The following is a 57,671-nucleotide window of genomic DNA, read 5'->3' on the forward strand; positions in this document are numbered from 1 at the left end:
GCATTTCCTAAAACAAACTGAAAATATTTGAATTGATTGTCAGGATTGCCGACTTCTCCAGGTACAGAAATAAAAGTAACTCCTGAAAGTGCTGTGCCAATCATTCCAAAAGCCACTAAATACCATTTTGAATTTTTATTGGCTTTAAAAAAAGCATCGTTTCCACTATTTTTATTACTAACAAAATGCGAAATTATAAATAAGATGCCGAAGTAGATTATTATTAGCGTTAGTATAGCGAATGGGGTCATGGAAGTTTCTTTAATTATCAAAAGCCAAAATACGAAAAAAAGTGAGTTGTAAATTATTTAATTTCTATAAATTAAAGAATAGGAACTTTACTGAAATTAAACAGCTAGCAATATAATTGTTAAAAAAACTTTAATTATCAGTAAACATTTTTTTGTAACTATATTTGCAAACCAAGTTAAGTCATAGGTTCTGCTCATTATTGTGAGTGAGAGTTGCGAAGCTGTGGGTTAAAATAATGAATGTTAAAAAGTTACGCTTTTTTAGTAAATATTTAATGAAGTTATATCCAGATTAATTGATTTAAAAAGGCAAGTTTAAATTATAAATAATAGAAAATACTTTTGAAGCAAATAATTCAAACAGTTTATAATAAAGTTGGTATTAAAAGTAATCGAACTAAAAACATCACTAAGCATGTACTTATTTCATTTGTATATAAAGCAGGAAGTATTTTAGCTTCTTTTTTAATGGTTCCTTTAATAATTAATTATCTTGAAGCAGAAAAATATGGAATATGGCTCACATTAAGTTCATTTGTTGCTTGGTTCTCCTTTTTTGATATTGGAATGGGAAACGGGCTAAGAAATAAATTCGCTGAAGCAAAAGCAAAAGGAGAATTGGGTTTGGCACAAGCTTATATAAGTACCGCTTATTTTACAATAGGAAGTATTAGTTTATTTTTGTCGATTTTTTTTTTTACGTTAAACAATTTTATTGATTGGACAGCAGTTTTTAATACTAGTAGTAGTTTGCAAATGGAATTGAGTATAATTATGCCAGTTGTTTTTGCTTTTTTTTGTTTACAATTAGTAGTAAAATTAATTATTACTATATATGTAGCCGATCAACATCACTCTATAAATGATAAAATTCAACTAACAACCAACGTAATCACTTTAATGTTAATTTGGTTTTTAACATTGACTTCAGGAAGTTCATTATTACTTTTTGCCATATTGTTTTCAGTATTACCAGTAATAATTTTGTTGCTTCTTAATTTTGTTGCATTTTCAAATACCTATAAAGACTTTAGACCTCTATTTTCTTTGTGGCGAAAAGTGTATTTAAAAGATATAACTGGTGTTGGATTTAAGTTTTTTATAATTCAAATAGCAACACTTATATTATTTACTACTGATAATTTTTTAATAAGTAAAATGTTTGGGCCGAAAGAAGTAGTGCCTTATAATATTGCATTTAAATACTTTTCAATAATTATATTAGGATATTCTATAGTAGTTGCTCCATTTTGGTCGTCATTTACTGAAGCATTTGCTAAAAAAGATATTACTTGGATAAAGCAATCTGTAAAAAATATATTAAAGTTATGGTTGCTAGTTCCTATTATCTTATTAGTTATGATTGTTTTTTCTAATTTCTTTTACAAAACATGGATAGGGGATAAAGTAATAGTAAATTATGGACTAACACTGTCTATGGCATTATATGCTTTATTAGTGACTTTTAGTATGGTTTTTGTGAATTTCATCAACGGAGTTGGTAAAATAAAATTACAATTGATTACAAGTATAATTTCAATATTCATTAATATTCCGCTTTCTATTTTATTGGCCAAATATTTTAATCTCGGTAGTGTTGGTGTAATTTTGGCCACCTGTTTTAGTTTGAGCTATTCAGTTATTTTGAGACCATTACAGTTTTATAAAATAATTAATAATACCGCTAATGGAATTTGGGACAAATAATGAAATTAAATTAATTCAAAAAAATCAGAATGTTCTATTATAATTATTATAAAAGTTTAGCAAAGACATATGTAAAAGCATTTTTTCAAAAGGAAAATGCAAAGCAAGCGAATATTAATTTCTTAGATATAGGTATTATCAATCCTTCTATAGGTACAGCAAATTTAGGAGATTTAATTATTTATGATGCGGTTATTAATGAATTAAGAAGTCATTATCCAAATGATCTTTTTACGAACTATCCATCTCAATTGCATACTAATTATGAAGCAAAACAAATGATGGGTAAAAAAGATTTTTTATTTGTTTCTGGTACAAATCTTTTAACTTCAAATATGAATGAACGATTTCAATGGAAAATTGATCCTAGTCATAAAATTTTCTTAAAAAATAAAGTTTTATTGATGGGAGTTGGGTGGTGGCAATATCAAATAAAGCCAAATTCCTATACTAGAAGATTATATAAATCAATATTAAAATCTGAATATTTGCATTCTGTAAGAGATAGTTATACTTATAATATGCTTCAAGATATTGGCATTACCAATGTTATAAATACATCTTGTCCAACTTTATGGGGGCTGAAACCTGATTTATGTGCTTCAATCCCAAAGAAAAAGGCCTCAAATGTAATAACAACTTTAACTTTTTATAAGTCAGATACGCAATTAGACAGGAAAATGCTTGAAATATTGATAGAAAAATATGAAACAGTATATTTATGGGTTCAGGGTATTGAAGATATTGGTTACTTGAATAAAATTTACGCTAGAGCGGACAAAATAAAGCTGGTAGCACCAACAATAGAAGCATATAATAAAATACTCGAGGAACCATCGATTGAATATTTAGGGACTAGGTTACATGCAGGTATAAGAGCTTTACAAAAAGGTGTCAGAACATTAATTGTAGCAGTAGATAATAGGGCGGTCGAAATAGGAAAAGACACAAATTTAAATGTAATTAAAAGAGAAGATATTGAACAAATGCATGACTTTATAGATTTACCGTATCAAACTAAAATTAATTTGCCACAGGAAAATATTGATAGATGGAGAGCATCATTGCCCAAAAGTATTTTAAATAAATAAACCAAAGTATAGCTATCTAAATAATTACAAAATATGAAAACCCTTTGGTTCACGAATACGCCTTCTAAATATGATCAAGGTAAGCATTCCTATCATGGAGGGGGTTGGATTGAGTCTCTTGAAGAATTGGTTTCAGAGCATAAAGACATAGAATTAGCCATATCGTTTTTTCATAAAGATGGTTTTCAAAAAGAACGAATAGGAAATACAACGTATTATCCAATTTTAAGAAAATCGGCAAAAAAAACACCTTTAAAACATATCATAAATAATTGGACTGGTAAAATTGAAAATTCAAATTATATTCTTCAAATGAAAAAAATAATTGAAGATTTTAAACCTGATTTAATTCATGTTTTTGGAACAGAAGGAATATTTACTTCGATTCAAAGTGAAACAACCATACCAGTTGTAATACATCTTCAAGGATTAATAAATCCAATCGTAAATGCTTACTTTCCTCCTTCACAATCTAAATTAAATTTCCTTTTTAATTTTAGCTATTTTAAAAACAATTTATTAGGGAAAAGCCATTTTTTTTCTATGAAACGGCTAAGAAAACAAGCAATTCTTGAAGAAAATAGTTTAAAACTTGCCATGTATGTAATGGGAAGAACAAATTGGGATAAATCTATTGTTAGGTTATACGCGCCTAATGCTCATTATTTTCATATTGATGAGGTGCTTAGAGCTCCTTTTTATTTTGAAAGTAATACTGTTAATCTTGAATCAGACTCTATTTATTTGGTTTCAACATTGTCATCTACTATATATAAGGGAATTGATGTTGTTTTAAAAGCAGCAAAATTACTTCATGAAAAAACCAATATCAAATTTAAGTGGCAATTAATAGGAATAGACAAAGACGATAAGATTTTCAAACATTTTGAAAAAAGTATTGGTGTACAGCATAAACACATTAACATAGAATGTTTAGGAAGGAAATCCCCAAAGGAATTAATATTAATTGTTAAAAAATCGCATTTGTTTATTCATCCCTCATATATAGACAATAGCCCAAATAGTGTTTGTGAAGCACAAATGTTAGGAATTCCAGTTGTTGCTTGCAATGTTGGGGGCATAACTTCGTTAATAGAACATAAAGAAACTGGAATGCTTTTCCCCTCAAATGGTATTTATGAGCTTACAGCAATTGTTCAGGATTATGTAAATAATCCTAAAAAATATTTAAATATAGCCGAAAAAGCAAGAGAGGTTGCGATGATTCGACACAATAAGAAAACAATTCTTGGCGATGTGATTAGTTGTTATAGTAAAATTGTAAAAAAATAGGATGCAGTATTTATTTATTTATTTATTAAAAATTTTAAAAAGAATTCAGGTTTACATTTTAAGACCTTTTGATTGGGTTATTAGTTTCTTTATTCTTTATGCGAATGGATGCAAGTTTAGATCTTTTAAGAGCATTGGGATTCCAAAAATTAATATTAGTTTAGGAGGAAAATGCTTCATTGGCAATAACTTTAGAATGAATAATCGTGAATCATCAAATCCTATTGGGCGTTTTTACGCCTGCAGTATTATTGTTGGCAAAAACGGAAAACTGATTATTGGTAATAATGTAGGAATGAGCTCGTCAGCAATAGTTTGTCAGGACACTATAGAAATTGGGAATGATGTTAATATTGGGGGTAATGTTGTTATATATGACACTAATTTTCATAGTTTAGATTATTTGAAGCGACAAAATCATGAAGCCGATATAATTGATGTAAAAACAAGACCAGTTAAAATTGGTAACAATGTTTTTATTGGCGCACATACAACAATACTTAAAGGTGTTACAATTGGGGATAATTCAATTGTTGGAGCATGTTCATTAGTTACTAAAGACATTTCAAGTAATGAAGTTTGGGGTGGTAATCCTGCAAAATTTATTAAAATCATATAACTAATAGAAGTGCAGAGACTAAAAAACTATATTTTTATTTCTATTTTTCTTGCAGGTATTACTTATAGCTATTATTTATCAACAAGGTTATATTTTTTCAGAACTGTATCTTTTGTTGCATTGTCTTTTTTCTATTTTTTTATTTTCTTACATATTTCTATAGGAATCAAAGAATTAAAGAAAAGATCATTTTCTATTAATCCAATTTCAATATATTTAACGACAGTATTTATAATTTTATTTTTCTCATTAACTAGAGATAAATTAGATTATATAACTCTTTTTTTTCATCCTTATGCATTTCCCGCTTTTTTTTTAGCGGTAGTAGCTTTGCTTGTAAACAAGAAAAGCGTTTCTTTTTTGTCTTTAGTTAGCAAATACATGACTAATTTAATTCCACTAATCACTATTTTAGATTTATTTATTTTTAAATTTCCTATCCTTCTTTTTACCAGTTATTCCTTTTTTTTATTTGAGTTTTTAACTACGAAAAGTGATAACAGGAAATTTTTTATCTCTATATTATTAATAGCAACAATTAATGTTTTTAGAATCTACGATAATCGTTCAGGGATAATTGTAATATCTATGTTTTTATTTACTTTTTTAGCCACAAAAGCATTTAGATTAGTTAAATCTAAATTCTTAAAGTTTATTTTTTTAGTTGCTTCCTTTACTCTTATATATTTTTTATTCTTTTATTTCGCAGAAATTTTCGAATATCTAACGTCTTCAATAAAGTCTGAAACTATAAGTAAAACCGATACTCGTTCTTTTTTATTTATAGAACTTTTTTCAGACATGAAAGGTTCAGATTATATTTTAGGAAGAGGATATTTAGGTACTTACTATAGTCCTTATTTTAAGGAATGGCTTGGTGATGGAGGTGATAGTTCAACAAGATTTTCACTCGAAATTGGTTTTTTAGAGATTATTTTAAAAGGGGGAATCACGATGCTTGTAATCACTTTATTTGTATTTATGAAGTACATTTATTTTGGGATTATAAACTTTAAACCCAATAGTTTTCATTTTTTAACTGCGGCATGGTTATTATTAGAATTTGCAATGTTATCTGTTGAAAATGTCCCAAATTTTGGTGTACATTTTTTCTTTATTTGGATATTGATCGGGATATTAAATAAACGAAAAAATAATTTTATTTTATTAAAAAATTAATAGTGTTATTTAAATCACAACTTTAGTTTTTTAACTTTAAAAATATACAGTATCATCAATTTGAATTAAATGACAAACAAAATGATAAAAATTTCTATAGTTACCCCCTCATTTAATCAAGGAAAATTTATTGAGGATGCAATTGAGTCTGTACTTATTCAAGATTATGCTAATTTTGAGCATATAATTATCGATGGATGTTCAACTGATAATACTATTGAAGTTTTAAAAAAATATCCTCATCTTATTTGGGTTTCTGAAAAAGACGAAGGACAAAGCGATGCGTTAAATAAAGGGTTTAAAAAGGCTACAGGCAATATAATCGGTTGGTTAAATTCAGATGACATGTATTTGCCCAATACATTTAAAAATGTTGTTCATGAGCTAACGGATATGCATGTTGATGCTGTTTACGGTAATTATAAGTTTATAGATTCCAACGGAAAAATCACTCGAGAATTGGTTACTCAGAACTCTAAAAAATGGATGTCTGTTTTTTATTGTTTCATACCTTCCACTACTTTCTTCTTTAAACGTAAAATTATCGATCAAGGCATATTTATTGACAAATCGTTCCATATTGCAATGGATAAAGAATTTTTTTCTCATATTTATAATTTAGGTTTTAAAATAAAGAAAGTAAATTCATTTTTTGCTCACTTTAGATGGCATGATAATAACAAATCAATTGATACAAATGAAGTAAAAGAAACTAGACTTCTAGAAGGACTAGAAATTTTTAATAGATATACTTCGTTTAAATTACCCAAAAATAAATTTGGGCTTTCTGTTTATATATTTTTTATGAATATATGTGGCGTTTATAGAACTATTTCTAGGTTTTTAAAAATTGGTTTGTATGGTAAACAGTAAATCTGAATTTATTAAAGATTTATTTAATAATTTAAATAGTAATCATGTTGATTACTTTGTACTAGGGGAGTATAATAGTTTACCATTAAAAATAGAGAATAGTGATTTAGATATTATTGTTGATCCAACAGACGTTGAAACTTTTTTAAAAGTTTTATTTAATTTAATTTCTCAATATAATGTAAAAGTGGTTTCCAATTATACAAATAGTAATGCAAAATTTTACAGGTTGTTGTGTGAGTCTGACAACTATTGGGGACTACAATTAGATTTGTTTTGTAAAGGTTTTTATTTTCAATCAAAAGAGTATTTCCCCGTTAATCAATTAAAAAAAAATGTTTTGTTGTTCAATAACATTAAAGTTCTTGATTTAAAGAAAACATATTTTGTTGGTTTCTTAAAAGAAATTATTCATAATGGTTGCTCAAAAAAAAAGTATATTAATGGATTTATTACTGAAGTGCTTTCAGATGAAATAAAATATAGAAAATTATTAACTGAACTCTATAGTGAAGAATTTACAAAAATTGTTTTTGATAATCTTTCAATAAATAGTCTTAAAAAAAAGACTAAAGAGCTTAGAAAAATTATGTTAAATAAAATATACAATGGAAAATCGATATTCTTAAAAAATACAATTGAAAGAATTAAAAATGCAAAAAGAGTATTTACTCCTCCAGGATATACAATTGTTTTTTTAGGAGAACAAAGTTCTCGAAAAAGATTAATCACTAGTATCATTCCAGTTTTAAATGAAGCTTTTTATAATAGTGTGTTTTATGAAAATAGTCGTCCCAATTATATTTATTCAAATAAAAAGAAAGCAAATAAAAACAATGATATTAAAGAGCTCGATTCTTTTTCAAAATCAAAAAAATCATTTTTTTTTATTAGTTCGCTATTTCGCTATTTCGATTATACCTTTGGATATTGGATAAAGATCTTTCCTAAAAAGGCCTTTAATTCCTGCGTGTGGATATTTGATGGTTACTATTATGATGGAATAATAAATCCCAAAAAAGGTAGATTGGCTTTGCCAAATTGGATTGTAAAAATTGGAGCACTACTAATACCTGAACCAGATTTAATAATATGTTTAGGGCAGAATACTGAATTTCAGAATAATCAAAAGACTAAATCAAATGCGGAAGATATATATAAACAGAGTTATAAATTGTCAAAATTTTGCCTTCAACATAAACAAGCAGTTTGGATTAGTGCCGAATCTTCTTTAGAACAATCAGTAGATAGTGCAATGAAGTTTATTTCAGAAGTTATGGAAAAAAGGTTTGAAGTTATAAATCAGAATTATAATTAAAACATTTTATGAAAATATTAGTCAAATAATTGTATATTGGTAAATGTAGCAAAAACAAAAAAAGTGATTCATCTAGGATGTCTTATCATTATAAATTTGCCTACTAATGCAAGATATAGGAAACTTAAGTTTAGTTTGATTTATAAATGTATTTAATTTTAGTGAATTATTTGGATTCAATCAAATAAAAATATATAAAAAATGCTTGAATATGTTTATTACAAAATCTAAATATCACTTTCTTCTGAAAAACCAATTTTTTTTTAACTTTAAATAATGACATTTTTACCTAATTTTTTTGAAACTCTCAACACAAAAAACATTCGCTATTGTGTACTTCGTAATTATCATCAATTACCTTATTCTACAGATGGAAGTGATTTAGATATATTAATTGATAAAAATGATTCATTTTTATTCTTATCAATTTTGAATGAAACTTGTCAAAGTTATCAAGGCATGATTGTTTCATTTATTCCATCTGAAATTTGTCCAAGAATATGTTTACTTGGCATTGAAAATGGTGGATGGGGGTTAATGATAGATCTTCATTACAACCAAATTCAATATCGTGGCCACACGATTGTTACAAACCAAAATATATGGAAAAACACTTTTATTTATAGAGATAATATAAACGTGTTGAATCCTAGAGTAGATGCATTAATTGGATTATTCAAAGAATTATTAAATAATAAAACGTGTAAGCAAAAGTATTATGATGATTTTAAAAAGTACTGTTTAAACGCAGAATTTTTAGATGAAATATTTGGAGTAATAAATAAGCAAAACATAAGTCAAATTTTAATGGAATATTTAGAAGTTGAATACTCAGAAAAAACAATAAAAAAACTAGCTAAACAATTAATCAAAGAGTTTCCTATTAAGAAAAATACTTTTTTCTATTATTTTGTTAAACTAAAACGAATAATAAAAAAACCTGGTTATACAATTGTCTTTTTGGGCACAGATGGTTCAGGTAAAAGTACTATAATTGAAACTTTAAAACCAGTTCTAAACGAAGCATTTCATAAAGCAGTTTATTATGAACATTTGAGACCTAACAAATTTCCGAGTATTGCGCGCCTGTTGGGTAAAAAAGAGGAATTTAATGTGCCTGTTACAGAACCTCACAGTAAGAAACCTTCAGGGTTTTTAGGTTCATTATTTCGATGGGGTTATTATTTAATTGATTACACACTTGGATATGCATTGAAAATCTATCCTAAAAAAGCAATTCGCTCTTGTGTTTGGATTTTCGATCGTTATTATTATGATTATATAATTGACCCTAAGAGAGTTAGGATTAAATTGCCGAAAGTCATATTAAAAATAGGACAAATAATTATACCCGAACCCGACATTATTTTATGTCTTGGTACAAATGCAGAAATTATTCATGAACGCAAACCTGAATTAGACTTGGGAGAAGTACATCGGCAAGTAACTGATTTGAAATTTTTTTGTAATTCTCATAAGCATGCTGTTTGGATTGATACAGGAACGAGTATTGAGGTATCTTCTGATAATGCCCTTAAAGCTATAAGGGATATTATGGGAAAAAGATTTGAGTCAATTAAATTATAAAATGGATATGAAATATCTTTATATACATTCATTTAATCTCTATTGGTTTAATTCCCCGAAGCTCTACTTCGATATAGGAAAGTTTGAAAACCTCGGTTTTCATAAAGCTAAAAATAAGTTCTTAGCCGATTAATACCTTGGTGGATCTGCCCCGAGGTAGTTTATTTCACAATTTTTTTTGGTATTGGTTAATAAACTATTTACAAAAAGCGCAAAGCATTCTAGTGATTTTTGAATATCATAAACCTTTTGGATGTAATTAGTTTTTGATGATGATTTTTCATCAACTATAGTGATTTTCGATGGTAAACCGTATAGAAAATGAAAATTTTTTTCATTAAAAACGATTCTAGATACGTTTTTTGTTTCGTTTTATCGCAAACAAACACTCGAATTGACTTTTTTAATAATTACACCCAACGAGTTGAAAGATATAGATTTTAATCTATAAAAAGCAATTAATAATTATTTAATAAATCATTTTAAATAGTGATATATAATAAGTTTGTATATTTTCCTCCTAGAAGAAAGGAATATTTTTTTTCTTTAAAATTGATGCAAAAGAATAAGCGAATTTATTTTTTTTATTCTCCATTTACTTTAATAACTAAAATATTTTGGAAGCTACTATTGAATTCCAATTTTTTCCAATCATTTTTTACTTGTTCACAAAGTAATCTACCATCTTCCATTCAAACAATACTTAGATTATTAGATTCAAATGATGCAAAATTTCAAATAAAAAGAGGAACCAAAGGTCCCGATCAAAAAATAACATTAATAATGCATGCTAATCTTGATAAAACAACCTTCTTTAAGATTGGCAATACAAATAGAGGAATTGAGTTGATAAAGAATGAATATTCTATTTTAAAAGAATTAGAAGGAAAATTTAATGCACCACACATAATAAACTACTATAAAAAGGATGAATTTCTATTTATGGAAACAGATTATATTGCTGCTCCAAAAGTAAAATCAACTGCTATAAATGAATGTATATCTAAATACATTTTGAGTATTGCGTCCTATAAATTGAATTCAAATGAAACCTATATTAAAAGTTTTAACCATGGCGATTGTTGTCCCTGGAATCTTTTATATTTAGAACATAATAAAGTTTTGTTAATAGATTGGGAACTAGCAGGTGAAAACATACTTGGATATGATTTATTTACTTTTATTTTTCAACCCCCTTTTCTTCTAAATCCTAATAAATCAAATCGAAGTATTTTAGAAGACAATGTTATTTGGATTAAAATTTTTTTTAGTCACTTTCAAGTAGATAATTGGATCGATTATTTGAGTATTTTTATAAATAGTAAAATTGAATCTGAAAACAAAAAACTTAATGATTCTCAATTAATTAAAAAATATCTTCAATTGCAGGAAGACTTGCCAAATTTAGAATTATGAGAGTACTTTTGTCTGCATATGCATGTGAACCAAATAGAGGTTCAGAGCCAGGAGTAGGATGGAATTGGCTTGTGCAAATCGCTGAACGCGGACATAAGGTTATTGTTATTACTAGAAAAAATAATAAAGAAGTTATTGAAAATTATAATTATAAGAATGAAAACATTCAATATATTTTCTTTGATTTTCCTGATAGTATAATTTTCATAAAAAAAATAATCGGTGTTCATTTATATTATTTATTATGGCAAATAGGTATATATTTTAAAGTCAAAAAGAGACTACATATATTAAAACCTGATATTATTCATCATATTACTTTTGTTGCTATTAGGAAATATAGTTTTCTATGTTTCTTAGGGATACCATTTTATTATGGACCATTAGGTGGAGGAGAATCCTGCCCTGATGTACTTCTAAAAGGGCTTCCTCTTATAGATTTATTGAAAGAAAAATTACGAAAAGTATTGAATTCTATTATAAAATGGAATCCTATTTCTTATTCAATCTTTAATCATTCTAGAAAAATTTTTACAACTACAACAGAGTCTGCGTCATATTTGCCGGATTCATTTAAAAGTAAAATTCACTCTCTTCCTGCTATTGGTGTAACTAATGAAATCAATAAATTAAAAAAAGAGGCAAAAACCGGAAAGTTAAAGATTTTATATGTTGGTAATTTCATTTATTTAAAAGGGTTGCAAATTGTTTTTGATGCTTTGTATCTTCTTAAATGTCAAGGAATTGATTTTTCATTTACTATTGTTGGGAAAGGAGGTTTTAAAAAGTTTTTAAAAAATAAAGAAAAAAAACTAAATCTTGAGGAAAATATTAAATGGATTAATTGGTTACCTCAAGAAGAACTTAAAGAATTGTATCAGAGCAATGATTTATTTTTATTTTCTAGTTTACATGACAGCGGCGGAATGGTATTACTAGAGGCAATTAGTAATGGGCTACCTGTGATGAGTTTTAATTTAGGCGGTGCGGGATTTTTTAATAATGATGAAATTGGATGGATTATAAATGTAAATAAAAAAAGTTATAATGAAGTAGTTGAGGAAATGTCGAATAGATTGTTAAATCTTACAAAGAACACTAATGAAATTGCTTTAAAGTCTCAAAAATGTTATGAAGAGAGTGTAAATTATTCGTGGAAATTAACTGTTAAACGTGTCTATAAAATTATAGAAGAGGATTATAAAGATTTAAAAAGCAAATTAAGTTTAGCAGAAGATTTGAATCCAAATAAAGTTCAAAAATACAATAGAATAATAATTGCTTATGCCTGCGAAGATAGCGGTTCTGAGCCTGGCGTGGGGTACTACTGGAGCAAGGCAATAGCTACAATTTGTAAAGACGAAAAAATTCTATTAATTACTAGAAAAAACAATAATGTTTCAACAGTTGTAAACAATACTAATCTTTTTTCATTAGGAATTGATTTACCAAGTAGAATCCTGGTCATTAAAAAATTTTTAGGTATTAGGATATATTACTTTATTTGGCAATTCTTAGTTTTTCTTCATTTACTTTTTAACATTCGTAAATATAAAGGTTGTGTAATCCATCAACTAACATTTACACCTCTTTATTACCCACCAATATTTTTTTTATTGCCTTTTAAATTTATTTGGGGACCTTTAGGAGGTGGAGAATTTTTCCCTTTAAGTTATCTATCAGCACTAAAAAAGAGAGATGCTGTTAAAGAAATATTTAGAATTATTATTCGCAACTCAATATATATCAATCCTTTGTTTTATTTAGGATGTGCAAAATCAATAAAAATTATTTGTTCCTCTCCAGATAGTGCTAGAATGATTCCAAGCTTTTATAAGCACAAAGTAGAATTAGAACTAATGGTTTTTGATAAGGATAAGAATTTTGTAAATAGTACTCCTGAAAAAAATATTATAATTGCCAATAGACTTATTGATTGGAAGATGACTCATCTTTTTGTTGAGGCTTTTAGTGAATATATTGCTAAAAACAATACTGATTATAAACTTATCATTGTAGGTGATGGACCATATTATAGTAAAATAAAACCTTTTATCGACAATGTTAATATTATCCATTTCAAGAGATTTAAACAGAGAGAAGATATGTTAAATGTTCTAAGGAATGCATCTCTTTTTGTTTCAACTTCGCTACACGATTCGGGATCAGCCTCTTTATTAGAAGCAATTAGTTATGGCTTGCCTTTTCTTGCCACTAAAACTGGGGCTCATAATGTTTATCTAGACAAAGGAATAGGTTTTGGATTTGAGTTAGAAGATTTTAACTTAGATAAAGAAAAAATTAAAAGTATATTATTTAAAATATTAAATGACAAATCAATATTGATTGAAGAATCAAAGAAGGTAGTTGAATGTTATAGAGATTATTTTAGCGAAAAAGCTAAAATAATAAGAGTAAAAAATTTAATAGATATAAAAACAAATTTATAAGTTTGAAAATCAGTAAATCTTATTAGTAACTAACATTGAAACGAATATTATTTTTATTACATCTTCCTCCACCAATTCATGGTGCTGCAATGGTTGGAAAGTATATACAAGAAAGTAAAATAATAAATAATCAATTTGATACAAATTTTATAAATTTATCTACATCAAAAACACTTAATGATATAGGTCAAAATGGAAAAGGTAAAATAGGAAGCTTATTGTATTTACTTAATAAAGTTATTAAATCAGTATCAAGTAACAAGTTTGATTTATGTTATATGACACTTTCAACAAACGGGCTTGGATTTTATAAGGATTTTTTAATCGTTATTCTTCTAAAATTATATCGTGTAAAAATAATTTATCATTTTCACAATAAGGGGTTTTTTGAAAAACAAAATAAATTTTTTAATCATATTTTGTATAAAATAACATTTCGAAAAACAATGAGTATTTTAATATCAAAATATTTGTATTACGACATTCAAAAATATGTTAATAATAACGATGTTTTTTATTGTCATAATGGTATACCTAAAATAGATTTGTCATTGCCAATATTGAAAAATGATATAGAGGTTAAGCCTTTTTCTATATTATTTTTATCTAATATGATGATAGAAAAAGGAGTCTTTGTACTTTTAGAAGCATGTAATATTTTAAAAAGCAGGAAAGTGTCATTTGAATGTAATTTTGTTGGAGCTTGGTCAGATATTACTAAAGAAATCTTCGATGAATATGTTTCAGAATTGGATTTAAATCAATATGTATTTGCCCATGGTAAGAAATACGATGAAGAAAAACTTCAATTTTTTAATGAGGCAGATGTTTTTGTTTTTCCAACTTTTTACCATAATGAAACTTTTGGTTTGGTCTTACTAGAGGCAATGCAGCATAGTTTGCCAGTTATCTCATGTTCAGAAGGCGGAATTCCTGATGTGGTTCAAGATGGTAATACAGGATTTTTAGTTCCAAAAAAAGATAGTCTAGCATTAGCAGAAAAGATAGAAGTTTTAATTAATAATCCAAAATTAATCAAAGAAATGGGGCAAGCTGGTAAAATGAGATATAGTGAATTATTTACTTTAGAGAAATTTGAAAACAATTTATGTGATATCATTAAACAGGCTATAGAAAAATGAAGAATAATGCAGTTAACTCTATCAATTTATTAGACTATTCTATTTTTAGTGGTCAACTCAATCAGATTTATTCTGAACATAAAATAAGTATAAATACAATCAATCAATATTCTCTTTGCATTGCTGAAAATGATTATGAATTTAAAAAGTCACTTACTCAATCAGATATATTACTTCCGGATGGCATGGCAATTGTTAAAGCAGTAAAGTTTATAACAGGTAATAAAATTGAGAAGATTGCTGGATCAGATGTGCATCTATTTCTGTTGTCTGAATTGAATAAGAAAAAAGGCAAATGTTTTTATTTAGGCTCTGCTGAAAATACTTTGAAAAAAATTAGGCAGCGATTAGCAAATGAGTTTCCAAATATCCAAGTTGAGACTTTTTCGCCACCATTTCAAGCCAGTTTTTCAAAATCTGAAGACAAACAAATGATTGCTGCTATAAATGCATTTCGACCAGATGTTCTATTTATTGGGATGACTGCACCTAAACAAGAAAAATGGTCTCACCTAAACAAAGAAGAATTAAATGTTAAAATAGTGTGTTCTATTGGAGCTGTTTTTGATTTCTATGCAGAAACAATTGTTCGTCCTCATCCCTTTTGGATAAAATTAAGTCTAGAATGGTTTATTCGTTTGATAAAAGAGCCAAAACGCATGTGGAAGAGGTATTTATACTTTGGACCAGTTTTTATAAAATTAATTTTGAAAGAAAAAATAAAATTAGCTAAATAAAATTATTATTTTTAATTTATAAATAATGAAATTGTACTTTTAAAAAAAAATCAAATAGATTTAATTTTATATGTCTCTATTACAAAATCTTGCTACCTATCGTTTTTATCGCTACTTTAAAATGTGCTTCCTACTTTGGGATTTAGTACTATTAAATAGCGCTATACTTTTTTCTTTTATTATAAGGAATGGGAGTATTAAAGACATAAATTTAAAGGAAGTAGAAATTATTTCATTATTATCAAATCTGCTTTGGGTATTTTTATTGTTATATAAAAATGCCTACAGAATAATTAGAATAGAAAGAATAGAATCTATTTTAATCAGAACTATTAGATTAGTTTTAATTCATGCAGTAACAATTTCAGCTTTTGTGATTGGTTTGAAATTTTATCGAATTTCGCGTTTAAGATTGTTTGTTTTTTATATAATTTTTTTCATTTTTCTATTTGTTTCTAGGGTATTATTCATGAAAATTTTAAAATATGTTCGTGCAAAAGGATATAATTTTAGAAATGTGATAATAGTAGGAGCTAATGACACAGGAGAACATATTAATAAACTATTATCAAAAGATTTATCATATGGATACCGAGTATTAGGGTTTTTTGATGATCATGTTGATCCTTTTTCATTTATTTCAACACCACTTTTAGGCGGTTTTGATGATATTCCAGAATTTATTGTGAATCATAAAATAGATGAAATGTATATTGCATTACATATCGACAATATTAAAATTATTAATAAACTTACAGCCCTTTGTGAGAGAAACATGATTCGTATTAAATTTATTCCCGATTTTCAGTTATATACTAAATCAAGAAAAGTGGAAATTAGTTTTTATGAAAATACTCCTGTTCTAATGTTACGAAAAGAACCATTAGAACTCACAATTAATCGCCTAGAAAAGAAAGTTTTTGATGTTTGTTTCTCTTTTCTGGTTATTGTATTAATTTTCCCTTGGTTATTTCCAATACTAATGTTACTCATAAAATTAGATTCTTCAGGACCCGTTTTTTTTAAACAAGTGCGTTCAGGAAGAGATAACAAAGAGTTCAACTGTATTAAATTTAGAACAATGTATACTAATAAGTTTGCAGATGAGCTACAAGCAACCCAAGGAGATATTCGAGTTACAAAAATTGGAGCTTTCATGCGTAGAACAAATTTAGACGAATTGCCACAGTTTATAAATGTTTTAACAGGAGATATGTCAGTAGTAGGGCCTAGACCACATATGTTGAAACACACAGAACAATATTCAGAGCTTATCAGCAACTATCTTGTACGTCATTATGCAAAACCTGGAATTACTGGATGGGCACAAGTAAATGGTTTTCGTGGTGAGACTAAGGAGTTGATTGAAATGAAAGACCGAGTAGATTATGATATTTGGTACATTGAAAATTGGAATTTTTTATTAGATTTAAAAATAATTTATAGAACTATATTTAATGTTTTTAGGGTTGATGATAATGCTTATTAGTAATTTAAATGACTATAAATACTTGAAAAGAATATGAAAGTCTTATCATAAAATTATGACCCCTATTATTTTAGTGTGAGAAAACGGTTTCTAAAATTTATTTCTAAAATTTTGTACATCTATATTAATTATATTTGCAGTGTTAAAAAAAACAATTATGAGTAATTCTTTACTATTAAAGAAAATAGTGCCTTTCTTTTTTACAATTTTTCTTTTATCATGTTCTTCAAGAGAGAAAATAGTTTATTATCAGAACATAGATTCATTGCCTTCTAAGCAAAACACTAACTCATTTGAAATAAAAATTCAACCAGACGATTTGTTAATGATAATTGTTTCTGCCGAAGAATCCGAATCTGCCATACCTTTTAATTTAAAAACATACAATGTTACAAACACAAAACAACTTGATCTTGTTGTCGGACAACAGTCATTACAACTTTATTTAGTAGATGCAAGTGGCACTATAGAGTTTCCAGTTTTAGGTAAACTTAAAGTTAGTGGATATACCAGAAGCGAAGTGTTAAAAATGTTTCAAGAAAAAATTTCAAAATACATCTCAAAGCCTATAATTAATCTACGTATAACTAATTTTAAATTTTCTGTTCAAGGAGAAGTAAATTTACCAGGAACTTATCAAGTAATTTCAGAACGAATCACATTAATTGAAGCCTTAACGATGGCTAAAGATTTAACTATTTATGGAAAGAGAAATAATATTTTATTGATACGTGAAATAGATGGGGTAAAATCGTACAATAGAGTAGATATTACTAAAGCAGATTTTATTAACTCTCCTTTTTATTATTTGGCTCAGAATGATGTAATTTATGTGGAGCCAAATAAAAATAAAATAAACGGAGCAGCAGTTGGTCCAAATACGGGTGTGATTATTTCTATAACATCGTTATTAATTACATTAATTACACTAATCATTACCTCTACAAAATAAAAGATTAAATGTCGAAAAATAAATCTAAATCGAATACAGAAAAAGAAGAAGAGTTTTATTTAAAAGACATTTTAAGTAAATATATAGTTCATTGGAAATGGTTTTTTGTAGGAATTATATCTTTTTTAATTGCAGCTTTTTTACATTTAAGATATGCTACTCCTGAATACCGAGCTTCTACTACAATATTGGTAAAAGATGAAAAAAAAGGAGGTATGCTATCCGAACTTTCTGCATTTGCCGACATCGGTTTAGTAGGAGGACTTAAAAGTAATGTTGATAATGAAATTGAGATTTTAAAGTCTAGAACATTAGTTGAAAGTACTGTTAAAATGTTAGATTTGAATATTAGTATGTTTATTCAAGGAAAGATAAACGACATTGAAACTTATAAAAAAGCTCCTATTAAATTAAATTTTATTAACAGAAAAAATAAGTTTTACGAGAGTAAAATGATTTTTAATTTTATTGACCTCAAAAACGGAAAGTTTCAATTAGAAAGCAATTTAGATTATAATGATACAAGCACAATATTATCTAATAAGAAAGAATTTTTATATGGCGAAATAATTCATACTGAGAATGGAGATTTGATAATAAATAGATTTATTCGAGAAAAAAATAAAAAAAACAATGATGGAGCTGCAATTACAATAGTAGTTTCACCCATTGATGATGTAGTAGATAGTTTTAAAAACCGAATAGAGGTAACATCATTAAGCAAAACTAGCAGTGTTGTTTCTGTTTCAATAACCGACCCCGTAATTGAAAGGGCAGAAATTTTTCTGAATAATTTGATACAAATTTATAATGAAAATGCTGTTTCAGATAAGAATTTAATTTCAGAAAAGACATCGGAGTTTATTGCTAATAGATTAAAATTAATTACACAAGAACTTGACGGAGTTGAACAAGATGTGGAGATTTTTAAGAAAACAAACAAGCTTACCAATATAGAAACTGATGCAAAGTTATTTTTGGAAGGGTCTAGTGAATATAATAAAAAGATTTTAGAAGCAGAGATTCAATCCAATGTAGTCTATTCATTGTTGGAATTTATGAAAAATTCAACCAATTCTGATTTACTTCCTACAAATATTGTTTCTGGTGAAAGAGATGCTTCAGAACTTATAAATTCATATAATGAATTGATTTTAAACAGAAATCGAATTTTAAAAACAGCAACTTCTTTAAACCCAGTAGTTGTTAAAATGGATCAAGATATACAATCTTTAAAATCTACAGTTACTTCTAGTTTAAAACGCTTACAAACAAATTTAGCTATACAGAAAAGAGATTTAAAAGCCAAGGAAGGCTCATTTAATTCTAAAATCGGAAAAATTCCAGTTCAGGAACGACAGTTTAGAGTCATTGCAAGGCAACAAAAAGTAAAAGAAGAACTCTATTTGTATTTATTACAAAAAAGAGAAGAGACTGCCATTTCGCTTTCGGCAACTGAACCTAATGCCCGAGTAGTAGATTTAGCAAAAGCACTCAAAGAACCAGTTTCTCCAAAAAAGAATGTGATATATTTTGCGGCATTTTTGTTAGGACTTTTTATTCCATTTGCGGTTATTTATGTTAATGATTTATTAGATAATAAGATTAAGAGTAGATTAGACCTAGAAGGAAAAACCAATATTCCTTTCATAGGAGACATACCAACTTCAGATTCGCCTTTGGAAATTATGAGGCCAGATAGCCGATCCAGCTCTGCAGAAGCTCTAAGAATTATAAGGTCTAATCTAGATTTTATGGTCAACAAAGATGCTGAAAATAGCGCTAAGACCATTTTTGTAACTTCTACTATACCGCAAGAAGGAAAGACATTTGTCTCTGCAAATTTAGCAGCAACTTTCGCTCTTTCAGGAGATAAAGTATTGTTAATAGAAATGGATATTCGTTGTCCAAGATTGGGTAAGTATTTAAACATTCAGGAAAAGGGAGTTACTAATTATTTATCCTCTAAAGATTTAAAATTAGAAGACTTAATAGCAAAACAAGAAGGCTACGATGATTTTCATGTTTTGTCTGCGGGTAATATTCCACCTAACCCTGCAGAGTTACTTATGAATAAAAAAGTAGATTCCTTTTTCGAATATCTAAAAACGAAATATGATTATATTATTGTAGATACTGCTCCCGTTAGTGTCGTTGCTGACACTATTTTAATCGCTAAACAAGCTGATTGCTTTGTTTATGTTTTTCGTGCTAACTTTTTAGGAAAAAGAATGCTTTCTATACCAAACAGATTATGTAAAGAGGGAAAATTGCCAAATATGTGCTTGCTTCTAAATGATACGAATCCTAAAGCAGGAAATGGCTTTGGGTATGGCTATGGAAATAAATCCTTAAAAAAGCATTGGTATCAAAATTTTTTAAATTTTTAAATTAAAATTTATGCTTTAGAACAGTTTGTAAGTAAGTATATCTATCTATAAAACTCTTTGATATTTATAGGTATTAATTTAAAAATTAAAAATGGAATTTTCATCTAAAGTATTAGAAAAAGCAGTTAACGAAATTTCTCAATTGCCCGGTATAGGAAAAAGAACAGCCTTGAGATTAGTTTTGCATCTTTTAAAACAACCAAAAGAGCAAACCGTTTTTTTGTCTCAAGCATTACTAACGATGCGAGAAGAAATAAAATTTTGTTTAAATTGTCATAACCTTTCTGATGTTACAATTTGCGAAATTTGTTCTAACAAAAATAGAGACCATAAAATCATATGTGTTGTTGAAGATGTTAGAGATGTTATGGCTATAGAGAATACAGGACAATACAGAGGTGTTTATCATGTTTTAGGAGGAAAAATATCGCCAATTGATGGTGTTGGACCAAATCAATTAAATATAAATTCTTTGGTTAAAAAAGTAAAATCAGGAGCAGTTTCAGAAGTAATATTTGCTTTAAGTTCCACAATGGAAGGAGACACAACTAATTTTTATATCTACAAACAGATACAAGAAAGCAGTATAATTACATCAACAATTGCTAGAGGAATAGCTGTAGGAGATGAATTAGAATATGCCGACGAAGTAACTTTGGGCAGAAGTATTTTGCAACGAATTCCATTTGAGAACGCATTCAAAAACTATTAGTTCAAATTAAACATATACCTTTTTGTATTTACAAATGAAAACCTATCTTTGTTTGGAATTTTTTTTTTAAAATGAACAGAATATTAATAAATTTACTCGTATTTTTTGCATTTTTATGTACTTCATGTGTGCCAACAAATAATTTAATATACTTACAAAAAAAAGACAACGAAAATGTTGTTGTAAATCAAATTGTTGCAAAGCCTTACAGGTTACAGGTAAATGATGTAGTGAGCATATTCATAAAAGCAATAGATCAAAAATTAGTTGCTATGTTCAATTCTTCAGAGTCAGGAATAGCAACTAAATCTGATGTAGGATTGTATTTTGACGGATATACTGTAGACGATCACGGTAACATTCGTATCCCAGTGTTAGGAGAAGTATCAGTTATTGGTAATACAATAGATGAAGTTAGGAAAACAGTAGAAAAAAAATTGTTAGAGGAATATTTTAATAAAGAAGCCAATATTTTTGTAACTATTAAATTAGCGGGTTTACGATATACTATTAACGGAGAAATAGCAATACCAGGAACTAAGATATTATATCAAGACAAAGTAAATATACTAGAAGCTATTGCAAATTCAGGAGATATTACTATTACTGGAGATAGAAAAGCGGTTACAGTTATTAGGCAATTTCCTTATGGGACTGAAATGCATGATATTGATTTGACAGATATAAATGCAATGAAATCGCCATATTTTTACGTTCAACCCAATGATTATATTTATATTAAGCCACTTAAACAAAAAACTTGGGGAACAGGAACTACTGGAATTCAATCCTTAGGGACAATAATTACTCTTCTATCATTAGCAACAACAACTTTTTTGCTGTTAAGAAACTAATTAAAGTATGATTGATACTAAAGATTTCTCTTTTTTAGAAAGCCAAAATAGCTTTGATTTTAAAGGATTTTTAATAAAAATCACAAGTTATTGGAGGTGGTTTATTATTAGTTTAATTATTACATTAACAATTGCACACCAAGTAAATATTAGAAAAGAGAAAATCTATGCAATGGAGACTTCTATTGCAATAAAAGAAGAGAATAATCCTTTTTTAACTGCTTCTACCAGTTTGGTTTTTAATTGGGGAGGAACATCAGATCAAGTTCAAATTATTTCAAATACTTTACGTTCAAGATCTCACAACGAAATTGTTGTAAATGACCTTCAGTTTTACATAGATTATTTGCAACAAGGAGAATATAACTACAAAGACGTTTATGGGGAAATCCCTTTTCATATAATGATTGAAAAAAATAAAGGACAGTTGGCATATAGTCTAATTGGCATAAAATTTTTAAGTGAATCGGAGTATGAAATTAAAATTAAGTTTGAAAATCCAAGTGTCTCTCTTATTCATTATTATGATAACAGTACAAGTACAACTTCTGTAGTTGAAGGAGAATTTATAAAAAAGTATAAAGTTGGAGAAAAAGTTTCGTTGCCTTTTATAAATTGGAAATTAGATATTAATGATAATCCAGGCTTTTATAAAGGGAATGAATATTTTGTTCGATTTAATGATTTAGATGGTGTGGTTTCCAAATATCAAGGTATAAGTGTTGATGTAGACGCTAAAGCATCTTCAATTTTGCAACTTTCATTAATAGGACCAAATAAAAATAGATTGGTTGATTATTTAAATGCAACAGTGAAAATGTTAATTAAATTGCAATTGGACAGAAAAAATCAGTTTGCAACTAATACAATAAAGTTTATTGATAGCACTTTGATTTTAATGGGCAAACAGTTAAAGGATAATAGCGAAGAACTAAAATCCTTTAATAAAAACAATAACATGTTTCAGATAGAAGATGGAGGTGCTGAAGTTTCTGCTAAATTATCTGGATATGATATAAATAAAGATGAAATACAAAGGAAAATTTCGTATTGCAATTCTTTAAAATCATATTTAAAAAGCAGTGTCGATTATTCTAGACTTCCTGCTCCAACAGTTGCAGGCATCGACGATCCAAATATTGTAACAAATGTTTCTAAACTAATAGCATTATCGACACAGAGATCCGAATTAGCTTATTCTGTTAAAAGCGATAAAATTTTTAAAGAATTTGACAATCAAATGGAAGCTTTAAAGAATGTTTTGTTAGAAAATATAGCGTCAGCGAACAGTTCACTTCTTTATGATTTAGCTTTAGTAAATAATAAAATTTCAGAATTAGAAAACAATATTAAAAAATTACCAAGTGACAAACAAGAATACCTTAAAATAGTAAGAAAGTATGATTTAAGCGACAATATTTATAATACTTTTTTACAAAAAAGAAGTGAAGCAGAAATTGCAACCGCCGCAAATTTGTCTGATATACATTTTGTAGATCCTGCAAAAGATACTGGAGGAGGTAAAATAGGGCCAAATACAAATGTAAACTATGTTCTTGCAGTATTTTTGGGACTTCTTATTCCTTTAGTAATTATTTTTGTTATTTTTTTTCTAGAAAACTCTATACTTAACACTGAAGATATTAGTAAATTAACAAGTATTCCATTAATAGGAGTAGTCGGAATTAAATATGGAAGTTCTAATTTGTCTGTTTTCGAAAAGCCTAAATCGGCATTATCAGAATCGTTTAGAGCAATTCGTTCCTCTTTGCAGTTTTTATATAAGAAACAAGAAATTGAGGGCTCAAAAACATTAATGATTACCTCTTCAGTTAGTGGTGAGGGAAAAACATTTTGCTCTTTAAATATAGCCACCGTTTTTGCATTAAGTGAAAAGAAAACAGTAATAGTAGGTTTAGATTTAAGAAAGCCAAGGATTTTTGATGATTTTAAAATCAAAAATGATATAGGAGTTGTGAACTTTCTAATTAAACAGAAATCAATAGACGAAGTAATACAGAAAACACATATTCCTAATCTCGATGTAATTACCTCAGGGCCTATACCTCCAAATCCTTCTGAGCTAATTATAGGTGACAGTATGCGAGAATTCATGGATTTATTAAAGAAAAGATACGATTACATTATATTAGATACTCCGCCAGTTGGGTTAGTGTCTGATGCTATTGAGTTAGCAGAATATTCAGATGTAATTTTGTACATTATGAGACAGAATTACACCAAGAAAGACATGATTACTTTATTAAACAATAGGCTTAAAAGAGGGGAGTTAATGAATATTAGTATCATATTTAATGGCTTTCAAAATAAAGCAAAATACGGAACAGCTTATGGCTATGGTTATGGTTATGGCTATGGTTACGGAAATTATGCTGAAGGATATCATGAAGAAGATAAAAACAAAAACATTTTTAATAAAATAAGATCAAGATTTGTTAAAAACAAATAAAAATAAAATGAATCAAAAAGTTAAAATTCTAATTACTGGAGGAGCAGGTTTTATTGGTTCTAACCTTTGTGAATATTTTTTGTCTAAAGAATATCAAGTTGTTTGTTTGGATAATTTTGCAACTGGACATCGACACAATTTAAGTTCATTCATTAATAATAAAAACTTCACTTTGATAGAAGGTGACATCAGAAATTTGTCTGATTGCCACAAAGCTGTTGGTGGAGTAGATTTTGTTTTGCATCAAGCGGCTTTAGGCTCGGTTCCTCGTTCTATTAATGATCCAATCACCACAAATGATGTAAATGTTTCAGGATTTTTAAATATGCTTGTAGCTTCTCGTGATGCAAAAGTGAAACGGTTTATATATGCCGCTAGCTCCTCAACTTATGGCGATTCTGAAAGTCTTCCAAAAGTAGAAGAAAATATCGGCAAACCATTATCTCCTTATGCCATTACTAAATATGTTAACGAGTTGTATGCTGAAATTTTCAGTAAAAGTTATGGTTTAGAAACCATAGGATTACGTTATTTTAATGTTTTTGGTAGAAAACAAGATCCTAATGGTGCTTATGCAGCAGTAATTCCAAAATTTGTAATGCAATTAATGGCACACGAAAGCCCCGTTATTAATGGAGATGGGAATTTTTCCAGAGATTTTACTTATATCGATAATGTCATTCAAATGAATGAATTAGCAATAAAAATAACAAATCCTGAGGCAATAAATACCGTATACAACACTGCTTACGGAGATAGAACAACATTAAATGATTTAGTTAAATATCTAAAAGAATCACTTTCTAAATACGATAAAGTAATTGCAAGTTTACCAATAATACATGGACCAAATAGAGCGGGAGATATCCCTCATTCTTTGGCAAGTATTGACAAAGCAAAAAAGTTGTTAAACTATAAACCATTATTTTCTATGCAAAAAGGTTTAGATGAAGCTGTAAAATGGTATTGGTCTAATTTAAAAAAATAATATTTTTAATTCTCTATAAATGAAAATAGCAGTAATTGGTTTAGGATATGTAGGATTGCCATTAGCGCGATTATTTGCAACAAAATATTCAGTTGTTGGTTTTGATATCAATAAATCTAGGGTTGACGAATTAAATTCAGGTATTGATAGTACTTTAGAAATAGATAAATCTTTATTAGAATCTGTTTTATTAAAGCAACCAACACAAAATGCCATAGGATTATTATGTTCCACAAATTTAGAAGATATAAAAGATTGTAATTACTATATTGTAACTGTTCCAACTCCAGTAGATAAAAATAACAGACCTGATTTAACTCCTTTATATAAATCTAGTGAAACAGTTGGTAAAGTACTAAAGAAAGGGGATATTGTAATATATGAATCTACAGTTTATCCAGGTGTTACAGAAGACGAGTGCGTACCAGTACTTGAGAGAGTAAGTGGTTTAGAATTTAATATTGATTTTTTTGCGGGGTATTCTCCTGAAAGAATTAATCCAGGAGACAAGCAACATACTGTCGAAAAAATATTAAAAGTAACAGCAGGTTCAACTCCTGAAATTGGTATAAAAGTAAATGATTTGTATAAATCAGTTATAACGGCAGGTACGCATTTAGCTCCAACAATCAAAGTTGCCGAGGCTGCAAAAGTTATTGAGAATTCACAAAGAGATATCAATATTGCTTTTGTAAATGAACTATCTAAAATATTTAATATTCTCGGAATAGATACACATGATGTACTTGAAGCTGCAGGAACAAAATGGAATTTTCTTCCATTCAAACCAGGATTGGTTGGTGGACATTGTATAGGCGTAGACCCTTATTATTTGGCTCAAAAGGCACAAGAAATGGGCTATCATCCTGAAATTATTTTAGCAGGAAGAAGACTCAATGATAGTATGGGAGAGTACGTTGCTTCTCAAGTAGTTAAACTAATGATAAAAAAAGGAGTCGTTGTAAACGGGGCTAGTCTATTAATGCTAGGGATAACATTTAAAGAAAATTGCCCAGATGTAAGAAACACTAAAATCGTTGATGTTATTGCAGCATTAAAAGAATATGGAATTTTTGTAGATATATACGATCCTTGGGCAAATCCTTCAGAAGTAAAGCATGAATATGGCTTGATAACGACTAATGCTTTTCCGTCAAAAAAATACGATGCTATAATTTTAGGAGTGGCTCACAATGAGTTCTCTCTTATAGATTATTCTTTAATTAAGAATGAAAGCTCTGTACTATATGACGTTAAAGGTATTTTAGGAAATCTTGCCGATGGTAAATTATAATAAATAAAATAGCTAATAAAAATAAGTTTGATATGAAATCGCCACAAGCTATAAGTTTGTTCAAAACAAACACCTAAAAGTAAAAGACGATACTATATATGACCAAAAAAAAATAAAATTAACATATATGAAAATTACTTCTATTTGTTGTATTGGTGCAGGATACGTTGGTGGACCAACGATGGCTATTATAGCTCAAAAATGCCCACACATAAAAGTTACCGTTGTAGATTTAAATGAAGAAAGAATAGCAGCTTGGAACGATGATGATGTAAATAATATTCCTATTTACGAACCAGGATTAAGTGACTTAGTGGCGGAAGCAAGAGGAAAAAACTTATTTTTTTCTACGGAAGTCGAGAAAGCAATAGATGAAGCACAAATGATATTTATATCAGTAAATACGCCTACTAAAACTTACGGTTTAGGCAAAGGAATGGCGGCTGATTTAAAATACATAGAGCTTTGTGCAAGACAAATAGCTGCTGTTGCAAAAGAGAATAAAATCGTAGTAGAAAAATCTACTTTGCCTGTTAGAACTGCCGAGGCTGTAAAAAATATTTTAGACAATACAGGAAATGGAGTGCAATTCCAAATTCTATCAAATCCAGAGTTCTTGGCCGAAGGAACAGCGGTTCAAGATTTATTAAATCCCGATAGAGTATTAATTGGGGGAGATGCTACAAATGGTCAAGAAGCAATTGATGCTTTAGTCGAAGTTTATGCAAATTGGGTTCCAAGGGAGAAAATTTTAACTACAAATCTCTGGTCTTCAGAATTGTCAAAATTAACAGCTAATGCTTTTTTAGCGCAACGTGTTTCTTCTATTAATGCTATGTCAGAGTTATGCGAGAAAACAGGTGCAGATATTAATGAATTGTCTAAAGCAATAGGAATGGATAGTAGAATTGGGCCAAAATTCCTTAAAGCATCTGTTGGTTTTGGAGGGTCTTGTTTTCAAAAAGACATTTTAAATTTGGTTTATATTGCAAAAACTTATGGTTTAAACAAAGTAGCCGATTATTGGGAACAAGTTGTTATTATGAATGATCATCAAAAGCGACGTTTTTCTAACAATATTGTACAAACATTATACAATACTGTTTCTGGGAAAAAAATTGCTTTTTTAGGTTGGGCATTCAAGAAAGACACCAATGATACTAGAGAATCTGCTGCTATTAATGTCTCTGATTTTTTACTAAACGAACAAGCAAAAATTGCAGTTTATGACCCTAGGGTAAAAGAAAAACAAATTATTAACGATTTAATTTATTTAAAGTCAAGATCTCTTGATGATATTAAAAAAGGAGTTATTGTTTATGACAATCCTTATGAAGTTTGTAGAGGAGCACATGCTATTGCTATTTTAACAGAATGGGATGAATTTAAAGAGTATGATTGGCAAAAAATATACGACAACATGCAAAAACCTGCATTTGTTTTTGACGGAAGAAATATTTTAGATGCTAAAAAAATGACTACTATTGGATTTGTATTTAATGCTATAGGTGGTGCAAATGAGTAAATTATAGTAAAAAACAAAACGCTAAATGATTTTAAAAAATTAAATTTTTGTTTTTAAAATAATAAGGTATATTAAGAAAAAGTGATTTTTTTATTGAATTAGTTTATTTTTAAAATATTGAGTACTTTTGTTACTCAATATTAAGCATGCTAGAAACTTTAATAACATCAAAAACTCGAATTCGCATACTGGTAAAGTTTTTTATAAACGTTGCTAATGATGGATATTTAAGAGGCCTCGCAGAAGAACTAAATGAATCTACAAACTCCATTAGAAAAGAATTAAATAATTTATTGCAGGCTGGTTATTTAGAAAAAGAAGCTATAAACAATAAAGTAATCTATAAAGCTAATGCCAAACATCCTTTATTTACTGTTTTACAAAAGATTGTTCATCAGCACATAGGTATAGATGCTATTGTTGAATTAATTTTGCAACGAATAGGCACTATTGAAAAAGTTGTTGTGATTGGTGATTATGCAAATGGTAAGGACAGTGGAATAATTGAAGTTGTTCTGATTGGTAAAGAATTAGATGCTAAATACATTTATAATTTAGCTTCAAAAATTGAAAGTAGGATAAAAAGGAAAATAAAGTTTTATATAAATGATTATCAATATGGTAAAGGATTGGTAATTTACGAAGCGACTTAAAAAAATAAATAAATATGCCTTGGTTTGTCATTTATACAAAGCCGCGAAATGAAAAAAAAGTAGCAGAGCGTTTAGAAAAACTTGGGATTATTGTATATTGTCCTTTGGTTACTCAAATAAAACAATGGTCTGATAGAAAAAAGAAAGTACAAAAGCCACTTTTTAATTCATACCTTTTTGTTTGTTTAGAGGATAAAGAAAGGCAAAATGTTTTTCAAGTTTCTGGAGTAGTCAGGTATTTATTTTGGTTAGGAAAGCCTGCGGAAGTTCGTAATGAAGAAATTGAAATATTAAAAGAAAGTTTAAAAGGAGTTATGTCTTCAGTTGAAGTTACTTCAATTAATGCTGGTGATATTTTAAATATTCCTAGCGGTCCTTTTAAAGGCAAAGAAGGTATAGTAAAACATATAAATAAAAATAGTTTACAGTTAATTCTTAAAGAGTTGGGTTTTTTAATTACTTTAACAAAAGAAGAAATTCAATAATATAAAGTAACGTTTATAAGTCCTAGTTAGTTATAAATGTGACTGACAGGGCGAAGCCATTTAAAAAAGTAAGATAATTTAATTAGTAAGTATTCCATACAATGAAAAAAATAATAATCACCGGGGGAGCCGGATTTATTGGGTCTCATGTTATAAGAAGATTTGTAAAAAAATATCCTCAATATCAAATATTTAATCTTGACGCTCTTACTTATGCAGGGAATTTAGAAAATATTGCAGATATTCAGAATGAACCCAATTATACTTTTATAAAAGGAGATATCGTTAATGAGGATTTCATCAACGAACTTTTTCAAAAACATCAGTTCGATGCAGTAATCCATTTAGCTGCTGAATCACATGTAGACCGTTCAATTACTGATCCTCTATCATTTGTTAAAACAAATGTAATAGGAACTATGAATTTATTAAATGCCGCAAAGCAAATATGGAATAATAATTTCGAAGGAAAACGATTTTATCATGTAAGTACCGATGAGGTTTACGGAACTTTAGGAGCAACAGGATTGTTTACAGAAACTACTCCTTATGCACCAAATTCTCCTTATTCAGCATCTAAAGCTAGTTCAGATCATTTTGTTAGGGCTTATGGAGAAACGTATGGCTTACCTTATGTTATTACAAATTGTTCCAATAATTATGGGCCTAATCATTTCCCTGAAAAATTAATTCCATTATTAATTAACAATATTATCCAAAATAAACCATTGCCTGTATATGGTGACGGAAAATACACTCGTGATTGGTTGTTTGTAAAAGATCATGCTGTTGCTATTGATTTGGTTTTTCATGAAGGAATAAATCACGAAACATATAATATTGGCGGATTTAATGAATGGCAAAACATCGATTTGGTTAAATTATTATGCCAAAAAATGGATGAAAAACTAGGAAAAGTTTCTGGGACTTCAGAAAAATTAATAACGTATGTTAAAGATAGACCTGGGCATGATTTGAGATATGCCATCGATGCCAATAAAATAAATAAGGAATTAGGATGGAGTCCATCCGTAACTTTTGAAGAAGGATTAGAGCAAACTATAGATTGGTATTTAGAAAATTCTGAATGGCTAAATAATGTAACTAGCGGAAGTTATCAAAAGTATTATGACAATCAATATGAATAGTACTATATTTAAAAAAATAACTTTATTTATAAATGAGATTAAAATCAATCAATAAATTTAAAAAATGGATTTTAAAGATGATTTTAATACCCCTAGAATTATACAATTCCCAAAAATTCAAGACCCTAAAGGGAATTTAACTTTTATTCAAAATCCTCAGCATGTGCCTTTTGAAATAAAAAGAACTTTTTGGACTTATGATATACCAGGAGGAGAGATTAGAGGCGGACATGCTTATAAATCACAGGAAGAAATCATAATTGCATTAAGCGGAAGTTTTGATGTAATTGTAACTAATTTATTAGGTAAAACAGAAAAATTTTCTTTAAATAGGTCTTATTATGGGCTTTACTTACCCAAATTGACATGGCGATATATGGAAAATTTCTCTACAAATTCATTAAGCCTACATTTATCAAGTAAGGAGTTCTTTGAAGAAGATTATGTTAGGGAGTTTGAATTGTTTAAAAAATTGTCACAATGATTCCTATACAAATAAGAGATTGTCACACGATTGTTTTACCTAAAATTGGGAATAGAAACGGGCATATTACGGCAATAAATAATAATATTGAAATTCCTTTTGCTGTTAGACGTGTTTTTTATTTATATGACATTCAAGGTGGAGATTCTCGAGGAGCTCATGCTCATAAGGAATGCCATCAATTTTTAGTTGCAGCAAGTGGTTCATTCGAAGTATTGTTAGACGATGGAATTTCAAAACACAAAGTACTTTTAAATTTGCCAGATGTAGGGTTGCATATTCCTCCAGGAATTTGGGCATCTGAAATGAATTTTTCAAGTGGGGCAATCTGTTTAGTCTTAGCCTCACATGATTTTAATGAAGAGGATTATATAAGAGATTATAATAATTATTTAGAATGGAAATCATAGTAAGAAGTTCTTTGATTTATGATTGAAATAATAAAATATGAATCATCAAGAAGTAATGAATGGGACAATTTTGTTTCCAATTCAAGAATAGATTCCTTTATTTTTTTCAGAGATTTCATGGATTATCATTCCCATAAGTTTGTTGATTTTTCTTTGATGATATACAAAAAAGGCAATTTAGATGCAGTAATACCAGGAAATATTGACAATGATATTTTTTATTCCCATCAAGGATTAACTTATGGGGGGGTAATTACATCCGTAAATTCTAAAACTGTCGATATAATTAATTACTTTAATACTATCAATATTTTTTTAAAGAATAATGGTTTAAAACGAGTTGTGTATAAATCAATTCCATACATCTATAACAAGTTACCAACTCAGGAAGATTTGTATGTATTATTTAAGTTAAAAGCACAAAAAATAGCTTGTAATATTTCATCAACTATTTATCAAAACAATAAATTGCCTTTTATAGAATTACGAAAAAGAGGATCCAAAAAAGCTAAAGTAAATAATGTAGAAATAATAAAAACTACTGATTTTAGAGACTTTTGGACCGTTTTAGAAGACAACTTAATAGCTACTCATGGAGTTAAGCCAGTACACACTATAAATGAAATAACATTTCTGCATAAAAAATTTCCTGATAATATTGTTGGTTATACTTGTTTGCTGGATTCAAAAGTAATTGCAGGTTGTGTACTTTTTGTAATGAAAAATGTTGTTCATGTCCAGTACATTTCAGCAAATGACAAAGGGAAAGAGGTTGGCGCATTAGATTTACTGTTTGAAAATCTAATAATTGAAAAATACAATCATAAAGACTTTTTCGATTTCGGGCAATCAACAGAACAAATGGGTGCTGTTTTGAATGAAAATTTAATATTTCAGAAAGAAGGCTTTGGTGCAAGAGGAGTTTGTTATGACACCTATAAATACGATATCTAATTTAGTTTTTAATTTTGATTAAATTTCTTGATCTTCAAAAAATAAATGCAACTTACTCAGACGAATTAAAATTAGCTGCTTCGGAAGTCATTGATTCTGGCTGGTTTTTGATGGGAGAAAAAGTAAAAAAATTTGAAAAAAACTTAGCTGCATACATAAGTTCATCATATGCAATTGGCGTAGGAAATGGTTTAGATGCGCTTCGATTAATTCTTAAAGGCTATATCGAATTAGGATTTTTGTCAGAAGGAGATGAGGTTATTGTTCCCGCAAATACTTATATAGCTTCAATTTTAGCCATTACTGATAATAAATTAAAACCAGTTTTAGTAGAACCCAATAATTTAACCTTTAATCTCGATATTGATTTAATCGAGAAGAAAATCACTAAAAGAACTAAAGCTATAATGATAGTGCATCTATATGGTCAAGTTTGTTGGAGTGATTCAATTAAAGATTTAGCCAAAAAACACAATTTAAAAATAATTGAAGATAATGCTCAAGCTTTTGGTGCTGAATATAATGGTGTGAAAACTGGAGCATTAGGCGATGCAGCAGGATTTAGCTTTTATCCCGGAAAAAATTTAGGCGCATTAGGCGATGCAGGAGCTGTAACCACAAATAATCATGAGCTTGCGGAAGTTATTAGAGCATTAGGTAATTACGGGAGTAAAAAAAAATATAGCAATGAATATCAAGGTTTAAATAGTAGATTAGACGAAATTCAAGCTGCTTTTTTAAATGTAAAATTGAAGTATATTGATATAGAAAATCAGCAAAGAAGAGATAGGGCTGCATCGTATTTGAAAGGAATATATAATTCTGAAATTATGTTACCATTTCCAAACAATAGTTCTTTAAAAGTTGAAGACAATAAAGAGCATGTTTGGCATTTATTTGTGATTCGGCATCCAAAAAGAAATCAACTGCAAGACTATCTTAAAAATAATGGAATTGAAACTTTAATACATTATCCAATACCTGCGAACAAGCAGTTAGCCTATAAAGAAATGAATGAATTAAATTTTCCAATAACTAATTCAATTCACAATGAAATTTTGAGTTTGCCTATAAGCCCAGTGATGACTAATACAGAAGTTGCAATAGTTATAGAAGCAATTAATAGTTTTAGATATTAAAGAACGAAAGTTTTATGAATCCTTACTTTTACATTTTTGGCACACTTTTTTTTACAGTTTACGGACAAATCGTATTGAAATGGAGGTTGTCAGGGTTGAAAGTTATTTTACCAGAAGGCTTTTCAGAAAAAATAGTCTATTTAACTAAGCTAATTTTTGATCCTTTTATATTTTCAGGTTTTGCATCTGCATTTATAGCTTCATTATTTTGGATGGCAGCCATGACCAAGTTTGAAATCACACAAGCATATCCTTTTATGAGCCTGGCTCCAGCCTTAGTTTTTGTTATTGGAATATTATTTTTAGGAGAGACCTTTAGTATTGGTAAAGTGTTAGGCTTAGGATTAATTATTATAGGAATAGTAGTTACCGTGAAATATTAATTAAATATGAAAGAAGTGCCACATATTTCAATAGTAAGTCCTGTTTACAGAGCCGAGAAAATCCTCGAAAAACTTGTAGATGAAATTCGTAGTGCCATGATGGAAATAAACACTACTTATGAAATTATATTTGTTGATGATAGAAGTCCTGATAATTCTTGGGAAGTTATGAAACAACTTTCTTCAAAATTTTCTGAAGTGAAGAGCTTCAGATTAAGTAGAAATTTCGGGCAGCATCCTACAATAATGGCTGGGCTTTCAGAAGCAAAAGGAGAATGGATTGTTGTTATGGATTGTGATCTTCAAGATCAACCGAAAGAAATTATTAGAATGTATGAAAAAACAAAAGAGGGATATGATATAGTTTTAGCCAGTAGAAGGCATAGACAAGATGGATTTATTAAGAAATTTTCATCGAAATTATTTTATATTGTTTTTAATTATTTATCAGGTATAGAAATAGATAATGAAGTAGCTAATTTTGGTATTTATAATCAAAAAGTGATTCAATCAATAACAAAAATCAACGATCATATTAAATTTTTTCCTCTATTTATTAAGTGGGTTGGTTTTAATTCCACTTCAATTATTGTTAAACACAGCGAAAGAGAAGACGGGAAATCATCGTATAGTTTTTTTAAATTACTTTCATTATCTTTTAATACAATTTTATCTTTTTCTGATAAACCATTAAAAATATTTACTTTTTTAGGGCTATCTATTTCTACAATATCTTTTGCTTTTGGATGTTATTATCTATTTCAGTCGCTAACGGGGCAAATCAAAGAACCGGGATTTAGTTCGTTAATAATTTCAATTTGGTTATTATCAGGAATTATTATTTCAATAATCGGAATAGTAGGTGTCTATTTAGGTAAAACTTTTAATCAAGTTAAAAACAGACCAATTTATATTATCGACGAAAAAAGATGAATATTAAGAAATTAGAGTGGGATAGTCATTTTTTTGGTTTTGAAATAGCCGAAGCTAATGAAGTTGAAAATGATTCAATCCTTATTGATTCAGAAAATTATAATTTAATTGTTCTTAAACAAGAACACGAACAAGTTGTAAAAATTCAAGGTTTTAAAAAAACTTTTCAAGAAACTAAAATTATTTTTAGTAAAAAATTAGATTCGAAAAGCACAAACATTATAGAACAATCAATAATTGATTTTGATGAAATTCCCACCACTAAAGATTTACTTTATCCTCTAGCCTTTGAAAGTGGTAAATACAGTAGATTTAGATTAGACCTAAATTTTAATCAAGAAAAATTCGAATTGTTATACAGCAAATGGATAGATAATAGTATAAGTAAAGAATTTGCAGACAAGATTTTTTATTTAAAAGAGTCTAATGAAGTGATTGGATTTGTAACTGTTAAAAACAATCAAAATTTTTCTACAATCGGATTAATTGCAGTATCAGAAAATTATCAGGGAAAAGGAATTGGCAGAATCTTGCTGTCAAATATGGAGAAATATTGTGTTTCACAAAACATTTTTGAATTAAGAATTCCAACCCAAAAAGAAAATATTCCAGCGTGTAATTTTTATTCGAAGATGAATTATCATGTAAATGAAGAAATAATTATAAAACATTATTGGAACAATAATAAACATTAGATAAAAACAAATATTATATTCTTTATCATTAAGTAAATAATGGCAACATCAAATCAGTCTCAAAATTTTCAATTTTTTGGAAACCATAACCATAACAAAGATCGTGTTGGTTTTGATTTTCTTAAATCTGTTTTGACAAAAGAAAGCAAGTTTCATACTATTGAAGAAGTTATAAAATGGCTTAAAGACCGAAATGAAGCTATAAAAGTTTCAGTAGAGCAAATTCCGTTTAAGGAAATGAATCATTGGCTTTTTGATAAAGATAAAGGCGTTTTACGTCATGAAACAGGTAAGTTTTTCAGTATTGAAGGGATACATGTTGAGACCAATTGGGGAAAAGTACCAGAATGGGATCAACCCATAATTAATCAACCAGAAATAGGGTATTTAGGAATTATAACAAAAGAAATTGACGGGATTCTTTACTTTTTACTTCAAGCAAAAGTAGAACCAGGAAATGTAAATAATGTGCAGTTGTCACCAACACTGCAAGCAACTAAAAGTAATTATTCTCAAGTACATAAAGGTAAAAAACCCTTATACTTAGAATATTTTCAGAATGTGCAACCCAGTCAAATTTTATTAGATCAATTGCAGTCGGAGCAAGGGGCGCGATTTCTTCGTAAAAGAAACCGTAATATTATTATTAAAATTGAGGAAGATGTTCCAGTTCACGATGATTTTATTTGGTTAACTCTCGGACAAATTAAACAGCTAATTACGTACGATAATTTGATTAATATGGACACCAGAACAGTAATTTCTGGGATTCCTTATGGAGAATTTGACAATAAAACTCTCGATCTTTTATATGCACTAAGTTACGAAGGAAAGGATAAAGACTTTCAATTTGAAATGCTCAAATCATCACTTAATCCTTCTCTTTCTTTGTTTTCATTCGATGAAATTCTGAATTGGTTATCCGCTATTAAGTGTTATTATGAAGTTCAAATTACTTCCAAGTCTATTTTTAAAACTATGGGGTGGACTGTTACGGAAAATGAAATAGTAGAAAATCAAAATCGATTTTTTAAAGTAATAGCAGCAAGAGTTGCAATAAGTAACAGAGAAGTTACAAGTTGGACACAACCATTAGTTCAACCTATGCAACATGGAATAATTGCTTTTGTAACTAAAAAAATTCATGGTGTGCATCATTTTTTAGTTCAAGCAAAACTAGAACCAGGTAATTTTGATATCATAGAAATGGCTCCTACAGTACAATGCATTACTGGAAGTTATAAAGATTCAAAAGATGTTCCGTTTTTAGATTATGTGCTGAATATTCCATTAAGTCAAATACAACACGACACCCTGCAATCTGAAGAAGGAGGTCGATTTTACCGAGAACAGAATAGAAGTATTATAATAGAAGCCACCTCTGATTTCCCAGAAGAAGTACCTTCTAATTTTAAATGGATCTCGTTAGGTCAGTTAACAATTTTTCTAAAATTCAACAACTATCTCAATATTCAGTCTAGAAGTTTGCTCTCAGCAATACATTTTACATAATTAATTTATCAACAAAATGAATATCCCTTTTAATAAAGTTTACATTACCGGAAACGAAGAAAAATACATGCTTGAAGCACTTTATTCAGGTAAGCAATGCGGAAATCATGGATTTTGTACTAAAGTAATTGATTTGATGAAGGCTAAACATGGCTTTAATGAAGTTTTTTTGGTTCCTTCGGGAACTGCGGCGCTTGAAATGGGGGCAGTTTTAGCAAATATAGCTCCTGGCGATGAAGTGATTTTACCTTCTTATACTTTTAGTTCAACAGTAAATGCTGTTGTTTTATTTGGAGCCATTCCAGTTTTTTGTGAGTCAGAACCTGAAACCATGAATATTGATGCCTCTAAAATAGAAGCCCTCATAACTCCAAGAACAAAAATGATACTGCCTATTGATTATGCAGGAGTTTCGTGCGAAATAGATTTGATTATGGAAATTGCAAACCGACATAATCTTATTGTTATGCAAGATTGTGCACAATCCTACGGAACTTATTTTAAAGGAAAAGCAGCAGGATCTCAAGCACATTTAGCGACGTTTAGTTTTCATGAAACAAAAAATTTCAGTGCCGGAGAAGGTGGTGCTCTTGTAGTAAATGTCCCTGAATGGGAAGAACGAGCTCATTTTATTCAAGAAAAAGGAACTGATAGACGTTTAGTTTTAAATGGCGTAAAAAACAAATACAGTTGGGTCGATAAAGGATCCAGTTATTTGTTGTCAGATATTTTAGCAGCTATGCTTCTTGCTCAGTTAGAACAAGAAGATAAATTGAAAAGTATAAGAAGCAACATAACAAAAGCGTACTTTGATTTGTTTGCGCCTTATGAGAAGAAAGGGTTTTTATCGTATTTTAAAATTAAAGACTATATTGATATAAATCATCATGCCTTTTGGGTAATTTTTGATACAGTGGAAAATCAACAATTCTTTATGGCTAAACTTAGAGATTATAAAGTATCTGCTTACATTGGATATCTGGCTTTGCATTCGGCTCCAAAAGGATTAGAATATGGTTACAAAGAATCTGATTTACCAATAACACAAGATTTAACAGATAGGATTGTTAGAATGCCTTTTTATACTGAACTAGGAGAACAAGGTTTAGAGTATTGCATGGAATCGATGAAAAAAGTGTTAGACGAAATGTATTCCTAATTATGAGTAAAATCAGAATTGGAGTAATGGGTTGTGCTAACATAGCAAAGAAATCGATTATTCCTGCCATTAAAAGTTTATCGGAACAATTTGAATTGGTTGTCGTTTCGAGTAGAGATGAAGATAAAGCAAATGAGTTTGCAAATCTTTTTGAATGTAAAGCAGTTGTAGGTTATGATAATTTGTTAAATGAAGCTATTGATGCAGTTTATATTCCACTTCCAACTGGACTTCATGAGGAATGGATTACAAGAGCTTTGATTTCAGGAAAACACGTATACGCAGAAAAATCTATTGCAAACTCTTTTTCATCAGCACAAAAAATGGTCAATGAAGCTAAAAATAGAAATTTGACTTTGATGGAGGGCTATATGTTTCAATATCATACTCAACATCAAAAAGTTAAACAATTAATTGCTGATGACGCGATTGGAGAAATTCGTGGTTTTAGTGGAGCTTTTGGATTTCCTCCTTTGGATAAAAATAATTTTAGATACGACGAAATAATTGGTGGAGGTGCGTTGTTTGATGCTGCGGGTTATCCACTTCGGGCCCTTCATTTTATGATGGGTTCTCCATTTAAGGTTGCAGCTTCCTCCTTATATTTGAATCCTGAAATGGGAACAAGTATCTACGGCAGTGCTTTTTTGAAAAATGACAATGGAATTGGAGCTCATATTGCTTTTGGATTCGATAATTTCTATCAATGCAATTATGAAATTTGGGGAAGTAAAGGAAAAATAACGGTAGAGAGAGCCTATACTCCGTCACCAGATTACAAGCCTATTATTATTTTAGAAAAACAAGGAATTTCTGAGACTATAATCGAGACACCATGCAATCACTTTGTTGGTGCTATGAATGAGTTTTATAATGTAGTAACAGGAAAATCTAATAAAAAAAATCATTACGAAGCTATTTTGCTGCAAAGCAAATCATTAGACGAAATAAAAACTTTTAGCACAAAATTTTAAACTAATCTGAGCTATGATTTTTTCATTGTTAATAGTCATTTTTACTCTTTTTGTTATTACATTTTTAATTTTACACGTTCAAATATTTGAATTTTCAAGCCAATTTTCAAATGCTATAATGAATATTTTAGTACTAGTTGGCGGATATGCTTTGTACATCACAACGCTTAAATCTATTTTTATTATTCCTATCATAGGGCTAATGGCTACGGGAGTAATTTTAAAAAAAATCAAGTTTAAATTTCAATTTCAGGACTGGAAAATAACAGTATTACTTACTAGTTTGTTTAGTGTTCTTTCTTTATTGTTGTTTTTTAGAAATAATGAATTATTAATTTTAGATAATGATTATTTATTCTGGATTAGAGTTGCTGTTACTAATCAAGAATACGGGGTAGAAAATATAAATGTGTTTTACAATCTTATAGATGCTTCATATCACAATTCAGATCTTTATCACTACTTAGAATTGTGGACAATGAATTTAGGCAATGCTTTAAACGGTCAAGAACCAGCATTTAATTTTTTACTTTTTGTTTATCCACTAGGATTAATTATTAGTTGTCTGGGAATAAAAGAATTGTTATTGAATATCATTCCTTCAAAAATAGATAAAAACTATTTTCTAGCGATGTCATCTTTTTTTATTATTATAGGTTTTTTGTTTTTTTCTCAACCGTGGGATTTTTTAAATTCGTATTTAAAAATTGGGCATATGCCAATTTCCGGAATGGGTTTAGCTTGGGGAAGTATAAAAATGATTTTTTTAATGAATATAGTTATTGCATTATTTTTATATCTACAAAAACCAAATTCAAATAAATTTATAACGCTATTGTTTACTACTTTTTTTTATCTTCCTGTTTTGCCTATACTAATGCTTACCCTTTTTATATGGTGGTGTTATTTGTATTTTTCAGGTTCTAAAACGGAACTAAAAGATATTATTATTTTAATTAGTTTGTCTATTGGTTTTATTTTTTACTATTTTGTTAATGGAAATCATGGAGGCACAACAGTTTCGGGTTTTTCAATTAAAGAATGGTTTTCATTAAGTAATTGGATTAAATATTGTCCGGCTATAGCCATGAAAACAATTTTTATTCCAATTTTCGGTTTCTTTCCTATTTATTTTTTAATACTAAGAAAAAGAGTTAGTATAAAATCTAAACCTTTTCTTTTTATGATATTACTGTATAGTATTTGTATTGCAGTTTGGGCAGCTTTTATTAAAAATATTGATGCTAATCAAGCATTTCTTTTATTTTTTGGAGCTATATTGCCTCTATTAATGCTACTCGGTTTATGGAATTTGATATTTGTAAAGAGAAGTCCTATTCTAGGTTTTTTGTTAGTAAATATATATCTGATACCAGGTATAATTCATGCTTCTAAATATAACAATCAAATTAAAAAAGATCAAGTATCTACAATAGATTATATTCAGAAACTGGATAATGCTCGTGTATTATATATTCCTGATAAGACTGAATTAAATAGTGTATATGATTATAATGAAAGAGTCTATACAGGTATGAACCAATTCATACTTTATAATTCTAAAGTAGATTTAATTTCGGTTGCCGCCTCTTTTGATGGTAATTATCTGAAAAATAATGCTCTTGAAATGTATACTTTTTATCGAGACATATCCTCATATTATAAGCAATGTGGATACTTTGATGTCTCATCAAAATGTTTTAAAGATTTTATAAGAAATTGTAAGATAAATGTAATTTGTACAAAAAATAAAGAAATGCATGTCGAAGGATGGGCAAAAGATTTTGAAAATTCTGATTATAGTTTTTATAAGATTCTTCCATAAGAATTCAATAGGTATTTTAACTATAATTAAAAATGTATAATAAACCCTAAGTATGATAAACGTTACTAAAACTTTTTTTCCTCCAATAGAAGACTATCAAAACCAATTAGCGAGAGTCTGGAAGAATCAATGGATGACTAATCGAGGAGCATTAGTTTTAGAGTTAGAAGAAAAACTTAAAGAATATCTTTCAGTTTCTAACATTATTATTATGACTAATGGAACTATTCCCATCCAAATAGCTTTAAAATTGTTAGGAGATGGAGGAGAAATAATCACAACGCCTTTCAGTTACGTAGCTACAACAGCGGCAATCATTTGGGAAAATTGCACACCAGTATTTGTTGATATTAATCCAGACTATTTTACAATAGATGAAACACAAATTGAAGCTGCAATTACTCCAAAAACTAAAGCAATTTTAGCCACGCATGTTTTTGGTAATCCATGTAACATAGATGCTATTGAAACTATTGCCAAAAAACACAATCTAAAAGTGATTTACGATGCAGCTCATGCTTTTGGAGTAACATATAATGGCAAGTCTATTTTTGATTATGGTGATGTAAGTACATGCAGTTTTCATGCTACAAAATTATTTCATACTGGCGAGGGTGGAGCCCTATTTTGTAACGATGTCGATTTAAGACATAAAATGTTTTACAGTCATAATTTTGGGCATAACGGGCCAATTGATTTTTTTGGATTAGGAATTAATGGTAAAATTTCTGAATTGCAAGCGGCAATGGGATTAGCGGTTTTTCCTTATATGAGTTCAATTTTAGAAGGCAGAAAAGAAGTCGTAAACTATTATGACAATAATTTGAATTTTAAAAAATTGCAAAAACTAAAAATAAGAGAAAATACGCAATGGAATTACAGCTATTACCCAGTGATTTTCGAATCTGAAGTGGTTTTGTTGCAGGTGCAAAAAGTTTTAAACGAGCAGCAAATTTTTCCAAGAAGGTATTTTTATCCCTCTTTAAATACAATTCCATTTGTAAACGAAAAGTCAATGCCTATTTCTGAAAGTGCTGCTTCAAGAGTCATGTGTTTACCATTATTTTATGATTTGGAACAAGAGAAAGTCGATTTGATTTGTAAGTTAATTAACAAATTTATTTAATAGATTAGTGTGATTTTAGGAAATATATTTATTATAAAATCACATATTTAATTATAAAAATTCAATAATATATGTACAATATTGCTATTACTGGTGTTGGAGGAGGGGTTGGTCAAAGTGTTTTGAAATCACTTGCTGATACAGATTATAATTTAATTGCCCTTGATGGAGAATTATTAGGAGCGGGACTTTATACTACAAATAAGTCATTTTTAATTCCATATGCTAAAGATCCAAACTATGTAAATAAGATGCTAGCCATTTGTGAACAAGAAAAAATAGCATTATTATTTCCAGGTTTAGATGCAGAATTAATGCCGCTTTCGTTAAATAGAGAAGCATTTCAAGCAATTGGAACAACCATAGTCGTAAGCAGACCAGAAGTAATTTTAATTTCTGATGACAAACAGCAAACCTATGACCAATTAATACAGGCAGGAGTAAGCGTTCCTTTTACGACCCTAGCAGATGGTTTTATTCCTAATACTGAGAGTTTCCCTCTTATTTTAAAACAAAAAGTGGGTGGTGCTCGTTCTAAAAATGTTTATGTTATAAAAAACAGTTCTGAATGGAAATCGACAGTTGATAAAATTGGGGATTCAATATCTGATTTTATTGTAATGGAATATATAGAAGGTGATGAATATACCTGCGGAACAATAAATCTAGACAATACTTGTAAAGGTGTAATTGTCATGAGAAGAATCCTTAGAGATGGTGATACCAATAAATGTTTTACAGAAATAAACGAGGTAATTGAAAAAGAAGTTAGATTGGTGGTAGACACTATAAAACCTTTTGGAGCTTGTAATGTTCAACTTCGTTTAAAAAATGGTAAACCATATGTTTTCGAAATAAATGCAAGATGTTCAGGAACTACTGCGGCGAGAACTTTATCAGGATTTAATGAACCAAAAATGATTGCAGATTATTTATTAAAAGGAATAGAACCTTCATATAAAATAAAAGAACAAACCATTTTACGATATTGGAAAGAACTAGTCGTTGAAAATGATTTGATAGCTGAAATGAAAAAGGCAGCACATATTAATGATAACAAAAACACGAATAAATTATAAACGGAAATAAATTTAGTGAAAATTTTAATTTATAGTGATGTACATGGAAATCTTCCAGCTTTTGAAAAAATGTTAAAAGTTGAAGGAGTTTGCGATGGGTATATTTGCTTGGGTGATTTAGTGAATTATGCTCCTTGGAGTAATGAATGTGTTGATTTAGCGGCATCGTTACCTAATTCAGTTTTGATTATGGGGAATCATGAAGAAGCTTTCATCAACGGATTTTATCCAGGTACAAATCCTTTAGTTCAAGATTTTTTTAAAATGACATTTCCAAGTTTCCAAAAAAAAGAAGTTATTACTTCCTTTGTTTCAGAATCAAAGTTAGATACATTCATATGTACACATACAATCAATAAAAGTTACATATTTCCAGACACACAAATTATTTTAGACAACAATTATATCATAGGACATTCACATCATCAGTTTCAATACAATAACAATAATTTTACATTATACAATTCGGGTAGTGTGGGTCAAAATAGAAAATATATTAATGAAATAAATTATCTAGTATATGATTCTGATTCAAAATCAATTACTATGAAATCACTTATTTATAATGTTGATATTGTTGTTAATGAAATGATACGATTATCTTATCCTGTAGAGTGTGTTAATTATTATAGGAATAAAATGCTTAAATAAAATGAATGAAAATAATTTAATTGAAAATTGTGAGATTCCTAAAAGTGTAAAGTTAGGTAATCTAATTACTTTAATAAACACTAGTCTTGATGAGGAAGTTATGATTGGAAATTTTTCTAAAATGACATATTCAAAAATGGGGGTAATGTCATATATAGGCGATTATACAGTGGTAATAAATGCAGTTATTGGTAAATTTACTTCGATTTCTTGGGGCGTTACAATTGGACCAGAAGAGCATGATTTTAATAGAGTAACTAATCATAGTTTTTTGTATTCAGTAAAATCTTTTCAATTGGTAAAAGAAAAAGTATACAGCCCTTTTATTAAAGAATGTACAATTGGTAATGATGTATGGATTGGATGCAATAGTACTATTCTAAGAGGTGTTACCATTGGGGACGGTGCGGTAATTGGTGCTAATTCATTAGTAAATAAAGATGTGCCTCCATATGCAATTGTTGTTGGATCGCCAGCAAAAATTATTAAATATAGATTTAGTGATGAAATAATTCAAGGACTATTAAAAGTAAAATGGTGGGATTACCCTTTAGCATTAATTTCAAAACACTCTGAACTTTTTGCTCTTGAACCTACATTTGAAGTTATAAGCAAAATAGAGGGGGTAGGACTTGAAAAAGATTTAATTTAATGTATAAAATAGAACCTTTTACTATTAAAACAACTCCACTTTTTCAGAGTAATAAAAAATTAGAAAATCATAAGCCACTATTATCTGTTCTAATAATAACGTATAATCATGAAAATTTTATAAAGGGATGTTTAGACGGAATTTTAATGCAAATTTGCGATTTTAAAGTTGAAGTTATAGTAGCAAATGATTGTTCTCCAGATAATACAAACGAAATTATTAATGAAATTTTAAATGAAAGTAATGAGAACCCATTTATAAAATATCTAAATCGAGAACATAATTGGGGGGCAATGCAAAATTTTATTGATGCTTATAAAAATTGTAACGGAAAATATATAGCATTTTGCGAAGGAGACGATTATTGGACGGATGAAAATAAATTGCAAAAACAAGTCGATTTTTTAGAAAAAAATACTGATTTTAATCTTGTTGGGCATTATGTTAAATCTAGTAAAGGTGATGATTTAGGAAAATTCACTAAAGACATTTTTGAATTTAAAGACATTTATCAAAAAAATCTTAGAATACCAACAGCAAGTATTGTAAGTAGAAATAATTTTGAAATACCTAATTGGTTCTCAAATGTTTATGGAGGAGATAGAGCTATCATTTTCTTAAATGCTCAAAAAGGAAAATTAAAAGTGTTGCCTTTTTTTGGTTCTTTTTATAGACTTCATGAAGGTGGCTCGGAACATAATTTAAAAAGAGATAAATTTAATTTTGCAATTAGAAATATTAAAGAAGAATTTATTTATTATAAGCTTTTAAAAAATAAATTAGATGTTTCCACAATAAAGAAACGAATTTTAAAGAATCATTATTACATGGTAGCTTTAGGGATAAAAAAAATAGAGCCTCTAAAATCTTTAAAATCAATTAAATCTTTAGTTTGTTTTTATTTTTATGATAAAATAAAGTTTTAGTAAAAACTGTATTTGGTAAATAATTTTCTACAAGCTACTAATAAATATAATTAAATATTAAACATATGAATCAAAATAATGAAAATTGGGATTTAGTCATTAAAGGAAAAACTAATTTATTTGATTTAAGACTTAAAGAAGTATGGCGTTACAGAGATCTTTTACGCATGTTTATTCGTAGAGACTTTGTGACGGTTTATAAACAAACTATTTTAGGACCTCTATGGTTTTTTATACAGCCAATAATAACAACACTTACCTTTACGATAATATTTGGTAATTTGGCCAAAATCCCAACAGATGGAGCTCCTAAACTTATTTTTTATATGTCTGGAATTACAATATGGGGTTATTTCTCCACTTGTTTAGTCGATGTTTCAAAAGTTTTTATTTCAAATTCAGCCATTTTTGGAAAAGTCTATTTTCCAAGATTAATAATGCCATTAACTATTATTATTTCAAATTTAATGAAGTTTGGAGTTCAGTTTATTATGTTTTTATGCTTTTTTGCCTATTTTTATAATCAGGGGACTATACATCCAAATCTTTGGGTATTTTTTCTTCCTTTTATTTTGTTGATAATGGCAGTCATGTCTATGGGAATAGGTTTAATTTTATCCTCGTTGACTACTAAATATAGAGATTTGACAATGTTGATTGCTTTTGGGATTCAACTTTTTATGTATGCTACACCAATAATTTATCCTTTATCAACAGTACCTGAAAAGTATAAATGGATAGTGCAACTGAACCCCTTAGTACCCATTTTTGAATATATGCGCTATGCCTATTTGGGTGTGGGTAATTTTCAAATCACATCATTAGTATATTCAGTTGTATTTTCAATTGTAATCTTAGCATTAGGAGTAGTAATCTTCAATAAAGTTCAGAAAAGTTTTATGGACACTGTATAAAACCATTTTTTAAGGAAATCGAGTTAAGAAAAACTGAGAGAAGCGTTAAATAAAATTATAAAATAGTATGTCTGTAGTCATAAAAGCTGAAAATATATCCAAACAATATCGATTAGGAATGGTAGGTACAGGAACCATCAAAGATGATTTGAAAAGATGGTATTACAACGTTAGAGGAAAAGAAGATCCATTTCTTAAAATCGGAGATGCAAATGACCGCTCTTCAAAAGGGGATAGCGATTATGTATGGAGTCTTCGTGATATCAATTTTGAGATTAATCAAGGAGATTCAGTAGGAATTATTGGCCGTAATGGAGCTGGGAAAAGTACGTTGCTAAAGATATTAAGTCAAGTTACCCAACCTACCACTGGTAAAATTTATACTAAAGGTAGAATCGCCTCTCTACTTGAAGTAGGAACTGGTTTTCATCCTGAAATGACAGGTCGTGAAAATATATTTTTAAATGGAGCAATTTTAGGTATGCGCAAGCATGAAATCATTCGCAAGTTTGATGAAATTGTCGATTTTTCAGGAGTTGAACGTTATATTGATACTCCAGTAAAACGATATTCATCAGGAATGTATGTGCGCTTAGCTTTTGCTGTTGCAGCACATTTAGAAAGTGAAATCTTAATTGTAGATGAAGTTTTAGCAGTTGGTGATGCCGAGTTCCAAAAGAAGTGTTTAGGTAAAATGAGCGATGTGAGTAAAGGAGAAGGAAGAACAGTGTTGTTTGTTAGTCATAATATAGGAGCTGTTAACACTTTGACTAATAAATGTATGTATCTTAGAAATGGGAATTTAATTGAGTATGATACTACGGATAAAATAATTCCAATATATTTAAATGATGATTTAAATAACATTAGAGGGCTTAAGGAATTTGATAATACTCCAAATTTAAATGAGAATAAACCAATTCAATTAACAAAGTGTCGATTTTCAATTGCAAATGATATTGTTGAAGTTGAAGTGGAATATGTAGTTAGAAAATCAGTAGGAAGTGTAGTGGCTTTACAAATAATCAATGCAAAGGAAGTATCAATAATAACATTAATAGATACAGATAGAGATAGTGATATTTTTAAAAGAAGCGAAGGTAGTTATATGGTTAAGTTTACATTACCATTATCAATTTTAGCTCCTGATATATTTAAGATAACACTCTCTTTTTCAGATATGAAAAGCGAAAGATTTGATTATCATAGAGATATTTTAGTATTCGAAAAAAACAATACAGATGCTAATTTAACAAGAGATGGTATAATATTTTCTGATCCAAAATTAATTGGTGAAACTAAAAAATTATATTTAGGAAATTAATATGAAAAAATTTGCGAAAAGAGTTTTTAAGGCTGTAATTGTTAGAAGTCCATTTAAAGAAAAGTATCTTAAACATCAAAATACTAAGTATTTAGATCATATTAAAGCAAAAGAACTTAATAAATACAATGCTAAAGAACCAATAATATCAGTTGTCAACCTAAATGCAAATGATATTTGTAATTCTAAATGTGTGATGTGTAACATTTGGGAGCAAAAACAGGGCTTCGAAATTACTCCAGATCAACTAAAAAACATCCTGCAAGATCCTTTGTTTAAAAATGTAAAACACATGGGTGTAACAGGGGGAGAGCCCACTTTGCGTGAAGATTTGCCACAATTATACGAGTCAATCATAAAAACACTCCCCGATATAATTGGATTAAGTATCATTACTAATTGCATTAAAGAAAAAGACGTAATAGATAGAATTGAGAAAGTAAGCGAAATCTGTTCAAAACACGACAAAGCTTTTTCAATGATGGTTTCTTTGGATGGATACGGAAAAATGCATGACCAGATACGAGGGCGTGAAGGAAATTTTGAATCCGCTATAAATGTGATCAAGCATTTCACACAAAAAGGAATACCAGTATCAACAGGTAGTACTATCTCAAAACAAAATGTTTGGGAAATGGATGATTTGCTCGATTTTATGAAGGCAAATAATATATATGGAAGATTTAGAGTTGCGGAGTTTATTAAAAGACTTTACAACGATAATAAAGCAGAGGCAATTAGGAATTTTGATGAAGACGAAAGATATAATCTGATTCTATTTTTCTATAAATTAATATTTACTTTCGAAACTCATGAAGCTTACATTAGAACTTATAAAAGTATAATTAATATACTCGATGGCGGTAAAAGAACAACGGGTTGTCCGTATCATTCTGACGGAGTTGTTCTAAATTCACGTGGAGAAATAGCTTATTGTGCTCCAAAATCAGAGATAATTGGAAGTACTTTAAAAGCTAGTGCTCTAGATTTATACAAAGACAATCAATCAGAAAAAACAAGAATTAAAGAAAATGAATGCGATAGTTGTATACATGATTATCATGCGCCAATTTCTTATAAAGAATTAGAATCAAAATTTGAAGAAGACTTTTGGAAAAAATACATTCATGTTCAGAATACCAATTTAAAATCGGTTCATAAAAAAATAGCTCCCAAAAAAGAGTACAAAAAACAAGCCTTTATTACGGGATGGTACGGAACTGAAACCGTTGGTGACAAGGCTATATTAGCAGGAATAATAAATGAATTGAAAGAAAGTAATGAGGAGATAGGATTCGTTATTACAAGCTTATATCCGCCTATTACTAAAAGAACAGTTTATGAATTGGGTTTTGAAAACGTTACTGTAATTCCTGTTTATTGCAAAGAGTTTGTAGAATATGCTAAAGGTTCCGATATGATTATTATGGGAGGTGGACCTTTAATGGATTTAGGCGAGCTGGCATTACCATTAATATCTTTTAAAATTGGAAAATATTACAAGAAAAAAAATATCGTTTACGGATGCGGAATTGGGCCACTTTATAATCCAATATACGAGCAAGCGGTAAAAGATATTCTCGATTTATCAGATGAAATAATGATTCGAGATGAAAAAAGTAGACAAACTGCTTTAAAATGGACTAATAATGCTAAAGAAGTCAAGTTGTCTGGTGATCCAGCCAAAAAATATATTAAATCTATCGCAAGTCAAACGAATGTTTCTACTAAAAGCACTATTTTGAAATGTTTTTTAAGAGAATGGACTCATGAATATTGTAAAGAGTTAACACATGAAGAGTTTATCCAAAAAAGAAAACTGGTAGAATTTTCATTGTCTAAATTTGTAAAGCAAAAAGCTATTGAGTTAGGAGCAACAGAAATTTATCTAGAACACATGCATAATTTTGTAATTGGAAACGATGATCGTGATTTCTCTAGACATTTTATTAAAACCTATTTTGAGGATTTTGAAATACCAATAAGTTATAACAAAAAATTATCAACAGTAAATTCTATTGTAGATTCTATGTTGAATTCCTGTCATAATATTTGTATGCGTTTTCATTCGGTTGTTTTTGCAGATACTCTAAACACTTCCTACACTGCTTTTGATTACACAGGAGGAGGAAAAATATTAGGATATCTAACGGACAATTCTAAAAAAGAAAACTTATTAACGATAAGTGATTTGTTAGAAAAAAACAAATAAATGAAAGTATTGCATATAAATACATTAGATTATGGAGGTGCCGCCATTGCTGCGGTTAGAATACATAATGCAATGCTAGAAACTGGTATAGACTCTTCTTTTTTGTCATTAAAAAAAACGCTTCCCAACATAGTAAATCATGTTGTTTTTCCAGATTATTTGAATAAAACAGCAACAAGTCAAACAGTAAGTTTACAAAATTATTTAAAAATAAAGTTCAATAAAGAATATGCAAAACATCTTAAGGAAGTAAATAAAAAGAGAGCACTAAAACATATTGCAAACAAATCAAACAGAGAAGTAATTTCGTTTCCCATTACAGAATATAATTTACTGCATTTACTACCTGAGATTAATCAGGCTGATGTTATTCATTTGCATTGGGTAGCAGATTTTATAGATTACCCAAGTTTTTTCATGAATATAGCAAAGCCAATTGTTTGGACATTACATGATGAAAACCCGTTTAGAGGAATTTTTCATTACACTGGAGATGAAGAGACTAATTCTGAAAAAGAATTGAAAACAATTGATAAAGAAGTTTATAAAATAAAAAAAGCAGCAATTAAAAATGCTAAGAAACTTCATCTAATTACTCCTTCATCATGGTTAGCGAATCTAGCATCAAATCAGGATGTTTTAAGTGAATGTCAAGTTACAGCAGTAGCAAATGGTTTGGATATAAATATTTTTAAAACCCATACTAAAGAGTTTGCTAGAAAAGTATTTAATCTTCCAGTAAATAAAAAAATCGCCCTTTTTGTTGCAGATTCATTATCTAATCAAAGAAAAGGTTTTGATTTGTTACTTGGGGCTCTTCAAGAATTTGAGGATAAAGATGATATTCTATTGGTAGCAATTGGCAACGTTCCAACTACAAATAAACAAGAAAATGTAATATATCTGGGCTCAATAAGTGATGAAAGGCTTATGGCACTTGCCTATTCGGCAGTAGATGTATTTATACTCCCATCACGAGAGGATAATTTACCAAACACAATGATTGAATCGTTATCTTGTGGAACTCCTGTTATTGGTTTTCCTATTGGCGGGATTAAAGAAACCATACAAAACGAATTTAATGGGTATTTGTGTACAGAATTGACTATAGATTCATTAAGAGAAACTATAAGTAAATTTTTTGAAAATATATCTTTATTTCATTCCGATAAAATTAGTGAAGATGCACATAATAGATTCGATAATAAGAAGCAAGCATCAAAATATGTTGCCATTTATAATCAGCTTCTTGCATAGAATTTAAAAGTAAAACAACGATAATGTCTCCATTTTTTTCAATAATAATTCCCTCTTTTAATGCTGAAAACACTATTATTACAGCTTTAGAGAGTATTCTTCAACAAACTTTTAAAGATTTTGAAATACGCATAGTTGACGGTCTGTCTACAGATAAAACTCTTGAAATAATTCGAGGAATAGACGACAATCGAATTATAGTTCATAGTGATAAAGACAAAGGAATCTATGATGCAATGAATAAAGGGATTCATTATGCTCAAGGCGAATGGTTGTATTTTATAGGTAGCGATGATTATTTATATAATAATGATGTTTTACAAACGCTATCTCAAACACTAAATAAAGCAAAAAACCATGTGATTTATGGCAATGTATTGATAAATGGAAATACAGGTTGGGCAACTGACAGACAGGTTTATAACGGAAAGTATTCCTTTCAAAAATTGTTGAAGTCCAATATCTGTCATCAAAGCATGTTTTATAGAAGAAGTTTTATACTAAAAAACCAACTTGAATATGATTTAAAATATCCTATTTCATCTGATTGGGATTTTAATATTGCTTGCCGTTTACAGTCTAAATTTACTTTTATAAATACTATAGTTGCCGTTTTTAATGCGGGAGGAATTTCTACTGGAAAATCAATCACAGAACCTTTTCTAGAAGAAAGAAAAGTAAAATATGCTCATTTATATGAAAAATACAAACCCAATATAATGCAAAGATTAAAGTATAAAATAAATGCTTTAATTAAAAAAGTAATTAGAAAATAGTCTCTTTTAGATAGCTCAAAATTAAATTTTCAATTCAAAAATCAACAAAATGAAAACAATAATATTTACCCTTTGCTCTAATAATTACCTGGCTCATGCCAAAACATTGGGGGATTCTGTAAAACAATATTCGCCAGAAACAGAGTTTATTATAGGCTTAGTAGATCAATTTGATGGAGCCATTGACTACAGTGGTTTTGAGGTTATTAAATACGATCAAATAGGCTACGATTGTTTTGAAGATATGTTATCAAAATACAATATAATTGAATTTAATACAGCTGTAAAACCTTATTATATACAATATCTTTTAAATAAACATGGTGAAGGAACTAAAGTATATTATATAGATCCAGATATTAAATTGTATTCAAACATCAATCATTTAAATAATTTGTTAGATGCCAACGATATTGTATTGACACCTAATTTAACCGAAATGCCCAATGAAGTTGATTTGGGGGAATTAGCTTCTCTTAGACATGGTTTATTCAATCTCGGTTTTATAGGTGTAAAGTATAGCGATGAAGGGCTTCAATTTGTAGATTGGTGGAAAAAAAGATTACGAAATCATTGTTTAATTGACAAACCAAGAGGAATATTTGTCGATCAAAAATGGGTAGATATAGCGGTACTTTATTTTAAAGGTTTGCACATAGCAAGTCATAAAGGGTTAAATATGGCGTGGTGGAATTTATCAGAAAGAAAATTAATTGAGTCTAAAGGGAAATATTTTGTCAATGATACATCAGAGGAATTGATTTTTTTCCACTTCAGCGGATTTAAGCCAGGAAGTGTAAACTTTACAGGTAGAAACAATGATGATCCTGAATATAGATTTGAAAAGAGACCTGAATTAGTGGACATTTTTAATGAATACAAAGGGTTGTTATTCAAAAACGGATTTGAAAAACTAACTGTTTGCTCACCAAAGCTCAATTTTGGTTATGGGGTACAAAAGAAACCGATGTCTTTAAAAAACAAAATAAAAAAAGCTGTAAAAAAGTTTATAAAATAAGTTTCTGAAAATACATCACCGCAATGAACGGAATCAGTATTATTATTTGTACATATAACGGCAAACAAAAACTAGAAGAGACACTTTTAGCTATTTTGAAATTAAAAGCTACATTTTTATGGGAGTTGTTGGTTGTTGACAATGCTTCGACTGATGGTACTGCGGCATTTACATCATCATTATTAAGTGATTCAACTATTGACTTTAGAATTCTTCATGAAGCAGAACCTGGACTTATTAAGGCGAGATTATGTGGGCTTAGAGCTTCTAAATATGATGTTTTGTTATACTGTGATGACGATAATACACTTGATATAAACTACATGCAAATTGGGTATGATTTGATGAAAATGAATCCAATTATTGGCGCATTAGGAGGGTGTGGCACTCCTGTTTTTGAAGATAAAAAACCAGATTGGTTTGACACCTATGGTCATAGTTTTGCCGTTGGTCCACAAGCTATAAATGATGGTCCTATGCCTGAATATCCAGCGGAACTTTATGGTGCTGGTGCTTTTTTTCGAAAAGCAGTGTTACTTCAATTTTTAGATAAAGGCTTTAAATCTGGCCTGCCTGGAAGAACAGGAAATAATTTGGTGTCTGGTGAAGATGTAGAATGGTGTTATTTAATTCAGTTAGCAGGGTACCAAATTTGGTATGATCATCGATTAATATTCACACATACCATGCCTAAAGGAAGAATGAATTGGGAATATTATCTTCGATTAAAACAAGGAATCGCCTCTGGAACGGGTCAGTTGCTACCTTATAGTTGTTTGTTTATCAACAAAAACATGAATGATTTACATTACTTAGCTCATTGGTTCAAACGTACTGCATTTTCATTTATATTGTATCTAAAAAATAAAGTACGTATAATTTTAGGTAAAAAAATAGTGATGGATGAAGATAAGCTGGGAGCGATTATTCTAAAAGCTAAAATGAAATCGTACTTCGTTAATGCAATACCTGCATATCATCATTTTCGCAAGCTTAAATCTATTATTTAACTTTTTTCAATAAAATTTGTAATAATGATAAAAAAACTAAAACTGATTTATAGATTTTTTCTAGATTTAATTAGTAAAGTAAAGTATTTTATTTTTTTGAATAAAGCATCTAAGGATCAATCCAAAAATCTTTTGGTATTAGATAATAATTCTGAAATCGATCTTGTAACTATTGCTTTTAATAATCCTTTGATGATTGAATTTCAAATACAGTTATTAAGAAAAAATATAACAGATAAGTTCAGCCATATTATAGCTGATAATTCGAATGATCCTAAAGTTAGAAAAGTTATCAGTGATTTATGCAAGTCTTCTAACGTGAGCTATGTAAGCATACCGGTTAACACTTATTTCCGAAACAAATCGCACGGTGCTGCTATGCATTGGGTTTATAAAAATGTAATAAAAAAACGGAATAACTTATATTTTGGTTTTTTAGATCATGATATTTTTCCAACAGAATCATATTCCATTTTAAATAGGGTTAAGAATAATATTTACGGAAGAGTCATCCATTCTTATATGCCCAATGGATATAATGAAATAATTACCAAAGAGTTTCCATATTGGTCGTTATGGGCGGGATTTTATTTTTTGAAATCAGACTTGATGTATCATGAAAATGTATACGGATTTAATTTTGATCCTAAATCTTTTCAAAAAGGATCCTATTTAGATACAGGTGGAGGTTTATGGGATGTATTAATGAGTAAAATAGAATATCCTGGAGAACTGGCAACTTATAGTGCTGTAAAATTTAGAGAATCAGAAGTGAGTAATATAAAAACGGATTATTATGAAAAGGTAGATGACTGGGTTCACTTTGTGAATATTTCAAATTGGTATGAGACTCCTAATGCCAAAGAAAAAAATGATTTCATTGTAAAATTATTAACAGAGCTACGAGATAAATAAATGCCATTTTTTTCAGTTATAATCCCTACTTTTAATCGCGCAACAATTCTCCCTAGAGCATTAAAATCTATTGTAGAACAAAGTTTTTCTGATTGGGAACTGATTATAGTAGATGACGGAAGTACAGATGATACTAGAACTAGTATTGAAAATTTTCTAAAAGACAACAGAGTAAAGTATATAGTACAAGAGAATCAAGGAGTTTGTACCGCAAGAAATTTAGGTTCGGAAAAGGCCATAGGAAACTTCATCACTTTTTTAGATAGTGATGATTATGTTAGCGACTCATGGTTGATGGATTTTTATAATGAAATTAAAACATCATCTGCTGATATGGTGAGATGCAAGTCTCTTGTAAACAATCTGCCAGAAGACAATGAGTATATTCTTTTAGCTGGTAATTTTACCGTTAAAAGAGACTTGTTTTTAAATGCAGGAAAATACGACGCAAATCTAACTTTTGGAGAAAACACAGAACTAAAATGGCGATTAGAAGCTAGCAAACCAAAAGTTTCAAATATTTCAAATTGTAATTTCTTTTACGAAAATGACCTTTCTAACAATAGTGACAAGAAAAAAGAAAACCAAATAGATTTTACTTATTATATCTTAAAAAAGCATAGAGACTTATTTGAAAAAAATAAAAGGTGGAAACAAATAGTTTATCAAATTGCAGGAGTAAATTGTTTACAATTGGGAAGAATAAAAGAAGGAAGAAGTTTAATGTGGAAAGGATATTTTAGCAATCTAAAACATCTAAAATCACTATTTAGAGCAATTAAATATTCTGTAAATAAAGCATAGACAATTAAAAATAGTCTCTCTAACTAATGTAATTGACATAAAATAATAACAAACAAATGGAATCACTTAAAATTACTGTAGTAATGGTAACTTATAACAGAAGTAAAGTTGTAAGTGAAGCAATTGATTGTTTGCAAAAACAAACATATCCCATAGAAAATATTATTATTATTGATAATTGTAGTACAGACGATACCTTAGAAGTATTATCCAAAAGAAAAGCAGTAGACTCTAGAATTCAGTTTCGAATGCGAGATGAGAATGGAGGATATGCAGCTGGTTTAGAAACAGGAATTTTATGGGGACTAAGTGATTTTGAAACGGATTATTTTTGGATGATGGATGATGATAGTTATCCAGTTCCAGAGGCGCTTGAGCTTTTAGTTAAGGGAATTGCTTCTTATAAATATGACATGTTGGGATTATCTGGTTTTAGGATGACAACAACTACAAAAAAAACAATTGAACCTCTAGAGGAAGTACAAACTGTTGATTATATTTTAATAGATAATGCTTTAGTAAAAAAAGGAGTTGCCGAGAAAGTTGGTGCTCCTAATCCAGATTTCTTTATGATGTGTGAAGATTATGAATATTGTCTTCGTATAAAAAAAGCAGGGTTTAAGATAGGTGTAATGAAGAATAATCATGTGAATCGTTTGCACCTAGGTTCTCAGAAATTTTCTAAAGCAACACTTTGGAGAGGGTATTATCATTCTAGAAATCACATGATAATTCTTCGTCAATATTTTTCTTGGAATATGATGATTCATTATGTTTTGATGCAATTGAAATACCTTTTCGGTTCATTTTCAGCACCCGATAGATTCACAAGAATAAAGTTCAGACTGATAGGAGTTTATCATGGTTTGATTGGTAAAAAAGGGAAAACGTTACGACCAGATACTTTAAAATTTCAATAATGCTAAAAAAAATCTTAAATTATTCACGAGAACAGCTCTATCAGAGACTGGCTAAAATTCGATTGAAAAATAAGAATTTTTCCATTATTTCTGATGATTGTTGGGGGGGTAGAGTATATACAGATGTTGGTATTTCCTATACTTCACCCACTGTAAATCTCTTTTTTTATTCGTCTTGTTTTTTGAAATTAGTACAAGATTTAAAAACTTATATTGATAAAGATTTAGAATTTGTATCTGTTTCAAAGTATGAAATTGCCAATCAATCAAGGAAAGAATCAGGAAAGAATTATCCTATAGGAAAGTTAGGCGATATAGAAGTTCATTTTTTGCATTCAAAAGACAACGAAGATGCATTAACAAAATGGAATTACAGAAAAAAGCGCATAAATTATGACAAACTGTTTTATAAATTTTCAGATGCTTACCTTATAGATCCAAACGATCTAATAGAATTTGAAAAATTACCATTAAAAAATAAAGTGATTTTTGTTTCAAAAAAGTATGAGGGTTTAGCCAATTCAATTCATTTAAAAGAGTTTGAAAAAAATGGATTTGTAGGCGATGCATTCAAATACAGATGGATTTATCGTAAGTATTTTGATTCTGTTAAATGGTTGAATAATGGTAAATAACCAATTGTCTAATACTAAGTTTGCAGGTTTTTTAATGACTTATGAACGGGCCGATATTTTAGAACAAACAATAGAAAAAATACTGTCGCAGTCTATTGCTCCTGAAAAATTACTCATTGTTGACAATAGTGAATCGAATGCGACAGAATTAATGATAAAGAGATTGGAAAACCCAATCTTGGTGTATCACAAAGTAGGAAAAAATTCAGGTCCAGCCGGTGCAGCCAAAGTAGGGTTAGAACTGTTAAGTAAAGAAGGTTTTGATTGGATATATTGGGGAGATGATGATGATGCCCCTGTTTTTCAAGATACTTTCAAGATACTTTTGCATACAGCTTTATCTAATGAAAAGTGTGGATGT

General features: G+C 28.9%; 52 protein-coding genes and 1 pseudogene (2 of these 53 cut by a window edge). 52 read left to right on the forward strand and 1 reads right to left on the reverse strand.

Going from position 1 to position 57,671, the window contains the following annotated elements; genetic code table 11:
- A protein-coding gene (locus F6464_RS09665; protein ID WP_151107600.1) for a sodium:solute symporter crosses the window boundary here: on the reverse strand, nt 1-251 show its 5' portion. It extends 1,252 nt beyond the left edge of the window; 251 of the gene's 1,503 nt are visible here — the first part of the coding sequence; it begins with the start codon at nt 249-251; its stop codon lies off the left edge, out of view.
- Nucleotides 252-593: 342 nt separating this feature from the next.
- On the opposite strand from F6464_RS09665, the gene F6464_RS09670 reads away from it, so the two are divergent.
- From F6464_RS09670 to F6464_RS09925, 52 genes and pseudogenes are all read left to right on the forward strand, one after another.
- Entirely contained in the window at nt 594-1,958 is a 1,365-nt protein-coding gene (locus F6464_RS09670; protein WP_191963350.1) for a lipopolysaccharide biosynthesis protein, read from the forward strand.
- Nucleotides 1,959-1,987: 29 nt separating this feature from the next.
- Nucleotides 1,988-3,049, forward strand: coding sequence for a polysaccharide pyruvyl transferase family protein (locus F6464_RS09675; RefSeq protein WP_151107602.1), 1,062 nt, complete (start codon nt 1,988-1,990; stop codon nt 3,047-3,049).
- Between the two features lie 33 nt (nt 3,050-3,082).
- Nucleotides 3,083-4,342 carry a glycosyltransferase family 4 protein gene (locus F6464_RS09680; RefSeq protein ID WP_151107603.1) on the forward strand — a complete coding sequence of 420 codons (1,260 nt, stop codon included), beginning with the start codon at nt 3,083-3,085 and terminating at the stop codon, nt 4,340-4,342.
- 1 nt (nt 4,343) lies between these two features.
- Nucleotides 4,344-4,961 (forward strand): acyltransferase, encoded by a 618-nt coding sequence (locus F6464_RS09685; protein WP_151107604.1) that lies wholly within the window; start codon nt 4,344-4,346, stop codon nt 4,959-4,961.
- Between the two features lie 381 nt (nt 4,962-5,342).
- A complete protein-coding gene (locus tag F6464_RS14505) occupies nt 5,343-6,140 on the forward strand; it encodes a hypothetical protein (protein ID WP_225318057.1) in 798 nt (265 codons plus the stop codon).
- Between the two features lie 81 nt (nt 6,141-6,221).
- Complete coding sequence (locus F6464_RS09695) at nt 6,222-7,013, forward strand: glycosyltransferase family 2 protein (protein WP_225318058.1); 792 nt, start codon at nt 6,222-6,224, stop codon at nt 7,011-7,013.
- Nucleotides 7,000-8,331: a hypothetical protein gene (locus F6464_RS09700; protein WP_151107607.1), complete on the forward strand. Its 1,332-nt coding sequence runs from the start codon at nt 7,000-7,002 to the stop codon at nt 8,329-8,331. Before F6464_RS09695 ends, F6464_RS09700 begins: the two co-directional genes overlap by 14 nt.
- A 276-nt stretch (nt 8,332-8,607) precedes the next feature.
- Nucleotides 8,608-9,918 (forward strand): nucleoside/nucleotide kinase family protein, encoded by a 1,311-nt coding sequence (locus F6464_RS09705; RefSeq protein WP_151107608.1) that lies wholly within the window; start codon nt 8,608-8,610, stop codon nt 9,916-9,918.
- Between the two features lie 555 nt (nt 9,919-10,473).
- Nucleotides 10,474-11,334 carry a phosphotransferase gene (locus F6464_RS09710; RefSeq protein WP_151107609.1) on the forward strand — a complete coding sequence of 287 codons (861 nt, stop codon included), beginning with the start codon at nt 10,474-10,476 and terminating at the stop codon, nt 11,332-11,334.
- Nucleotides 11,331-13,784, forward strand: a complete 2,454-nt coding sequence (locus tag F6464_RS09715) for a glycosyltransferase family 4 protein (RefSeq protein ID WP_151107610.1) — start codon at nt 11,331-11,333, stop codon at nt 13,782-13,784. The genes F6464_RS09710 and F6464_RS09715 overlap by 4 nt, the downstream gene beginning before the upstream one ends.
- A 35-nt stretch (nt 13,785-13,819) precedes the next feature.
- Nucleotides 13,820-14,926 (forward strand): glycosyltransferase family 4 protein, encoded by a 1,107-nt coding sequence (locus F6464_RS09720; protein ID WP_225318059.1) that lies wholly within the window; start codon nt 13,820-13,822, stop codon nt 14,924-14,926.
- On the forward strand, nt 14,923-15,663 hold the full coding sequence (locus tag F6464_RS09725; protein WP_151107611.1) for a WecB/TagA/CpsF family glycosyltransferase: 741 nt from the start codon (nt 14,923-14,925) through the stop codon (nt 15,661-15,663). Before F6464_RS09720 ends, F6464_RS09725 begins: the two co-directional genes overlap by 4 nt.
- 121 nt (nt 15,664-15,784) lie before the next feature.
- Entirely contained in the window at nt 15,785-17,152 is a 1,368-nt protein-coding gene (locus F6464_RS09730; protein ID WP_225318060.1) for an undecaprenyl-phosphate glucose phosphotransferase, read from the forward strand.
- 157 nt (nt 17,153-17,309) lie between these two features.
- A complete protein-coding gene (locus F6464_RS09735) occupies nt 17,310-18,104 on the forward strand; it encodes a polysaccharide biosynthesis/export family protein (RefSeq protein WP_151107613.1) in 795 nt (264 codons plus the stop codon).
- A gap of 8 nt (nt 18,105-18,112) precedes the next feature.
- Nucleotides 18,113-20,494: a GumC family protein gene (locus tag F6464_RS09740; RefSeq protein ID WP_151107614.1), complete on the forward strand. Its 2,382-nt coding sequence runs from the start codon at nt 18,113-18,115 to the stop codon at nt 20,492-20,494.
- A 91-nt stretch (nt 20,495-20,585) separates the two neighbouring features.
- A complete protein-coding gene (recR, locus tag F6464_RS09745) occupies nt 20,586-21,206 on the forward strand; it encodes a recombination mediator RecR (protein WP_151107615.1) in 621 nt (206 codons plus the stop codon).
- Between the two features lie 71 nt (nt 21,207-21,277).
- Entirely contained in the window at nt 21,278-22,060 is a 783-nt protein-coding gene (locus F6464_RS09750; RefSeq protein WP_151107616.1) for a polysaccharide biosynthesis/export family protein, read from the forward strand.
- 7 nt (nt 22,061-22,067) lie between these two features.
- Nucleotides 22,068-24,530, forward strand: a complete 2,463-nt coding sequence (locus tag F6464_RS09755) for an exopolysaccharide transport family protein (RefSeq protein ID WP_151107617.1) — start codon at nt 22,068-22,070, stop codon at nt 24,528-24,530.
- Nucleotides 24,531-24,537: 7 nt separating this feature from the next.
- Nucleotides 24,538-25,518, forward strand: coding sequence for an SDR family oxidoreductase (locus F6464_RS09760; protein ID WP_151107618.1), 981 nt, complete (start codon nt 24,538-24,540; stop codon nt 25,516-25,518).
- Between the two features lie 19 nt (nt 25,519-25,537).
- Complete coding sequence (locus tag F6464_RS09765) at nt 25,538-26,812, forward strand: nucleotide sugar dehydrogenase (protein ID WP_151107619.1); 1,275 nt, start codon at nt 25,538-25,540, stop codon at nt 26,810-26,812.
- 127 nt (nt 26,813-26,939) lie between these two features.
- Nucleotides 26,940-28,337: a UDP-glucose 6-dehydrogenase gene (locus F6464_RS09770; RefSeq protein ID WP_151107620.1), complete on the forward strand. Its 1,398-nt coding sequence runs from the start codon at nt 26,940-26,942 to the stop codon at nt 28,335-28,337.
- Nucleotides 28,338-28,483: 146 nt separating this feature from the next.
- Nucleotides 28,484-28,990: a helix-turn-helix domain-containing protein gene (locus F6464_RS09775; RefSeq protein WP_151107621.1), complete on the forward strand. Its 507-nt coding sequence runs from the start codon at nt 28,484-28,486 to the stop codon at nt 28,988-28,990.
- A 14-nt stretch (nt 28,991-29,004) separates the two neighbouring features.
- On the forward strand, nt 29,005-29,475 hold the full coding sequence (locus F6464_RS09780) for a UpxY family transcription antiterminator (protein WP_151107622.1): 471 nt from the start codon (nt 29,005-29,007) through the stop codon (nt 29,473-29,475).
- A gap of 101 nt (nt 29,476-29,576) precedes the next feature.
- The gene (gene rfbB, locus F6464_RS09785; protein ID WP_151107623.1) at nt 29,577-30,623 is read left to right on the forward strand and encodes a dTDP-glucose 4,6-dehydratase; all 1,047 of its coding nucleotides are present in this window, start codon (nt 29,577-29,579) and stop codon (nt 30,621-30,623) included.
- Between the two features lie 64 nt (nt 30,624-30,687).
- Nucleotides 30,688-31,107, forward strand: coding sequence for a sugar 3,4-ketoisomerase (locus F6464_RS09790; protein WP_151107624.1), 420 nt, complete (start codon nt 30,688-30,690; stop codon nt 31,105-31,107).
- Nucleotides 31,104-31,517, forward strand: coding sequence for a sugar 3,4-ketoisomerase (locus F6464_RS09795; RefSeq protein ID WP_151107625.1), 414 nt, complete (start codon nt 31,104-31,106; stop codon nt 31,515-31,517). The genes F6464_RS09790 and F6464_RS09795 overlap by 4 nt, the downstream gene beginning before the upstream one ends.
- An 18-nt stretch (nt 31,518-31,535) precedes the next feature.
- On the forward strand, nt 31,536-32,471 hold the full coding sequence (locus F6464_RS09800; RefSeq protein ID WP_151107626.1) for a GNAT family N-acetyltransferase: 936 nt from the start codon (nt 31,536-31,538) through the stop codon (nt 32,469-32,471).
- Nucleotides 32,472-32,485: 14 nt separating this feature from the next.
- A complete protein-coding gene (locus F6464_RS09805; RefSeq protein ID WP_191963353.1) occupies nt 32,486-33,610 on the forward strand; it encodes a DegT/DnrJ/EryC1/StrS family aminotransferase in 1,125 nt (374 codons plus the stop codon).
- Between the two features lie 14 nt (nt 33,611-33,624).
- Nucleotides 33,625-33,993, forward strand: coding sequence for an EamA family transporter (locus tag F6464_RS09810; RefSeq protein ID WP_151107628.1), 369 nt, complete (start codon nt 33,625-33,627; stop codon nt 33,991-33,993).
- 6 nt (nt 33,994-33,999) lie between these two features.
- Nucleotides 34,000-34,926 (forward strand): glycosyltransferase family 2 protein, encoded by a 927-nt coding sequence (locus F6464_RS09815; RefSeq protein ID WP_151107629.1) that lies wholly within the window; start codon nt 34,000-34,002, stop codon nt 34,924-34,926.
- The gene (locus tag F6464_RS09820) at nt 34,923-35,621 is read left to right on the forward strand and encodes a GNAT family N-acetyltransferase (RefSeq protein WP_151107630.1); all 699 of its coding nucleotides are present in this window, start codon (nt 34,923-34,925) and stop codon (nt 35,619-35,621) included. Before F6464_RS09815 ends, F6464_RS09820 begins: the two co-directional genes overlap by 4 nt.
- 39 nt (nt 35,622-35,660) lie before the next feature.
- The gene (locus F6464_RS09825; RefSeq protein WP_151107631.1) at nt 35,661-37,133 is read left to right on the forward strand and encodes an NDP-hexose 2,3-dehydratase family protein; all 1,473 of its coding nucleotides are present in this window, start codon (nt 35,661-35,663) and stop codon (nt 37,131-37,133) included.
- A gap of 16 nt (nt 37,134-37,149) precedes the next feature.
- Entirely contained in the window at nt 37,150-38,292 is a 1,143-nt protein-coding gene (gene rffA / locus F6464_RS09830) for a dTDP-4-amino-4,6-dideoxygalactose transaminase (protein ID WP_151107632.1), read from the forward strand.
- A gap of 2 nt (nt 38,293-38,294) precedes the next feature.
- A complete protein-coding gene (locus tag F6464_RS09835) occupies nt 38,295-39,266 on the forward strand; it encodes a Gfo/Idh/MocA family protein (protein WP_151107633.1) in 972 nt (323 codons plus the stop codon).
- A 118-nt stretch (nt 39,267-39,384) separates the two neighbouring features.
- Nucleotides 39,385-41,091: a hypothetical protein gene (locus tag F6464_RS09840; protein ID WP_151107634.1), complete on the forward strand. Its 1,707-nt coding sequence runs from the start codon at nt 39,385-39,387 to the stop codon at nt 41,089-41,091.
- Between the two features lie 52 nt (nt 41,092-41,143).
- A complete protein-coding gene (locus F6464_RS09845) occupies nt 41,144-42,217 on the forward strand; it encodes a DegT/DnrJ/EryC1/StrS family aminotransferase (protein WP_151107635.1) in 1,074 nt (357 codons plus the stop codon).
- A gap of 71 nt (nt 42,218-42,288) precedes the next feature.
- Nucleotides 42,289-43,296: an ATP-grasp domain-containing protein gene (locus tag F6464_RS09850; RefSeq protein ID WP_151107636.1), complete on the forward strand. Its 1,008-nt coding sequence runs from the start codon at nt 42,289-42,291 to the stop codon at nt 43,294-43,296.
- A gap of 15 nt (nt 43,297-43,311) precedes the next feature.
- Nucleotides 43,312-43,947 carry a metallophosphoesterase family protein gene (locus tag F6464_RS09855; RefSeq protein WP_191963354.1) on the forward strand — a complete coding sequence of 212 codons (636 nt, stop codon included), beginning with the start codon at nt 43,312-43,314 and terminating at the stop codon, nt 43,945-43,947.
- A gap of 337 nt (nt 43,948-44,284) precedes the next feature.
- Nucleotides 44,285-44,497: pseudogene (locus F6464_RS14665) on the forward strand (CatB-related O-acetyltransferase); the annotation flags it as partial.
- 101 nt (nt 44,498-44,598) lie between these two features.
- A complete protein-coding gene (locus F6464_RS09865) occupies nt 44,599-45,525 on the forward strand; it encodes a glycosyltransferase family 2 protein (RefSeq protein ID WP_151107639.1) in 927 nt (308 codons plus the stop codon).
- A gap of 65 nt (nt 45,526-45,590) precedes the next feature.
- Complete coding sequence (locus tag F6464_RS09870) at nt 45,591-46,439, forward strand: ABC transporter permease (RefSeq protein WP_151107640.1); 849 nt, start codon at nt 45,591-45,593, stop codon at nt 46,437-46,439.
- Between the two features lie 67 nt (nt 46,440-46,506).
- Nucleotides 46,507-47,763: an ABC transporter ATP-binding protein gene (locus tag F6464_RS09875; RefSeq protein ID WP_151107641.1), complete on the forward strand. Its 1,257-nt coding sequence runs from the start codon at nt 46,507-46,509 to the stop codon at nt 47,761-47,763.
- Between the two features lies 1 nt (nt 47,764).
- Nucleotides 47,765-49,975, forward strand: a complete 2,211-nt coding sequence (locus F6464_RS09880; RefSeq protein ID WP_151107642.1) for a radical SAM protein — start codon at nt 47,765-47,767, stop codon at nt 49,973-49,975.
- Nucleotides 49,976-51,232 carry a glycosyltransferase gene (locus tag F6464_RS09885; protein ID WP_151107643.1) on the forward strand — a complete coding sequence of 419 codons (1,257 nt, stop codon included), beginning with the start codon at nt 49,976-49,978 and terminating at the stop codon, nt 51,230-51,232. It begins immediately after the preceding gene.
- Between the two features lie 23 nt (nt 51,233-51,255).
- A complete protein-coding gene (locus F6464_RS09890; RefSeq protein WP_151107644.1) occupies nt 51,256-52,008 on the forward strand; it encodes a glycosyltransferase family 2 protein in 753 nt (250 codons plus the stop codon).
- Nucleotides 52,009-52,057: 49 nt separating this feature from the next.
- Nucleotides 52,058-53,026, forward strand: coding sequence for a glycosyl transferase (locus F6464_RS09895; protein WP_151107645.1), 969 nt, complete (start codon nt 52,058-52,060; stop codon nt 53,024-53,026).
- A gap of 23 nt (nt 53,027-53,049) precedes the next feature.
- Nucleotides 53,050-54,036: a glycosyltransferase gene (locus F6464_RS09900; protein WP_151107646.1), complete on the forward strand. Its 987-nt coding sequence runs from the start codon at nt 53,050-53,052 to the stop codon at nt 54,034-54,036.
- 132 nt (nt 54,037-54,168) lie between these two features.
- Nucleotides 54,169-54,951, forward strand: a complete 783-nt coding sequence (locus F6464_RS09905) for a hypothetical protein (protein WP_191963355.1) — start codon at nt 54,169-54,171, stop codon at nt 54,949-54,951.
- On the forward strand, nt 54,952-55,755 hold the full coding sequence (locus F6464_RS09910; protein ID WP_151107648.1) for a glycosyltransferase family A protein: 804 nt from the start codon (nt 54,952-54,954) through the stop codon (nt 55,753-55,755).
- A 56-nt stretch (nt 55,756-55,811) separates the two neighbouring features.
- Nucleotides 55,812-56,675, forward strand: a complete 864-nt coding sequence (locus tag F6464_RS09915; RefSeq protein ID WP_151107649.1) for a glycosyltransferase — start codon at nt 55,812-55,814, stop codon at nt 56,673-56,675.
- The gene (locus tag F6464_RS09920) at nt 56,675-57,310 is read left to right on the forward strand and encodes a DUF1919 domain-containing protein (RefSeq protein WP_151107650.1); all 636 of its coding nucleotides are present in this window, start codon (nt 56,675-56,677) and stop codon (nt 57,308-57,310) included. Before F6464_RS09915 ends, F6464_RS09920 begins: the two co-directional genes overlap by 1 nt.
- Nucleotides 57,300-57,671, forward strand: partial view of a glycosyltransferase gene (locus F6464_RS09925; RefSeq protein ID WP_151107651.1) — the 5' end (the start) only. It continues 546 nt past the right edge of the window; 372 of the gene's 918 nt are visible here — the first part of the coding sequence; the start codon lies at nt 57,300-57,302; the stop codon falls past the right edge of the window. The genes F6464_RS09920 and F6464_RS09925 overlap by 11 nt, the downstream gene beginning before the upstream one ends.

Origin of the sequence: Flavobacterium luteum, from assembly GCF_008806775.1 — a bacterium.
Taxonomy (GTDB): domain Bacteria; phylum Bacteroidota; class Bacteroidia; order Flavobacteriales; family Flavobacteriaceae; genus Flavobacterium; species Flavobacterium luteum.

Bases quoted from the DNA above. Each gene is read 5' to 3' on its own strand.
- F6464_RS09675 (WP_151107602.1), top strand. From the start codon at position 1,988: ATGTTCTATTATAATTATTATAAAAGTTTAGCAAAGACATATGTAAAA.
- F6464_RS09680 (WP_151107603.1), top strand. From the start codon at position 3,083: ATGAAAACCCTTTGGTTCACGAATACGCCTTCTAAATATGATCAAGGT.
- F6464_RS09685 (WP_151107604.1), top strand. From the start codon at position 4,344: ATGCAGTATTTATTTATTTATTTATTAAAAATTTTAAAAAGAATTCAG.
- F6464_RS14505 (WP_225318057.1), top strand. From the start codon at position 5,343: ATGACTAATTTAATTCCACTAATCACTATTTTAGATTTATTTATTTTT.
- F6464_RS09695 (WP_225318058.1), top strand. From the start codon at position 6,222: ATGATAAAAATTTCTATAGTTACCCCCTCATTTAATCAAGGAAAATTT.
- F6464_RS09700 (WP_151107607.1), top strand. From the start codon at position 7,000: ATGGTAAACAGTAAATCTGAATTTATTAAAGATTTATTTAATAATTTA.
- F6464_RS09705 (WP_151107608.1), top strand. From the start codon at position 8,608: ATGACATTTTTACCTAATTTTTTTGAAACTCTCAACACAAAAAACATT.
- F6464_RS09710 (WP_151107609.1), top strand. From the start codon at position 10,474: ATGCAAAAGAATAAGCGAATTTATTTTTTTTATTCTCCATTTACTTTA.
- F6464_RS09715 (WP_151107610.1), top strand. From the start codon at position 11,331: ATGAGAGTACTTTTGTCTGCATATGCATGTGAACCAAATAGAGGTTCA.
- F6464_RS09725 (WP_151107611.1), top strand. From the start codon at position 14,923: ATGAAGAATAATGCAGTTAACTCTATCAATTTATTAGACTATTCTATT.
- F6464_RS09730 (WP_225318060.1), top strand. From the start codon at position 15,785: ATGTGCTTCCTACTTTGGGATTTAGTACTATTAAATAGCGCTATACTT.
- F6464_RS09735 (WP_151107613.1), top strand. From the start codon at position 17,310: ATGAGTAATTCTTTACTATTAAAGAAAATAGTGCCTTTCTTTTTTACA.
- F6464_RS09740 (WP_151107614.1), top strand. From the start codon at position 18,113: ATGTCGAAAAATAAATCTAAATCGAATACAGAAAAAGAAGAAGAGTTT.
- recR (WP_151107615.1), top strand. From the start codon at position 20,586: ATGGAATTTTCATCTAAAGTATTAGAAAAAGCAGTTAACGAAATTTCT.
- F6464_RS09750 (WP_151107616.1), top strand. From the start codon at position 21,278: ATGAACAGAATATTAATAAATTTACTCGTATTTTTTGCATTTTTATGT.
- F6464_RS09755 (WP_151107617.1), top strand. From the start codon at position 22,068: ATGATTGATACTAAAGATTTCTCTTTTTTAGAAAGCCAAAATAGCTTT.
- F6464_RS09760 (WP_151107618.1), top strand. From the start codon at position 24,538: ATGAATCAAAAAGTTAAAATTCTAATTACTGGAGGAGCAGGTTTTATT.
- F6464_RS09765 (WP_151107619.1), top strand. From the start codon at position 25,538: ATGAAAATAGCAGTAATTGGTTTAGGATATGTAGGATTGCCATTAGCG.
- F6464_RS09770 (WP_151107620.1), top strand. From the start codon at position 26,940: ATGAAAATTACTTCTATTTGTTGTATTGGTGCAGGATACGTTGGTGGA.
- F6464_RS09775 (WP_151107621.1), top strand. From the start codon at position 28,484: ATGCTAGAAACTTTAATAACATCAAAAACTCGAATTCGCATACTGGTA.
- F6464_RS09780 (WP_151107622.1), top strand. From the start codon at position 29,005: ATGCCTTGGTTTGTCATTTATACAAAGCCGCGAAATGAAAAAAAAGTA.
- rfbB (WP_151107623.1), top strand. From the start codon at position 29,577: ATGAAAAAAATAATAATCACCGGGGGAGCCGGATTTATTGGGTCTCAT.
- F6464_RS09790 (WP_151107624.1), top strand. From the start codon at position 30,688: ATGGATTTTAAAGATGATTTTAATACCCCTAGAATTATACAATTCCCA.
- F6464_RS09795 (WP_151107625.1), top strand. From the start codon at position 31,104: ATGATTCCTATACAAATAAGAGATTGTCACACGATTGTTTTACCTAAA.
- F6464_RS09800 (WP_151107626.1), top strand. From the start codon at position 31,536: ATGATTGAAATAATAAAATATGAATCATCAAGAAGTAATGAATGGGAC.
- F6464_RS09810 (WP_151107628.1), top strand. From the start codon at position 33,625: ATGAATCCTTACTTTTACATTTTTGGCACACTTTTTTTTACAGTTTAC.
- F6464_RS09815 (WP_151107629.1), top strand. From the start codon at position 34,000: ATGAAAGAAGTGCCACATATTTCAATAGTAAGTCCTGTTTACAGAGCC.
- F6464_RS09820 (WP_151107630.1), top strand. From the start codon at position 34,923: ATGAATATTAAGAAATTAGAGTGGGATAGTCATTTTTTTGGTTTTGAA.
- F6464_RS09825 (WP_151107631.1), top strand. From the start codon at position 35,661: ATGGCAACATCAAATCAGTCTCAAAATTTTCAATTTTTTGGAAACCAT.
- rffA (WP_151107632.1), top strand. From the start codon at position 37,150: ATGAATATCCCTTTTAATAAAGTTTACATTACCGGAAACGAAGAAAAA.
- F6464_RS09835 (WP_151107633.1), top strand. From the start codon at position 38,295: ATGAGTAAAATCAGAATTGGAGTAATGGGTTGTGCTAACATAGCAAAG.
- F6464_RS09840 (WP_151107634.1), top strand. From the start codon at position 39,385: ATGAATATTTTAGTACTAGTTGGCGGATATGCTTTGTACATCACAACG.
- F6464_RS09845 (WP_151107635.1), top strand. From the start codon at position 41,144: ATGATAAACGTTACTAAAACTTTTTTTCCTCCAATAGAAGACTATCAA.
- F6464_RS09850 (WP_151107636.1), top strand. From the start codon at position 42,289: ATGTACAATATTGCTATTACTGGTGTTGGAGGAGGGGTTGGTCAAAGT.
- F6464_RS09865 (WP_151107639.1), top strand. From the start codon at position 44,599: ATGTATAAAATAGAACCTTTTACTATTAAAACAACTCCACTTTTTCAG.
- F6464_RS09870 (WP_151107640.1), top strand. From the start codon at position 45,591: ATGAATCAAAATAATGAAAATTGGGATTTAGTCATTAAAGGAAAAACT.
- F6464_RS09875 (WP_151107641.1), top strand. From the start codon at position 46,507: ATGTCTGTAGTCATAAAAGCTGAAAATATATCCAAACAATATCGATTA.
- F6464_RS09880 (WP_151107642.1), top strand. From the start codon at position 47,765: ATGAAAAAATTTGCGAAAAGAGTTTTTAAGGCTGTAATTGTTAGAAGT.
- F6464_RS09885 (WP_151107643.1), top strand. From the start codon at position 49,976: ATGAAAGTATTGCATATAAATACATTAGATTATGGAGGTGCCGCCATT.
- F6464_RS09890 (WP_151107644.1), top strand. From the start codon at position 51,256: ATGTCTCCATTTTTTTCAATAATAATTCCCTCTTTTAATGCTGAAAAC.
- F6464_RS09895 (WP_151107645.1), top strand. From the start codon at position 52,058: ATGAAAACAATAATATTTACCCTTTGCTCTAATAATTACCTGGCTCAT.
- F6464_RS09900 (WP_151107646.1), top strand. From the start codon at position 53,050: ATGAACGGAATCAGTATTATTATTTGTACATATAACGGCAAACAAAAA.
- F6464_RS09910 (WP_151107648.1), top strand. From the start codon at position 54,952: ATGCCATTTTTTTCAGTTATAATCCCTACTTTTAATCGCGCAACAATT.
- F6464_RS09915 (WP_151107649.1), top strand. From the start codon at position 55,812: ATGGAATCACTTAAAATTACTGTAGTAATGGTAACTTATAACAGAAGT.
- F6464_RS09920 (WP_151107650.1), top strand. From the start codon at position 56,675: ATGCTAAAAAAAATCTTAAATTATTCACGAGAACAGCTCTATCAGAGA.